54 protein-coding genes and 2 pseudogenes (2 of these 56 running past the window's edge) are annotated in these 55,443 nt (G+C 71.2%); 33 read left to right on the top strand and 23 right to left on the bottom strand.

Annotated features, from left to right (window positions below; all coding sequences use genetic code 11):
• Together ACZ561_RS14550 and ACZ561_RS14555 are read left to right on the top strand one after the other, a co-directional pair.
• Nucleotides 1-83, top strand: partial view of a helix-turn-helix domain-containing protein gene (locus tag ACZ561_RS14550; RefSeq protein WP_470994064.1) — the final stretch only. 625 nt of this gene lie to the left of the window's left edge; 83 of the gene's 708 nt are visible here — the last part of the coding sequence; the start codon falls outside the window, past its left edge; the stop codon is at nt 81-83.
• A 101-nt stretch (nt 84-184) separates the two neighbouring features.
• Nucleotides 185-910: a hypothetical protein gene (locus ACZ561_RS14555; RefSeq protein WP_470994066.1), complete on the top strand. Its 726-nt coding sequence runs from the start codon at nt 185-187 to the stop codon at nt 908-910.
• A gap of 50 nt (nt 911-960) precedes the next feature.
• On the opposite strand, the gene ACZ561_RS14560 is transcribed toward ACZ561_RS14555, so the two are convergent.
• Nucleotides 961-1,377: a DUF305 domain-containing protein gene (locus ACZ561_RS14560; protein ID WP_470994069.1), complete on the bottom strand. Its 417-nt coding sequence runs from the start codon at nt 1,375-1,377 to the stop codon at nt 961-963.
• Between ACZ561_RS14560 and ACZ561_RS14565 the strand changes: the two genes are divergently transcribed.
• Both ACZ561_RS14565 and ACZ561_RS14570 read left to right on the top strand, forming a co-directional pair.
• Nucleotides 1,376-1,522 (top strand): hypothetical protein, encoded by a 147-nt coding sequence (locus ACZ561_RS14565; RefSeq protein WP_470994071.1) that lies wholly within the window; start codon nt 1,376-1,378, stop codon nt 1,520-1,522. The two genes, ACZ561_RS14560 and ACZ561_RS14565, sit on opposite strands and share 2 nt — an antisense overlap.
• A 390-nt stretch (nt 1,523-1,912) precedes the next feature.
• A complete protein-coding gene (locus ACZ561_RS14570) occupies nt 1,913-2,284 on the top strand; it encodes a YHS domain-containing protein (RefSeq protein WP_470994074.1) in 372 nt (123 codons plus the stop codon).
• Nucleotides 2,285-2,345: 61 nt separating this feature from the next.
• Here the strand turns inward: ACZ561_RS14570 and ACZ561_RS14575 are convergent, their stop codons facing one another.
• Nucleotides 2,346-2,759: a universal stress protein gene (locus ACZ561_RS14575; RefSeq protein ID WP_470994450.1), complete on the bottom strand. Its 414-nt coding sequence runs from the start codon at nt 2,757-2,759 to the stop codon at nt 2,346-2,348.
• A gap of 96 nt (nt 2,760-2,855) precedes the next feature.
• Nucleotides 2,856-3,208, bottom strand: a pseudogene (locus tag ACZ561_RS14580) (universal stress protein); the annotation flags it as partial.
• Between the two features lie 275 nt (nt 3,209-3,483).
• Between ACZ561_RS14580 and ACZ561_RS14585 the strand changes: the two are divergent.
• From ACZ561_RS14585 to ACZ561_RS14620, 8 genes are all read left to right on the top strand, one after another.
• A complete protein-coding gene (locus ACZ561_RS14585) occupies nt 3,484-4,389 on the top strand; it encodes a universal stress protein (RefSeq protein ID WP_470994076.1) in 906 nt (301 codons plus the stop codon).
• On the top strand, nt 4,386-5,396 hold the full coding sequence (locus ACZ561_RS14590; protein WP_470994079.1) for a universal stress protein: 1,011 nt from the start codon (nt 4,386-4,388) through the stop codon (nt 5,394-5,396). Before ACZ561_RS14585 ends, ACZ561_RS14590 begins: the two co-directional genes overlap by 4 nt.
• A 123-nt stretch (nt 5,397-5,519) precedes the next feature.
• Nucleotides 5,520-7,922 carry a phosphoenolpyruvate synthase gene (gene ppsA, locus ACZ561_RS14595; protein ID WP_470994081.1) on the top strand — a complete coding sequence of 801 codons (2,403 nt, stop codon included), beginning with the start codon at nt 5,520-5,522 and terminating at the stop codon, nt 7,920-7,922.
• A gap of 240 nt (nt 7,923-8,162) precedes the next feature.
• Nucleotides 8,163-8,576, top strand: a complete 414-nt coding sequence (locus ACZ561_RS14600; protein WP_470994084.1) for a CBS domain-containing protein — start codon at nt 8,163-8,165, stop codon at nt 8,574-8,576.
• A 217-nt stretch (nt 8,577-8,793) separates the two neighbouring features.
• Entirely contained in the window at nt 8,794-9,252 is a 459-nt protein-coding gene (locus ACZ561_RS14605; RefSeq protein ID WP_470994087.1) for an Hsp20/alpha crystallin family protein, read from the top strand.
• Nucleotides 9,249-9,752 (top strand): flavodoxin domain-containing protein, encoded by a 504-nt coding sequence (locus ACZ561_RS14610; RefSeq protein ID WP_470994090.1) that lies wholly within the window; start codon nt 9,249-9,251, stop codon nt 9,750-9,752. Before ACZ561_RS14605 ends, ACZ561_RS14610 begins: the two co-directional genes overlap by 4 nt.
• 46 nt (nt 9,753-9,798) lie before the next feature.
• Nucleotides 9,799-10,392, top strand: a complete 594-nt coding sequence (locus ACZ561_RS14615) for an Rv1733c family protein (protein WP_470994093.1) — start codon at nt 9,799-9,801, stop codon at nt 10,390-10,392.
• Complete coding sequence (locus ACZ561_RS14620; protein WP_470994096.1) at nt 10,385-13,135, top strand: cation-translocating P-type ATPase; 2,751 nt, start codon at nt 10,385-10,387, stop codon at nt 13,133-13,135. Before ACZ561_RS14615 ends, ACZ561_RS14620 begins: the two co-directional genes overlap by 8 nt.
• Here ACZ561_RS14620 and ACZ561_RS14625 read toward each other — a convergent pair.
• The 6 genes and pseudogenes from ACZ561_RS14625 to ACZ561_RS14650 form a co-directional block, all read right to left on the bottom strand.
• Nucleotides 13,066-13,734 carry a DUF4389 domain-containing protein gene (locus ACZ561_RS14625; RefSeq protein ID WP_470994098.1) on the bottom strand — a complete coding sequence of 223 codons (669 nt, stop codon included), beginning with the start codon at nt 13,732-13,734 and terminating at the stop codon, nt 13,066-13,068. The genes ACZ561_RS14620 and ACZ561_RS14625 overlap by 70 nt on opposite strands.
• Nucleotides 13,735-13,800: 66 nt before the next feature.
• Complete coding sequence (locus tag ACZ561_RS14630) at nt 13,801-14,706, bottom strand: potassium channel family protein (RefSeq protein WP_470994101.1); 906 nt, start codon at nt 14,704-14,706, stop codon at nt 13,801-13,803.
• 99 nt (nt 14,707-14,805) lie between these two features.
• Nucleotides 14,806-16,139 (bottom strand): annotated as a pseudogene (locus ACZ561_RS14635) (nicotinate phosphoribosyltransferase).
• A gap of 53 nt (nt 16,140-16,192) precedes the next feature.
• A complete protein-coding gene (locus tag ACZ561_RS14640; RefSeq protein ID WP_470994104.1) occupies nt 16,193-16,846 on the bottom strand; it encodes a CBS domain-containing protein in 654 nt (217 codons plus the stop codon).
• 10 nt (nt 16,847-16,856) lie between these two features.
• A complete protein-coding gene (locus tag ACZ561_RS14645) occupies nt 16,857-17,261 on the bottom strand; it encodes a cyclic nucleotide-binding domain-containing protein (RefSeq protein ID WP_470994107.1) in 405 nt (134 codons plus the stop codon).
• A 94-nt stretch (nt 17,262-17,355) separates the two neighbouring features.
• On the bottom strand, nt 17,356-18,783 hold the full coding sequence (locus ACZ561_RS14650; protein ID WP_470994109.1) for an MBL fold metallo-hydrolase RNA specificity domain-containing protein: 1,428 nt from the start codon (nt 18,781-18,783) through the stop codon (nt 17,356-17,358).
• A gap of 173 nt (nt 18,784-18,956) precedes the next feature.
• Between ACZ561_RS14650 and ACZ561_RS14655 the strand changes: the two genes are divergently transcribed.
• From ACZ561_RS14655 to ACZ561_RS14665, 3 genes are read left to right on the top strand one after another with little or no spacing between them, the layout of a single operon-like run.
• Entirely contained in the window at nt 18,957-20,036 is a 1,080-nt protein-coding gene (locus ACZ561_RS14655) for a zinc-dependent alcohol dehydrogenase family protein (RefSeq protein WP_470994114.1), read from the top strand.
• Nucleotides 20,036-20,809: an HAD family hydrolase gene (locus ACZ561_RS14660; RefSeq protein WP_470994116.1), complete on the top strand. Its 774-nt coding sequence runs from the start codon at nt 20,036-20,038 to the stop codon at nt 20,807-20,809. Before ACZ561_RS14655 ends, ACZ561_RS14660 begins: the two co-directional genes overlap by 1 nt.
• Nucleotides 20,806-23,196, top strand: coding sequence for a glycoside hydrolase family 65 protein (locus ACZ561_RS14665; protein WP_470994118.1), 2,391 nt, complete (start codon nt 20,806-20,808; stop codon nt 23,194-23,196). The genes ACZ561_RS14660 and ACZ561_RS14665 overlap by 4 nt, the downstream gene beginning before the upstream one ends.
• Nucleotides 23,197-23,223: 27 nt before the next feature.
• On the opposite strand, the gene ACZ561_RS14670 is transcribed toward ACZ561_RS14665, so the two are convergent.
• A complete protein-coding gene (locus tag ACZ561_RS14670; RefSeq protein WP_470994124.1) occupies nt 23,224-24,213 on the bottom strand; it encodes an Acg family FMN-binding oxidoreductase in 990 nt (329 codons plus the stop codon).
• 22 nt (nt 24,214-24,235) lie between these two features.
• Nucleotides 24,236-24,859 carry a CBS domain-containing protein gene (locus tag ACZ561_RS14675; RefSeq protein ID WP_470994128.1) on the bottom strand — a complete coding sequence of 208 codons (624 nt, stop codon included), beginning with the start codon at nt 24,857-24,859 and terminating at the stop codon, nt 24,236-24,238.
• Between the two features lie 245 nt (nt 24,860-25,104).
• On the opposite strand from ACZ561_RS14675, the gene ACZ561_RS14680 reads away from it, so the two are divergent.
• From ACZ561_RS14680 to ACZ561_RS14695, 4 genes are read left to right on the top strand one after another with little or no spacing between them, the layout of a single operon-like run.
• On the top strand, nt 25,105-26,007 hold the full coding sequence (locus ACZ561_RS14680) for a universal stress protein (protein WP_470994130.1): 903 nt from the start codon (nt 25,105-25,107) through the stop codon (nt 26,005-26,007).
• Nucleotides 26,004-26,864, top strand: coding sequence for a universal stress protein (locus ACZ561_RS14685; protein WP_470994132.1), 861 nt, complete (start codon nt 26,004-26,006; stop codon nt 26,862-26,864). The genes ACZ561_RS14680 and ACZ561_RS14685 overlap by 4 nt, the downstream gene beginning before the upstream one ends.
• 7 nt (nt 26,865-26,871) lie before the next feature.
• On the top strand, nt 26,872-29,493 hold the full coding sequence (locus tag ACZ561_RS14690) for a cation-translocating P-type ATPase (protein WP_470994135.1): 2,622 nt from the start codon (nt 26,872-26,874) through the stop codon (nt 29,491-29,493).
• Between the two features lie 51 nt (nt 29,494-29,544).
• Complete coding sequence (locus tag ACZ561_RS14695; protein ID WP_470994138.1) at nt 29,545-31,281, top strand: sensor histidine kinase; 1,737 nt, start codon at nt 29,545-29,547, stop codon at nt 31,279-31,281.
• A 5-nt stretch (nt 31,282-31,286) separates the two neighbouring features.
• Here ACZ561_RS14695 and ACZ561_RS14700 read toward each other — a convergent pair whose 3' ends face one another.
• The 6 genes from ACZ561_RS14700 to ACZ561_RS14725 all read right to left on the bottom strand — a co-directional run bounded on the left by ACZ561_RS14700 (nt 31,287) and on the right by ACZ561_RS14725 (nt 35,218).
• Nucleotides 31,287-31,973 carry a response regulator transcription factor gene (locus ACZ561_RS14700; RefSeq protein WP_361755699.1) on the bottom strand — a complete coding sequence of 229 codons (687 nt, stop codon included), beginning with the start codon at nt 31,971-31,973 and terminating at the stop codon, nt 31,287-31,289.
• Nucleotides 31,974-32,021: 48 nt separating this feature from the next.
• Entirely contained in the window at nt 32,022-32,660 is a 639-nt protein-coding gene (locus tag ACZ561_RS14705; RefSeq protein ID WP_470994143.1) for a CBS domain-containing protein, read from the bottom strand.
• Nucleotides 32,661-32,685: 25 nt separating this feature from the next.
• On the bottom strand, nt 32,686-33,144 hold the full coding sequence (locus ACZ561_RS14710; RefSeq protein ID WP_470994146.1) for a Crp/Fnr family transcriptional regulator: 459 nt from the start codon (nt 33,142-33,144) through the stop codon (nt 32,686-32,688).
• A gap of 513 nt (nt 33,145-33,657) precedes the next feature.
• Entirely contained in the window at nt 33,658-34,203 is a 546-nt protein-coding gene (locus tag ACZ561_RS14715; protein WP_470994150.1) for a flavodoxin family protein, read from the bottom strand.
• A 6-nt stretch (nt 34,204-34,209) separates the two neighbouring features.
• Nucleotides 34,210-34,848, bottom strand: a complete 639-nt coding sequence (locus ACZ561_RS14720) for a hypothetical protein (RefSeq protein ID WP_470994153.1) — start codon at nt 34,846-34,848, stop codon at nt 34,210-34,212.
• 121 nt (nt 34,849-34,969) lie between these two features.
• The gene (locus ACZ561_RS14725; RefSeq protein WP_361595747.1) at nt 34,970-35,218 is read right to left on the bottom strand and encodes a helix-turn-helix domain-containing protein; all 249 of its coding nucleotides are present in this window, start codon (nt 35,216-35,218) and stop codon (nt 34,970-34,972) included.
• Between the two features lie 566 nt (nt 35,219-35,784).
• Here ACZ561_RS14725 and panD point away from each other — a divergent pair.
• The 4 genes from panD to ACZ561_RS14745 all read left to right on the top strand — a co-directional run bounded on the left by panD (nt 35,785) and on the right by ACZ561_RS14745 (nt 38,948).
• Nucleotides 35,785-36,210: an aspartate 1-decarboxylase gene (panD, locus tag ACZ561_RS14730; protein WP_470994156.1), complete on the top strand. Its 426-nt coding sequence runs from the start codon at nt 35,785-35,787 to the stop codon at nt 36,208-36,210.
• A gap of 23 nt (nt 36,211-36,233) precedes the next feature.
• Nucleotides 36,234-36,578, top strand: coding sequence for a GNAT family N-acetyltransferase (locus ACZ561_RS14735; RefSeq protein WP_470994158.1), 345 nt, complete (start codon nt 36,234-36,236; stop codon nt 36,576-36,578).
• Nucleotides 36,575-37,216, top strand: a complete 642-nt coding sequence (locus tag ACZ561_RS14740; RefSeq protein WP_470994160.1) for an aspartate/glutamate racemase family protein — start codon at nt 36,575-36,577, stop codon at nt 37,214-37,216. The genes ACZ561_RS14735 and ACZ561_RS14740 overlap by 4 nt, the downstream gene beginning before the upstream one ends.
• A gap of 379 nt (nt 37,217-37,595) precedes the next feature.
• Nucleotides 37,596-38,948 (top strand): transglycosylase family protein, encoded by a 1,353-nt coding sequence (locus ACZ561_RS14745; protein WP_470994163.1) that lies wholly within the window; start codon nt 37,596-37,598, stop codon nt 38,946-38,948.
• On the opposite strand, the gene ACZ561_RS14750 is transcribed toward ACZ561_RS14745, so the two are convergent.
• Both ACZ561_RS14750 and ACZ561_RS14755 read right to left on the bottom strand, forming a co-directional pair.
• Nucleotides 38,829-39,812, bottom strand: a complete 984-nt coding sequence (locus tag ACZ561_RS14750) for a DMT family transporter (protein WP_470994165.1) — start codon at nt 39,810-39,812, stop codon at nt 38,829-38,831. The genes ACZ561_RS14745 and ACZ561_RS14750 overlap by 120 nt on opposite strands.
• Before the next feature lie 117 nt (nt 39,813-39,929).
• Nucleotides 39,930-40,646 carry a carbonic anhydrase gene (locus tag ACZ561_RS14755; RefSeq protein WP_470994168.1) on the bottom strand — a complete coding sequence of 239 codons (717 nt, stop codon included), beginning with the start codon at nt 40,644-40,646 and terminating at the stop codon, nt 39,930-39,932.
• Nucleotides 40,647-41,035: 389 nt separating this feature from the next.
• Between ACZ561_RS14755 and ACZ561_RS14760 the strand changes: the two genes are divergently transcribed.
• The 3 genes from ACZ561_RS14760 to ACZ561_RS14770 all read left to right on the top strand — a co-directional run bounded on the left by ACZ561_RS14760 (nt 41,036) and on the right by ACZ561_RS14770 (nt 43,745).
• A complete protein-coding gene (locus tag ACZ561_RS14760; protein ID WP_470994171.1) occupies nt 41,036-41,749 on the top strand; it encodes a (2Fe-2S)-binding protein in 714 nt (237 codons plus the stop codon).
• Between the two features lie 63 nt (nt 41,750-41,812).
• Nucleotides 41,813-43,297 carry an SDR family NAD(P)-dependent oxidoreductase gene (locus ACZ561_RS14765; RefSeq protein WP_470994174.1) on the top strand — a complete coding sequence of 495 codons (1,485 nt, stop codon included), beginning with the start codon at nt 41,813-41,815 and terminating at the stop codon, nt 43,295-43,297.
• Nucleotides 43,298-43,574: 277 nt separating this feature from the next.
• Nucleotides 43,575-43,745 carry a hypothetical protein gene (locus tag ACZ561_RS14770; protein WP_362355075.1) on the top strand — a complete coding sequence of 57 codons (171 nt, stop codon included), beginning with the start codon at nt 43,575-43,577 and terminating at the stop codon, nt 43,743-43,745.
• Nucleotides 43,746-43,823: 78 nt separating this feature from the next.
• Here ACZ561_RS14770 and ACZ561_RS14775 read toward each other — a convergent pair whose 3' ends face one another.
• The 4 genes from ACZ561_RS14775 to ACZ561_RS14790 form a co-directional block, all read right to left on the bottom strand.
• Nucleotides 43,824-45,245: a lipase maturation factor family protein gene (locus ACZ561_RS14775; protein WP_470994178.1), complete on the bottom strand. Its 1,422-nt coding sequence runs from the start codon at nt 45,243-45,245 to the stop codon at nt 43,824-43,826.
• Between the two features lie 24 nt (nt 45,246-45,269).
• Nucleotides 45,270-45,443 (bottom strand): hypothetical protein, encoded by a 174-nt coding sequence (locus ACZ561_RS14780; protein ID WP_470994182.1) that lies wholly within the window; start codon nt 45,441-45,443, stop codon nt 45,270-45,272.
• 65 nt (nt 45,444-45,508) lie between these two features.
• Nucleotides 45,509-46,054: a DUF1990 family protein gene (locus ACZ561_RS14785; RefSeq protein WP_470994185.1), complete on the bottom strand. Its 546-nt coding sequence runs from the start codon at nt 46,052-46,054 to the stop codon at nt 45,509-45,511.
• On the bottom strand, nt 46,042-46,923 hold the full coding sequence (locus ACZ561_RS14790) for a YndJ family protein (protein WP_470994188.1): 882 nt from the start codon (nt 46,921-46,923) through the stop codon (nt 46,042-46,044). Before ACZ561_RS14790 ends, ACZ561_RS14785 begins: the two co-directional genes overlap by 13 nt.
• 197 nt (nt 46,924-47,120) lie before the next feature.
• Here ACZ561_RS14790 and ACZ561_RS14795 point away from each other — a divergent pair, with 197 nt between their 5' ends.
• The 7 genes from ACZ561_RS14795 to ACZ561_RS14825 form a co-directional block, all read left to right on the top strand.
• Nucleotides 47,121-47,648, top strand: a complete 528-nt coding sequence (locus tag ACZ561_RS14795; protein WP_470994191.1) for a hypothetical protein — start codon at nt 47,121-47,123, stop codon at nt 47,646-47,648.
• A gap of 109 nt (nt 47,649-47,757) precedes the next feature.
• The gene (locus ACZ561_RS14800) at nt 47,758-49,863 is read left to right on the top strand and encodes a SpoIIE family protein phosphatase (RefSeq protein ID WP_470994194.1); all 2,106 of its coding nucleotides are present in this window, start codon (nt 47,758-47,760) and stop codon (nt 49,861-49,863) included.
• 62 nt (nt 49,864-49,925) lie between these two features.
• The gene (locus ACZ561_RS14805; protein WP_470994197.1) at nt 49,926-51,284 is read left to right on the top strand and encodes a wax ester/triacylglycerol synthase family O-acyltransferase; all 1,359 of its coding nucleotides are present in this window, start codon (nt 49,926-49,928) and stop codon (nt 51,282-51,284) included.
• A gap of 37 nt (nt 51,285-51,321) precedes the next feature.
• Nucleotides 51,322-52,194: an Fpg/Nei family DNA glycosylase gene (locus ACZ561_RS14810; RefSeq protein WP_470994200.1), complete on the top strand. Its 873-nt coding sequence runs from the start codon at nt 51,322-51,324 to the stop codon at nt 52,192-52,194.
• Nucleotides 52,195-52,244: 50 nt separating this feature from the next.
• Nucleotides 52,245-53,000, top strand: a complete 756-nt coding sequence (locus ACZ561_RS14815; protein WP_470994203.1) for a LytR/AlgR family response regulator transcription factor — start codon at nt 52,245-52,247, stop codon at nt 52,998-53,000.
• A gap of 101 nt (nt 53,001-53,101) precedes the next feature.
• A complete protein-coding gene (locus ACZ561_RS14820) occupies nt 53,102-53,521 on the top strand; it encodes a hypothetical protein (RefSeq protein ID WP_376435611.1) in 420 nt (139 codons plus the stop codon).
• A 15-nt stretch (nt 53,522-53,536) separates the two neighbouring features.
• A protein-coding gene (locus ACZ561_RS14825; protein WP_470994205.1) for a sodium/solute symporter crosses the window boundary here: on the top strand, nt 53,537-55,443 show its 5' portion. 145 nt of this gene lie beyond the right edge of the window; only the first 1,907 of its 2,052 coding nucleotides appear in the window; it begins with the start codon at nt 53,537-53,539; the stop codon falls past the right edge of the window.

Genomic DNA, 55,443 nt, shown 5'->3' on the forward strand with positions numbered 1-55,443 from the left:
TGACGCTCTCACCGCGCCGGGTGACCGGCCGCCGTATCCGGGTGCCGGGCACTCCTGGCACGCCGTCCGGGTCTGCTGACTGAAAGCCGCTCCGTAAGTGGTCTCTGAGTGCCGGGCCGGCTCGCAGCGCTGGGGTGGCGTGCCCGTACGCCCTTACCCGTGGGACCTGGTGCACACTGCCGACATGGCCGAGGACGAGGTGCAGCTCAAGCCCCCTGAGTCGCTGTTGCAGTTGATCGACAATCTCGCGCGGTTCCATCGCGAGCATGAGGAGTACTACTCTCAGGCGCCGTTGCGGCAGGCCGTCGAGCTGCAGGCGCGGTCTCGGGCGCTGAAGGCGCTGGCCGATCGGTGGAGCGTGATCGGCGTCGGTGAGCAGGCGTCGGCGATCGCGTTCGTCGGCACGGAGGACCTGAATCCCCCCGGGCTCGCCGCGGAGTCGGGGATTCTCTTCATGGAAGGGGAGGGTGAGCCGCCCGAACTGCAGAGGCTCAAGCGTGAGGTCGGGCTGCTCGCGGACGACCTTGAGCAGACGGGCGTCTGGCTGGCCGGGGCGATGGAGCAAGCGTGGGAGATGGCCGGGGGCTTGGCTGCCTATCCCGCGCTGGCGGACCTGCTCGGGGAGCGGCACCGGATCATCGCCGACGACTGGCAGTCGGCGGGCCTGCAGGCTCTGGTCGCCCGGCTGCTGCGACGCGCCCTTGACCTGCTGGCCCGCGTCGAATTTGCTCCGGAGGCGCTGCGGGCCGACCTGCGTGGCGAGCGGACGGCCCCTTCCTACCTCTATTCGGCTTCCGAACTGCTGGACCGGACGGCGGATCTGATGGTGGAGTCGGCGACGCTGGTGCACGGCAACGAGCGACGCTGGCGCGTCTTCCGCGCCCGGATTCGTGAGTTGCAGTCTCCATAGGCGTGACTCGGAGGAACACGCCGCGCGAGATGATCACGGGTGTCGGTCCGTCAGTCGGCGCGGAGCATCTCGCGCATGTGGGTGATCTCGGCGGTCTGGGTTTTGATGATCTGGTCGGCGAGGTCCTTGGCGGGGCCGTAGGCACCCTTCTGCTTCTCGTCCTTGGCCATGTCGATCGCGCCTTCGTGGTGTTCGATCATCGTGGTCAGGAACATGGTGTCGAAGGTGCGGCCGGAGGCGCGGTCGAGGTCCGTCATCTGCCGGTCGCTCATCCTGCCGGGCACGGTGCCGTTCGTGTCGCCCATGCCGGGGTCGTGCATGCCGTCCATGCCTTCGGGGACTTCCTCACCCCATGCCTTGAGCCAGCCGGTCATGGTCCGGATCTCGGGTTCCTGCGCCTTCTCGATCTGTTCGGCGAGGGCCTTCACATCGCTGGTGGTGCCGTGGCTGCGGGCCATCTGGGACATGACGATGACCTGGCGGTGGTGGGGGATCATCTGCTGGGCGAAGACGACGTCCGCCGCGTCCGCGTTGTGGGCGCCGGACTCGGCGGTGGCCGGTACCTCCGTGGAAGTGGCGGGTGAGGTACTGGCCGGGGTGCTGGTGTCGTAGGCGTCGCAGCCGGCGAGGGCGAGGCCGACGGTGAGTGTGGCCGCGGCGGTGACGGCGGCGAGTCGGCGGGCGGCCGTGCGGGTGGGCTTTATGGTGTGCCTCCAGCGGTGCGGCCGTACAGGTGTCCGTGGGCCACCGCGGTCATACGCCGCTGGTACGCGGCCTCGTCGCGGCGGTCGAGGCTGTCACGGTCACCTGGGCCTTGGGAGGGTGCTCAGGTGCGGCCGGATCCGCAGTGGTCGCCGTGCTACCCGTATGGGTCCTCGTCGTGCCCGCCCTTCGTGCCCGCCGTGCATCAGGAAGAGCCCTCTCATCGTCTCCCCGGCCAACGGGCCGGGGAGGGGCCGGACGGTCCCCTTCTGGGGGCCGCTCAGGCCCTGCCCGGCCGAGGTGTACCCCCTGTGGGGCATCCGCCTCAGCCCGATCATCGCCGCAGCCGCCATGGCCCTGTCCTCCCTGTCCGTCGTCGCCAACGCCTCCCGCCTGCGCCGCTGGCGCCCGGCTCCACTACCCGAAGCACGCGGCATATCGACGCAGCCCGAAGTCGAGACCGCCACCGACACCGCGTGGCGAAAGGACGGCCCGGACAGAAGCGAGATGGCCGTCGACCCCGTGTGCGGCATGGAAGTCGACCCCACGACCACACCCGAACACCGGGACAGCCGCGCAGGCCCACTGCACTTCTGCTCCACCCACTGCGCCACTGCCTACGATGCCGCTCCCGAGCGCTACACGCCTTCCATCAGCCGCCGATATCCGTAGAACAGGGGGAAGAGATGGCGTCCGTCCGTGGGCCGGCGACGGCGGAGTCGCCGCCGTCCACTCACATCAAGGGGACGACGGCGACCGGCGCGGGACTGTGGTGGATGACCGCGTGGGCGACATGGCCGAGATGCGCGCCGAGGGGGACCTTCCGGCTCCGGCGTCCCACGACGACGAGTTGCGCGGTTTGTGACGCCTCGACCAGCTGGTACGCGGGCGGGCCCACCATCGCCTCGGCCGCAACGGCTACGCCCGCGTAACGCTTCCGCCAAGGTTCCAGCAAGTCGTCCAGTCCCCCAAGGAGGCGGCCGCCCAGCTCCTCGCCGATCCCCGGGTCCATGACGGCCGCGTAGCCGTACGAGGCGGGCAGCGTCCAGCTGTGCAGGAACCGCAGGGGCGTGCCCCTGCGGGCGGCTTCAGCGAACGAGAACGCGAGCAGAGCTTCGCACGGGTGGTAGATGTCGACGCCCACCACGATCCCGCCTTCGGGAGCTGTGCGGCTGTCCTCGCCGCGTACGAGGACGACCGGCTGTCCGGCCGCGCCGACGACGGCGAGGGAGACCGAGCCGACGAGGAAGCCGCGGACGCCGCCGAGTCCGCGCGAACCAAGGACCGTCAGATCCGCCTTGTTCGCGGCGGCCGTCAGTTCCTCGGCTGCCCGGCCGTGCGCATGCTCCGTGATGACTCGAGGCCGGGATGGTTCTTCCGCGCTCGATCCGTCTCCTCGCGCATCAATCTCTCGGTCTGCTCGTCGTGGGCGAGTGTGCGGGCGTACGCCATGGGTACTTCCGGCATGCTCGGCCATTCCTCCACGTGCACCAGCCTGAGGGGCACTTCGCGCAGCACCGCTTGCGTCGCGGCCCAACGGGCGGCGGCGAGGCTTTCATCGGAGCCGTCCAGACCGACGGTGACCTGGGCTGTCATGGCGTGCCTCCCTCATCGAGTCCGTCCCGCCCCGCCTCGTCCCGTCCCGCCCCGCCTCGTCCCGTCCCGCCCCGCATCGTCCCGTCCCTGGTCCGGATCGGACAGGACATCTCACCTTTCAGGTCGGGGTCACGTCGCCTCCGGCAGCAGGGCCGGGCAGGGCCTTATCGGGGCCGAACGGCCCATCCCGAGGAGGCCCACCACGATGCGAGTGTGGGAGATGTCGCCTCTCGGGACGCGCTCCCGAGCCTCGGGTGCACCCCGGAGGAGGAGCCATGACCAGCGAGACCCCCGCCCGACCGGAGCTCGGCAACGTCGTCGTGGGAGTCGACGGGTCCCCCTCCGGGCGCAGGGCCGTGCTCTGGGCCGCCGCTGAGGCGGACCGTCGAGGACGGCCCCTGCGTCTCGTACACGCAGCCGACACCGATCGCCGGGCGCTCTACGCGAATGCCGAGACGCTCCAGCAAGTGCGTGAAGCGGGTCGCGACCTGCTGCTCGAGACCGCGAGCGCGGTTGCGGAACGCTATCCGGACCTCGCCGTCACCAGGGAGCTGAGCCGTCAGGAGCCGGTCGCCGGTCTTCGGGCGGCCGCCGGCCACCGGGGGACGATCGTGGTGGGCAGCCGGGGGCTGGGCGGATTCTCGACGCTTCTGCTCGGATCCGTCGGTCTGGGTGTGGCAGCCCGCGCCGACGTACCCGTGATCGTGGTGCGTGGCGAGGGCGATCGTCCTGCAGCGGGCTCGGTGACGGCTGCCGTGCACGGCGCCTCGGATGTCGGCTGGCTGCTCCTCGCGGCTGCCGAGGCGGACGCCTGCAAGGCGGTGTTGCGACTGGTGAGTGTCTGGAACGTGCTCACCCACGTCGGCAGCGTCGCGACCATGCTGGACGACCTCGACGAGATCGCACGGAAGCGCGTGCACGAGATCAAGGCGCTCGCCGACCGCGTGCGTGACTTTTATCCCGGGCTCATCGTCAGCCATCACGTCGAGACGGGCACGAGCACGCCCGGGATTCTGGTGGAGGCGAGTGCCCACACCGATCTGCTCGTGATGGGCAGAGAACACCGTGTTCTGGGCGCGGGGCCGTCCTTGGGGCGCGTCGCCCATGTCCTGCTCCACCACGCCCACTGCCCGGTGGAGATCGTCCCTCCCGCCTTCGCCACCCGGATCGAGGAGACGTGAACGACATCCTGCTCGGCGTCGACCCTCGGGAGCAGTCCGTCCCCGCTCTCGTCTGGGCCGCCGACGAGGCCGTACGAAGAGGACTGGCTCTCCGCCTGGTCGTCGCCGTGCCGCCCGCCCACGACGGGCTCCGGTACGACGCGCTCGCCCACCAGAGCGCCCTGCGCCTCCGCGGGGAGTCGGCGATCGCCGACGCGGAGGACCTCGTACGGGAACTCCACGGCGGTCTGCGGATCGCGACGGAACGCGTGAACGGTGTGCCCGCGGCCGTGCTCCGCGACATGGCGCCGCACGCCGCACTCGTCGTCGTCGGCTCGCGCCGTCTCGGCAGGGTGGCCGAGGTGTTCAGCGAGAGCTCCGTGGCCGTCCCGCTCACCGCGCGTGCCGACTGCCCCGTCGTCGTGGTCCGCGTACCCGAGCACACCGCCGTGCACCCACCGACCCTCGTCGTCGGTGTGGACGGAAGCGAGTCCTCACAGGCCGCGATCGCCTTCGCCGTCGAGGAGGCGAGCCTGCGCGAAGCACGACTGCGCGCCGTCTGGGTCTGGCCCCCTTCCGTCCTCGCCCACGACGATCGGGACGAGGGTCTGGCCGAGCGCCGTCGGCTGCTGGCGGAGGCGGTTGCGGGGTGGGCGGAGAGGTATCCGGACGTCGCCATCTCCCAAGAGGTCCTTCGAGGACACCCGGTCGAGCAACTCGCCCTGGCATCCCAGGAGTCCCCGGCCCTGATCGTCGGCCGAAGAGGCCGTGGCGGCTACTTCGGCATGCGGCTGGGGTCGACGGTCCACGGCCTGCTGCACCGCGCCATGTGTCCGGTGATCACCGTTCCCCTCCCACAGCGCGGAGGGCGGACCGGCGACCCGGCATGGGCCGACCGGTCCCGTTCCAGTGCGACCGACCGGCCCCGGCCCGGTGACCCGCTCGGCACTGGGGCGCGACGACCTCCACGCGGGACGGTGGGTCGAGAGGACGACCCCGGTCCGTCCGCCGGTTCTCCGGAGAGGTGAGCACCATGCAGCGCATCCGGATCAGCCCCCGGCCCCGCCAGCCCCGCAGGCCGAGCCCCTCGATCTGCGCACCCTGTCCGGCCGACTGCTCCCGTACTGACGCCCGAGACCACGGAGGATGTCATGGGACCGACGCGACGCGTCGTACCGTTCACGGAGCTGGGCCGGTCGGACGTCGGCCGGGTGGGAGGCAAGAACGCCTCGCTGGGAGAGATGACCAACCGGCTCGGCGCCGCGGGCATACGCGTACCGCCGGGCTTCGCCACCACCGCCGAGGCGTACGAGGAACTTCTCGCGGGCCGCGGACTGCGCGACGCCGTCGAGGAGCAGATCGGCCGCCTGCACCAAGGGGCCCCGCTCGACGAGGTCGGGGCGGCCATCCGTTCTCTCTTCCTCGCGCAGCCACTGCCTCCGCCTCTGCGGGACGCCATCCTGACCGCGTACGAGCGGCTGGCCGAGGAGAGCGGCCGGGAGGCACCCGAGGTGGCCGTGCGTAGCAGCGCAACGGCCGAAGACCTGCCCGAGGCGAGCTTCGCCGGGCAGCAGGAGACATTCCTGAACGTCCGCAGCACCGATGCGCTCCTGGAGGCGTGCGGGCGCTGCTACGCCTCCCTGTTCACCGACCGGGCGATCGACTACCGCGAGCGGATGGGCTTCGACCACCTCGCCGTCGCCCTCTCCGTCGGCGTCCAGCTCATGGTCCGCTCCGACCTCGCCGGGGCCGGAGTCGCCTTCACCCTCGACCCGGAGAGCGGCTTCCCCGAGGTGATCGTGGTGAGCGCCGCCTGGGGCCTGGGCGAGACCGTCGTCAGCGGCCAGGTCGACCCCGACGAGTACACCGTGTTCAAGCCCAGCATGAAGGACCCCGCCCTGGACCCCGTGATCGATGTGCGGATCGGCAGCAAGCGGCTGAAGACCGTGTACGCGGACACCGGGCTGACGCGCACGGTCGACACCCCCGACGCCGAGCGGACCCAACGGGTCCTCGCCGACGCGGAGATCCGCGAGCTCGCCGCGTGGGCGGCCGCTATCGAGGAACACTACGGCTGCCCGATGGACCTCGAATGGGCCAAGGACGGCCTCACCGGCGAACTCTGGATCGTCCAGGCGCGCCCCGAGACCGTGCAGTCCCGCCGGCGGTCCACGACCCTACGCCGCTGCCGGCTGACCGTCGTCCCTGGCGAACCCCTCGTGGAGGGCATCGCGGTCGGCGAGGCGATCGGCCAGGGTCCCGTCGTCGCCCTCGACGCCCCTGTCGACCTCGACCGCTTCCCGCAGGGCGGGGTCCTCGTCACCCGAGTCACCGACCCCGACTGGGAACCGGTCATGAAGAGGGCGTCGGCGATCGTCACCGACCACGGCGGACGCACCTCGCACGCAGCCATCGTCAGCCGCGAGCTCGGCGTCCCCGCCGTCGTCGGTACCGGCAACGGCACCCAGATTCTGCAGGACGGCAGGCTGGTGACCGTCTCGTGTGCCGAGGGCGAGCGCGGGCGGGTTCACGAGGGCCTGCTGGCGTACGAGGAGATCCTGACCGACCTCGCGGAGCTGCCCGCCACGCGCACCCGGGTGATGCTCAACCTGGCCGACCCGTCGGCCGCGTTCCGCTGGTGGCGGCTCCCTGCCGATGGAGTGGGCCTCGCGCGTCTTGAGTTCATCGTCGCCCACCAAGTGAAGGTCCACCCGATGGCCTTGCTGCACCCGGAGCGGCTCGATCCACATGACCGTCATGTGATCGACCGGCTCACCGAGGGGTACCTCGACCGTGGACAGTACTTCGTCGAGCGCCTGGCCCATGGCATCGCTCGGATCGCCGCCTCCCGCTGGCCCGCACCCGTCGTCGTACGTACCAGCGACTTCAAGACCAACGAGTACGCCAAACTGCTCGGCGGCCGGCCCTTCGAACCCGACGAGGCCAACCCCATGATCGGCTGGCGCGGTGCGAGCCGCTATTACAGCGACGGCTACCGTGAGGGATTTGCCCTCGAATGCCGTGCGCTGCGCCGGGTCCGTGAGGACATGGGACTGACGAACGTGGTCGTCATGATCCCCTTCTGCCGGACCCTCGGAGAGGCGGACCAGGTGCTCGTGGCGATGGCGGAGGAGGGACTCGTCCGGGGTCAGAACGGCTTGCGCGTCTACGTCATGGCGGAGATACCGGCCAACATCATCCTCGCCCAGGACTTCGCGGAACGCTTCGACGGGTTCTCGATCGGCAGCAACGACCTCACGCAGCTCACCCTCGGCGTCGACCGCGACTCCGAGGCCCTGGCCCACGTCTTCGACGAGCGCGACCCCGCCGTCGTCCGCAGTATCCAGACCCTCGCCGCCCGCGCCCACGCGGCCGGCCGCCCTGCCGGACTGTGCGGGCAGCGGCCCAGCGACGATCCGGCGTTCACCGCGATCCTGGTCGACGCGGGCCTCGACTCCATCTCCGTGGCGCCGGACAGCTTCGCGGCCGTCAAGCGTCACGTCGCCCGAGCGGAGGCGACGCTCGAGAGCGGCGCCGGACGAAGGGAGGAGTGACCGTGCCCAGAAAGACACGGAACCGAGTCGCCCGGGACACCGAGTCGTCGGCCCAGCCCGGTCGACCGAAGGCCACGGACACGCGGCGTGGTCGCCCCATGAACCACCAGCCGCCCGCTGAGGGGGCGAACGGGCGTCCCAAGCGTCCGGTACACACCATCAGGGTGTCGACGCTCTTCCTCTGACCAACGGCGAATCGGCCGGATCGCGAGCAGGGGGGCCTGAAAGGAGGACGCGGCCATGACGACCGCAAGGGAAATCATGCACACCGGTGCGAGCTGCGTGCAGGAGAACGAGAGCCTGATGGACGCCGCACGCCGCATGAGCGAACTGGATGTCGGCGCACTGCCCATCTGCGGGCCGGACGACCGGCTGCACGGCATCATCACCGACCGGGACATCGTGGTGAAGTGCCTCGCCAAGGGCAAGGACCCCCACCGGATGACGGCCGGGCACCTCGCCCAGGGCAAGCCGGTCACCGTGGACGCGGGCGCCGACAGCGAAGAGGTGCTCCGCACGATGCAGGACCACCACATTCGCCGCGTGCCCGTGATCGACGACCATCGCCTGGTCGGCATGATCAGTGAGGCGGACCTGGCGCGGCACCTGCCGGAGGAACGCGTGGGCCACTTCGTCGAGGAGATCTGCCGCTGACAGCACCGGAGCCGTGGCGCCATGGGCCGGTCGGTCCTTCCTGGTGCGGCCCGTTCGGCCCCGTCGGACAGCCCCCTTGGACGCTGCGCCACATGACCTCGCGGGCGGACGATTGGGTTACGGAGTCGGACCGGGCCCCGTACCCCGATCCGCCGCCTGTCCGCACCGACTCGGGTCCACGACGACCGTCCTGGGCCCCGAAACGAGGAGCAGAACAATGGCCGGAGGCAAGGTGGAACGCAGGCACAGCCTCTTCCCCGACTTCAACGACTTGTTCAACCGGGAGTTTCCGGGGCTGCCCGGGTGGCGACCCGCGACGGCTGCTCACTCCATTCCGGTGGAGGTGACCAGCGGTGACGGCGTGTACACACTGCGGGCCGAGCTCCCGGGTATGGACCCGGACAACGACATCAGCATCACCGTCGACGACAACCTCATCACGGTGAGCGCGGAGCACAGCGAAGGCAAGGAGGACAAGGAGCACTCGGAGTTCCGCTACGGATCGTTCCGCCGGACGGTGCGCCTCCCGGGCACGATCCCGGCCGACGACGTCGAGGCGTCGTACGCGGACGGCATCCTCACCATCCGCGTCCCGATGCCCGAAGAGGAGACCACGTCCGTCCGGACCATTCCGGTGAAGCGGAGCGACAAGCCGGACGAGGGAGCGGCGCCATGAGCGCCAAGCGCGTCCTGGTCGCGTACGGAAGCAAGGCCGGCGCGACCGCTGGGATAGCCGAAGAGATCGGCAAGACCCTCCGGGAGGACGGCTTCGACGCGGTTGTTCTTCCCGCCGACACTGTCACCGACGTGAGCGGCTACGACGGAGTCGTTCTCGGCGGAGCCCTCTATGCCGGGCACTGGACCGGCAAGGCAAGACGGTGCGCGCGGCGCAACGCCGAACAGCTCAGGCACCGGCCGCTGTGGTTCTTCAGCAGCGGGCCGGTCGACAGTTCCGCGGACGACCACGACATCCCGCCCGTACGGGGCGTGGCCCGGCGGATGGAAAAGCTCGGTGCTCGAGAGCACATCACTTTCGGCGGCTCTGTCACGGCCGAGACGTCGGACCCGGTGGCCCGGCACATGGTGAGCCGAGGCAAGGGCGGCGACTTCCGCAATCCGGAACGGATCCGGGCATGGGCCCACCACATCGGAACGGAACTCGACGCCACCCCCTGAGCGGAGCCGCGGATCCATTGGCCGGCCACCCCCGGGGAGGTGCGGGATGTTGCACCACGAGCCGTCGGGCAGCGGGAGCGCCCTGCTGCCGAGAGGACCTGTCGGGCGTGCCGCCCTGGCCTTCGTCCTGATCATGGCCCTGGTCTGCGGCGCCGTGGCCGCCGGCATGCTGTGGAACGCCGGAGCCAGGGCCGATCGTGAGCTCGCCGCCCACCGTCACCAGGTCCGGGCGACCACCACAGGCCCGGCCAAAGACCTACCCGTCGCGACTCGGTACGGCGCGAAGCCACAGGCCGTCGCACCGGCGGTGTGGGAACAGCCCGTGCACGTCCCTAGGTCCGGGAACATCCACGTCCCGCCCGCGACGTCCCAGGGGCGCGCCGTGACGATCTGGGTGGACGACGAGGGGACGCCCGCCCGGCCCCCGGGCGGCGCTGCGGACCGAGCCCTCACCTCTCTCTCAGGCGGTACCGCGGCGGCAGGAGCCGTCGGGGTGATGGGAGTCGGTGTGGTCCTCATCGTCCGGCGGCGGTCCGAAGGCCACCGGCTCGCGGCGTGGGAACGGGAGTGGGAGCACGTGGAACCCGTTTGGTCCGGCCGCCTTCACCGAGGCAGTGATCCAGGGGGCGACGATGGCTGACCGTGCCACCGGCCGTACCGCATCGGAGCGGCCCACGTCCCCCAGCGAGGCGCTACCCTTCGACCCCAGCGAGCCCCTGCCCAGGCTGCGCCGGGAACTCGCCACCGGACCGGATGGGCTGTCCGCTCGCGAGGCCGCCCGCCGGCTCGCCGTCCACGGGCCCAACGAAGTGCGGCGCAAGGCCCGCTCCTCCTTCGCGCGGGAGCTGGTCGGGCAGTTGGTCCACCCGCTCGCCCTGTTGCTCTGGGCCGCCGCCGCGCTGGCCTTCGTCGCGGATCTCGGGGTGCTCGGCTGGGCGATCCTGGCGGTCATCGCCGTCAATGCGGGCTTCGCGCTGCTTCAGGAACGCCAGGCCGAGCGCGCGGTGGAGACCCTCGCGCGCTATCTGCCCGAGCACGCCCTCGCCGTACGCGACGGTCGGCCCCTCACCGTGGAGGCCCGCGACCTGGTGCCGGGCGACGTGATCGTCTTGGAAGAGGGCGACAAGGTCCCTGCCGACGCGCGCGTCACCGAAGGCGGAGTGGAAGTCGATCTGTCGATGCTCACGGGGGAGTCCGTCCCCGCCGAACGCATGGCCGCGGCCGGGCTCCTCGGCGCCCCGTTGCTGGAGGAGCCGAACCTCGTCTTCAGCGGGACGACCTGTGTCGAGGGACAGGCCCGGGCCATCGTGTTCGCCACCGGCAACCACACCGAGCTCGGACGGATCGCCGCCCTCAGCCAGCGGACCCGACGCGAGGCGAGCCCGTTGGAACGACAGGTCAAGAAGGTGGCCTGGCTCATCGCCGGCGTCGCCACCGGCATGGGGGCCGTGTTTCTGGTCCTAGGGGTGGCTGTCGGACTGCCGGTGACCGACTCCCTCACGTTCGCCATCGGGCTACTCGTCGCCAACGTCCCCGAGGGACTGCTTCCGACCATCACGCTGGCCCTCGCCGTCGGTGTCCGCGCGCTGGCCCGCGAGGGCGCCCTGGTGAAGCGGCTCAGCGCCGTGGAGACGCTCGGCTCCACGAACGTCATCTGCACGGACAAGACCGGCACGCTGACCCGCAACCGAATGCGTCTGAGAGCGCTCTGGACCGCAGGGCATGGAGCGGAACCCGGACCCTGGGCCCAGGAGCTGGTGCGGGCGAGCGCCCTGTGTACCACCGTCACCCGCGATGAGGACGATGAGCTGCACGGCGATCCGACCGAGGCTGCCCTCGTCACCGGGGCCGCCGACCACGGGGCCCCGGTGGATCTCACCCGGCGCGACGCGGGACGCCGCAGACTGTTCCGCTTCGATCCGCGGCTGCGGCTGATGTCGGTCGTGCAGGACGACGAGACGACGGGTCGCCTGCGGATCGTCGCCAAGGGGGCGCCTGAAGCGCTCCTGGCCCGGGTCCTTCCTGGCTCCGCCACGGACGCCGCCCGCTCGGCGGCGGAGGAGCTGGCCCAGGGCGGCATGCGGGTCCTCGCCGTCGCCGCGCGCGTCCTGCCGTCGGGCGCGGAGCCGCCGTCGCGCCGTCAGGACGCCGAATCGGGGCTGATGCTGCTCGGTCTGGTCGGGCTGTACGACCCGCCGCGCCCCGAGGTGGCGGAGGCCGTACGCCGCTGCCACGAGGCCGGGATCCGGGTACACGTCGTGACGGGGGACAGCGGAGCCACTGCCGCGGCCGTCGCCCGGGAGGTCGGCATCGGAATGCCCCGCCTGCACGTGGTCGCGGCTTCCGAATCGCTGGGCGACGACGAGCTCGACCGGCTCCTCGTGGAGGGCGACGCCGAGATCGTCTTCGCCCGCTCCTCGCCCGAGACGAAACTCAAGGTGGCCGACACTTTGCGGGCTCACGGCCGGATCGTCGCCATGACGGGTGACGGGGTCAACGACGCCCCTGCGCTGCACCGCGCTCACATCGGGGTGGCCATGGGACGCTCCGGCACCGATGTGGCCCGCGAGGCCGCCACCATGGTGCTCACGGACGACGACTTCGCCACGATCGTGACCGCTGTCGAATCCGGGCGCCGTGTCTACGACAACGTACGCAAGTTCATCGTCTACATCTTCGCCCACGCGACCCCGGAGATCGTGCCCTTCCTCGTCTTCGCGCTCTCGGCCGGCGCGGTACCGCTGCCCCTCACCGTGCTGCAGATCCTCGCCATCGACCTCGGCACCGAGACCCTGCCCGCTCTCGCGCTGGGGCGGGAACGGTCAGAGCCCGGCATCATGCAGCGCCCGCCCCGGCCACGGCACCAGAGCGTGATCTCCCGCGACATGCTCGTCCGGAGCTGGGGCTACCTGGGGCTGGTGTCGGCGGCCTTCGTCATGGCGGGCTACTTCTACGTGCTGTGGCGTGCGGGCTGGCAGCCGGGCGATCCCACGGGCACGGGCAGCCCCTTGCACCACGCCTACGTGACGGCCACCACGGCCACCTTCGCCGGCATCGTCACCTGCCAGGTGGGGACAGCCCTCGCTGCCCGCACCGATCACGCCGCGCTGCGCGACATCGGCCTGTTCTCGAACCCGCTGCTGCTCGCCGGCATCGCCTTCGAACTCGCCTTCACAGCCGCCCTCGTCTACGCGCCCCCGCTCCAGCACCTCTTCGGCACAGCCGCACTTCCTCTGGACGTCGTCCTGCTCATCGCGACCTTCCCGGTCCTGGTGTGGGGCACGGACGAGCTGCGGCGCGCCAGGCGGCGCCGTCAGCCGCCCGCGGCGCGCTCGGCCCCGGCCGTCTCGGTCCCGCCCTGGTCGAGTCGGAAGGGCGGGTAGGCGTCCGTCATCAGGCTCGCGTAGGCGGCGACGCGCAGGACCCAGCGGTTCAGTCCGACGATCAGGGCGAACAGGTCGCGCGGATACCGGTCGGTGAAGGCGACGGCGCAGCCCGCGATGACGGTCAGCAGGGTGATCAGACCGCCGCTCCACCAGTGCATCTGCATACCGCCGGTGAAGAAGGCGATCACGAGGTACTGGGGGATGGCCAGCAGCCACCACTTGACCAGGACCAGTGAGCGGGAGAGGCGCTCCGGGTAGGCGATGTCGAGCCGGGCCGGGTAGTCCGGCTCCGGGCCCAGGCTGAAGGGCGGGTAGCGGTCGGTGCCCAGGGCTCCGTACGAGTAGTACGACACGCGCCATGACCAGCGGAGCACGCCGAGGTTGAAGTCGAACAGGCCCCGTGGGAAGCGCTCGGTGAAAAGGATGGCGAAGAACGCGATCACCGTCACGACGAAGAAGGCGATCCAGAGGAAGAACAGCACGATCCAGTGGGGGATCACCAGGATCCATTTGACCAGCCACAGCCAGCGGGACAGCGGGGTGTCCAGCTCGGCGGTCACGGCCACCGGAGGCCGAGGGGCGGGCTGTATGTCCATCGTCGTCACTTCCTCGCCAGGTCTTTCCGCGCGTACGCCGCCGTCGACGCCCCCCACCTCTCAGGATCACCCGCTTCCGCCGCCCGGCGCAGGTCGGGTCGGCCCCGGGGAGCGTCCGTGGTCGTCGGCGTAGGCCCTGAAGACCTGCTCAGGAGCCTCTCCCGTGCGCAGGAAGCGCTCGTCGAGCACGGTGGCCAGGTCCTCCAGTGCCGTGCGCAGCACCGACGCGGAGAGCCGGACGTCCGGATGACGGGCCTCCGCCGCCTGGTCCGCCAGGCCGACGGTGTGGCCGAGCTGCCCGGCCAGGGACGTGTTCTCGTCCCCGTCGTAGAAGTAGTACGACTCGGCGTACTGCAGGAAGTCGACGGTGATGGTGGAGAGGGCCGAGGCGAGACCGTCCAGGAGTGCGGCGCCTCCGTCGGAGTCCAGAGCCCCGGCGGTGACCCGGCTGCGCCGTACGTGGGACAGCCGCAGGGCGAGCGCCCGGCGGCGGGCCAGTGCCGGGTAGATGCCGAGGATCCAGGCGACGGTCGCCGACAGCAGGACGAAGCCCACCAGGGCCTCCATGGGGGCGAGCACGCGCAGCCAGCCCGAGGCCGGCGCGATGTCCCCCAGACCGAGCGTGGCCAGGGTGACCAGGGAGACGTAGAGTGCGTCGAGCGGACCCGCGTGCTGGGCAGGGGCGAGCCCCGTGGCGTACGAGAAGTCCTCGGGCATGTGGGGCCAGTAGATGAGCCCCCAACCCACGGCCACCGTGAGCGCCCAGACGGCGAGGACCGTCACCATGCCCATCGGGCCGGCGAGACCGGCCGACCGCCACCGTTCGCCGAGGTGGGCCGACAACCACCACATGGACCTCATCACCAGCCTGCTGAGACCGCCGTGGCGGGTCGGGTGCCAGAGGGTGTGGAAGAGGTCCCGGAGGATGAACAGCACCAGGAAAGCGCCTGTGAGCATCGGAAGCCACGTCATTACGGCACTGTTCCCCCGGAGGCGATGCATCCCGTCCGTCCGGCCGCCGATCTCAGTCCGGTGGCGGACGGCGGAAGGCTGCGGGCGGCCGGGTCATGCCTACCGTCCGGCGCGCGTCCGCGCCTCGATGCGCTGTCGTACGGCGGTCGTCAGTGTCGTCAGCCGCGTTGACACCATGGGCTCCGGCGTCACCGGGCGATCGATACGCCGTGCCTCGTTCGGCAGCTCGGCGAGATCCGCTTCGAAGCGGGCGCGGGCAGCGGTCAGGGTGTCCGGCGGCTCCGCACGCAGCCCGTCGCGCATCACGGTCCGCAGCAGGGCCTCCGTGCCCGCAGACGGCTCCTCGTTCGCCAGGCCGATGACGCCCGAAGGCCAGGACCACGGAAGACCTGCTTCTGCCCCGGCGCCGTCACCTTTGCGGACGACAGCTTCATCACAGGGTGCCCGTCGTACTCGACCAGCTTGTACGCCGCGTCCAGATACGGGGCGTCGGCGGCGGTGCCGACCTTCGTCCCGACGGCGAAGGCATCGATCGGCGCTCCCTCACGGATGAGCCGGTGGACGCCGTACTCGTCCAGACCGCCGCTCACGATGATCCGCACGTCCCCCAGGCCCGCCTCGTCGAGCGCCGCGCGGGCCTGGCGAGCCAGTGCGCCCAGGTCTCCGCTGTCGAGCCGGACCCCGCACCCCGAGCCCAGCCCGAGGTCCTTGAGCACGCGCGCCGCCGTCGCGACACCGCGGTCGGTGTCGAAGGTGTCGACCAGGAAGGTCACCGGGCCGGGATGGGCGCGGGCGAACGCCCGGAACGCCGCCTCTTCCGACGTGAAGGTCTCGATGTACGAGTGGGCCATCGTGCCGGCGGCGGGGATGTCGTACCGGTTGGCGGCGGCGACGTTGCTGGTGCCGGCGAAGCCGACGAGTGCGCAGAGGCGTGCCGCGGCCATGCCTGCCTCGGGCCCGTGTGTGCGGCGCAGCGAGAAGTCGATGAGGGGCCGCCCGGCGGCGGCGACCGCGCACCGCGCCGCTTTGGAGGCGACGGCCGTCTGATGGCAGAGAAGGCAGAGCAGGTACGTCTCGACGAGCTGCGCCTGCGGCAGCGGCGCGGTGACCTCGAGGAGCGGCTCACCCGCGAAGACGAGCCGCCCTTCGGGCACGGCGCGGACGTGGCCGTCGAAGGACAGGCCCTGCAGTGGTTCGACGTCATCGACCGGCCGTCGCAGCGCCTCGGCGAACTCCTGCACGTCAAAGCGGCCCACACGGAAGCCGGAGAGGTAGTCGAGGGCAGGTTCGAGCCCGGCGGCGACGAGGAACCCGCGGCCCGGTGGGAGGTCACGGACGAAGAGGCTGAACGTGGCCGGTGCCTGCATGTCCTCCCGCAGGTACGACAGAGCCATCGTGACCTCGTACAGGTCGGTGGCGGTCACCTGGGACATGGTTCGAGCTCGTACGGGCGACCTGTGGGCTGCACCGGATGGGCGGGGCATGGCTACGTCCGGTCCTGGGCGGTGAGTTCGCACCGTACATCCACCACGCCTTCGACGGCTCGCGCCAGGCGGGTTGCGAGTGGGACGAGCGCGCCGTCGCGGACCTCGCCGGACAGCGTCACGACACCGGCGGCGACGCGGACGTCGACCTGGTGACGGGAGAGGGGGAACAGGTGCTCGATGACGTCGCGGCGCACTTCGTCGGCGAGATCCTCGTCCGACCGGAGGAACACCTTGAGGAGGTCGGACCGGCTCACGATCCCCTGGATCGCGCCGCTCGCGTCCACGACCGGCAATCGCTTGACGCGATGCGCGGCCATGAGGCGCGCGGCCTGAGGCAGGGGCGCCTCGGGGGCAACGGTGACGGCGGGTGAGGTCATCAGGTCCCCGGCCCGTCGCGAACCGGCTTTGGCGGTGGCGTCGAGCCGGCGCAGCTGTTCGACGAGTCCCAGGCGGTGGTCGTGGAACTCCTCCTTGAGCAGCAGGTCCGCCTCCGAGACCACCCCCACGACACGGCCCTCGCCCTCGACGACGGGGACGGCGGTCACCTTCCACCGCTGCATCGCGGTGACGATCTCCTTGAAGTCCGCGCCGGGCAGGACCGCGACGACCTTCTTGGTCATGACGTCGGCGACGGTGAACGGCTGGGATGTCATCGCCTATTCCTCACGTGAGGAGCCGTCGCTCCATCGCGGCGGCCACGGCGGCGGCCAGGGCCTCACCGATTGCGGTGTCCTCTGCACACAGCTCCCGGACGGCCTGCCCGTCGAATTCGAGGGCGTGGACCTCGGTGGTCGCCGTGGCGCCATGGCGCCAGTGGTACGGAGGGAGCATTCCGGAGCAGCCGAGGAGGTCGCCGGACACGAGCGTGTCGACGAGCGCGTTGCCGTGATCGGGGCGGGTCTCGTGCAGGCCGACGCGCCCCGACTCGATGATCCAGAAGCGGTCGGCGGGCTGCCGTTCGCGGAAGATCCGCGTGTCCGCGGGGATGCGGACCGGCCTGGACCGTCGCAGCAGCCGGTCGCGTGCGTCCGGAGTGAGTTCGCTCAGCAGCATGGTCATGGTGCTCATACCGTGCCTCCAGCCCTTTCACGTACAGACTCCCGCGCTGCGTTCGGGCCCCGGGAGGGCCGGCAGGGCCCACATGGGGGGCCGACAGGCCCTGTCAGCGGACCAGCACGGCCTCACCCGACCGGGGAACGACGGCCGTCCACCCCAGCTCGCGGTCGATGCGATCGCGCAGCGCCTCGGAAGCGGCCGGCTCGCCGTGGACGAGGTACGTGGTGTGCGGGGGAGGGGCGCCGCGCAGCCAGTCGATGATCTGCCCGGCGTCGGCGTGGGCCGAGAAGTGGGGGACGTCGGCGACCTCGGCCCGCACGGGCACGTACTCGCCGAACATCTTGAGTGTCCTGGCGCCGTCGACCAGGTCCCGTGCGCGGGTGCCGGCCGCGGCGAAGCCGACCACGACGACCGCGTTGCGCGGGTCCGGGAGCAGCCGGTGCAGGTGGTGCAGGACGCGGCCCCCGGTCGCCATGCCGGCCGAGGAGACGATGACGGCGGGGCCGTGGACCTCGTTGATCTCGATGGACTCCTGGACGGTACGCGCGGCGAGGAACGGTTCGGGGCTCAGCGCGGCCTCACCCTCGGCGAGGATCTCCGACCGCAGCTCGGAGGACCGCTCGCGCACCGCGTCCCGGTACACGTCGAGGGCGGCCAGAGCCATGGGACTGTCCACGTACACGGAGACCGATCGGGGTAGGACGCCCGTCTCGCGTAGCAGCGTTAGTTCGTGCAGGACGACCTCGGTGCGGTCGATCGCGAAGGCGGGGATGACGACGGTGCCGCTCCGGGCGGCGGTCCGCGCGATCACGGCGGCGAACTCCGACCGGGCGGACTCCTGGTCGTGGCGGCGGTCGCCGTACGTGGACTCCATCAGCAGCACGTCGGCGCCGGAGAACGGTTCGGGCGGGAGCAGCAGCGGGTGTCCGGGCCGCCCCAGGTCCCCGGACACGGCCAGGGTGTGGCCATCCTCCAGCGTCAGGCGAGCCCACGCGGATCCCAGTATGTGCCCGGCGTGGTGGAGTGTCAGCCGGGTGCCGGACATGATCTCCACGTCCTCGCCGACCGGGAACGGGTCGAAGAACGCCAGCGTCTTCTCCACATCGGAGTCGTCGTACAGCGGCTTGGCCGGGCGGTGTTTGGACCAGCCGTGCTCATCGGCGTGCCGGGCCGCCTCCATCTGGAGCCGGGCGCTGTCACGCAGCACGATCCCGGCGAGCCGGGCCGTGTTGGCGCTGGTGAGGATCGGTCCCCGGAAGCCCTGCCGGACCAGGCGGGGCAGGTAGCCGCAGTGGTCCAGATGGGCATGTGTGACGACCACGGCGTCGACGTCCGCGGCGTCACGGGCGAACCGTTCCCAGTTGCGGCGCCGCAAGGTCGCGAAACCCTGGAAGAGACCGCAGTCGAGGAGGATCCGCGCATGGTCGCTCTCGACCAGGAACTTGCTTCCGGTGACCGTTCCCACGCCGCCCAGGAAACTGAGCAGTGCGGGCCGCGGAGCGGTGGGAGCGGTGTTCGGGGCTGCCTCGGACATGGTCAGCCCTCCTTCGGAGTGGGCCGGTCTCCACCTTCGCATCCGGACTGGCCGGGACCGGAGGGTCCGAGCGGCCCCTTTCGGGGCCGACCGGCTCATGTGCCGCCCGAGGGCTCCGTGGAGCCTGGTGGACGAGGACCGCAGCGACGCGCGACAGGAAGTAGGTGGGCGCCATGAAGGCACTCGTCTTCCAGGGACCGGGTCGGATCGCCTGGCAGGACGTGCCGGACCCAGGCATTGAGGACCCCGCGGATGCGATCGTCCGGGTCGACGTCGTCACCATCTGCGGCACGGACCTGCACATCCTCAAGGGGGACGTGCCGGAGGTGACACCCGGCCGGGTCCTCGGACACGAGGCGGTGGGCACCGTGGTCGAGACCGGAGCCGACGTCCGCACGGTGCGGCCGGGAGACCGCGTCCTGGTCTCCTGCATTTCCGCATGCGGCAGGTGCCGCTTCTGTCGTGAGAACCGTTATGGGCAGTGCCGTGGCGGGGGCGGCTGGATCCTCGGCCACACCGTCGACGGCACGCAGGCCGAGTACGTCCGGGTGCCCTTCGCCGACCTGTCCGTCCACCCGCTGCCGGACACCATCGACGGCTCCGACGCGGTCCTGCTCGCCGACATCTTCCCCACGTCCTACGAGGTCGGGGTCCTGAACGGTGCCGTGCGGCCCGCCGACACGGTGGTCGTCGTCGGCGCGGGCCCCATCGGTCTCGCCGCCATCGCCACGGCCGGCTTCTACAGTCCGGGCCGGATCGTCGCCGTCGACCTGGCCGAGTCGCGGCTGGCCGCCGCCCGTGCCCTCGGCGCGGACGCCACCGTGAATGCCGAGGAAGGCCCGGAACAGCTCGTCGCGGATCTGACCGACGGCCTCGGCGCCGACGTCGTCATGGAGGCCGTCGGCGTCCCGGAGGCGTTTGAGATGTGCACCCGGATGGTCCGACCAGGCGGCAGAGTCGCCAACATCGGAGTGCACGGAAAGCCCGCGGCCCTCCACCTCGAAGACCTGTGGATCAAGGATGTCACGATCACCACCGGCCTGGTGGACACCTCGTCCACACCCATGCTGCTGCGCATGATGGCCGCCGGGCGGCTGCCGTCGGCGGAACTGGTCACCCACCGGTTCGAGCTGGGGGAGATGGAGGAGGCGTACGAGGTCTTCGGCCGGGCGGCCGAGACCGGCGCCTTGAAGGTCGCGCTTGGCGGCCCGCAGCACACGGTCGTCAGCCTCCCCGACGCGCCGGTAGCTTGATGAACGGCCGAGGCTCGGTCTCTCGGCCGCCGGACGGTGTGGTCCTCGACACCGACGGCGTTCTGCTCGACTCCGCCGTCGTGCACGCGGCGGCGTGGAAGATCGCGTTCGACGCCTGCCTCGACCAACTGGCGCCCGACAGCGGGACACAGCCGCCCTTCGACGCGGACGCCGAGTACCGTCGGCACGTCGACGGAAGGTCCCGGTACGACGGAGCCGCCGCCTTCCTCACCGCCCGCGGCATTCACTTCCCACCGGGAGATCCGCACGACGCGCCCGGATGCGGCACGGTCTGGGCCGTCGCGGCACACAAGGAACAGGAGTTCGTCGATCTGCTTCGTACGGAAGGCGTCACGGCCTTCGCCGACGCCCGGCCGGCTCTCGCGGCCCTGCGCACGGCGGGCGTGCCGTGCGCCGCGGTGTCCGCCTCCCGGCACGCCCGGGGGCTGATCCGCGCCGCCGGGCTCGCCGGCTTCCTCGCCGTGATCGTGGACGGCGAGGACGCCGCCCGGCTCGGCCTCGCCGGCAAGCCCGATCCCGCGCTCTTCCTGCGGGCGGCCGCCGTCCTCGGCACGCGCCCGAGGGAGGCCGCGGTCGTCGAGGACTCGCTCGCCGGCGTCGCGGCGGCACATCGCGGCGGTTTCGGTCTCGTCGCCGGAGTCGACCGCACCCCGCTGCGTCGCACCGCCGCCCTCCTGCGAGAGCAGGGTGCCGACCTGGTGGTTCCGGATCTCACGACGCTGGTCCGGAGCGTGTGGGGTGAGCGCGGATGACCACCAGCTGGACGTGGAGTTACGACCGTTACGACCCGGAACGCGAGCCGCTGGTCGAAGCGCTCTGCACCCTCGGCAACGGCCGGTTCGCCACCCGGGGCTCCGCTCCCGAGTGCACCGCCGGGACCACGCACTACCCCGGCACGTATCTGGCCGGTGGCTACGACCGGCTCACCTCGGTCGTCGCGGGCGAACGGGTCGAGAACGAGGACCTCGTCAACCTTCCGAACTGGACGCTTCTGCGCTACCGCTGCCGGCCGGACGACGGTCCGGCAGGCGACTGGCTGACGCCCGATGCCACGGAACTGCGCCACCACGACGTCCGTCTCGACCTGCGTGCGGGTGTGCTCACCCGGCGCCTGTTCTTCGAGGATGCCCGCGGGCGGGGCCTGCGCGTCAGCCACATCCGCGTCGTGCACATGGGAGACTCCGGTCTTGCTGCCCAGTGCACCCTGTTCCGCGCTTACGGTTGGAGCGGTTCCGTCGAGGTGCAGTCGGTCCTCGACGGCGCGGTCACCAACGCCGGAGTGGAGCGCTACAGGCACCTTGACGGGCGTCATCTCACGGACCACCGGACCGGATTCGAGCCCGGCGGTGTCGCTTGGATCTCCTGCCGTACTGTCGACCCGGGCATCAGGATCGCCATGGCCGTGCGCACGGTCACCCGCCCCGCGCGGCCCGCGCGGGAGGCGGCCACCGCGACGGGCACCGTGCAGACCTTCCACCTGCCGATCGTTCCCCGCCGCTCTGCGATGGTGGTGAAGACTCTGGCGCTGCACACCTCGATGGACTGGCCCGCCGCCGACCCGCTCTCGGCAGCCATCGACGTGATCACCCGTGCTCCGGCCTTTCCCCGGCTGCTCTCCGCCCACAAGGCGGCGTGGCAGCGCGTCTGGGAGCAGGGCGAGTTGCACGTGCCCGGGGAGGCCGGCCGCATCCTGCGGCTGCAGGTGTTCCACCTGCTGCAGACGCTCTCCCCGCACACGGCGGACCTCGACGTGGGCGTGCCCGCGCGCGGACTGCACGGTGAGGCGTACCGGGGGCACGTCTTCTGGGACGAGCTCTTCGTCCTGCCCTACCTCGACCTCCACTTTCCCGAGGTGGCCCGCGCGTTGCTCATGTACCGGCACCGCCGGCTGCCGGCCGCCCGCGCGGCCGCCCGCCTCGCCGGGCGTCAAGGAGCCATGTACCCCTGGCAGAGTGCGAGTTCCGGTCGCGAGGAGACTCAGGCCCTGCACCTCAACCCCCGTTCAGGACGCTGGCTGCCCGACCATTCCCACCTCCAGCGCCATGTGGGCTCGGCCGTCGCGTACAACGTCTGGAAGTACGCGCAGGCCACCGGCGACCGCGGATTCCTCCACTCCGCCGGGGCGGAGATCCTCCTTGAGGTAGCCCGCTACTGGTCCGGGGCCGCCACCTTCGACCCCGCGCTCGGCCGCTACCGCATCCGCGGGGTGATGGGACCGGACGAGTACCACGACGCCTATCCCGATGCCGCGACCCCGGGCATCGACGACAACGCCTACACCAACGCGACCGCCGCCTGGGTGCTCGCCCGCGGCCTCGCCCTGCTCGGCGAACTGCCCGCGGCCCGCCGCTCGGAACTCTCGGAGCAACTGTCGCTGGACGACGGTGAACTCGCTCGCTGGGAGGACGTCTCCCGCCGTCTGTACGTGCCGTTCCACCAGGGCGTGGTCAGCCAGTTCGAGGGATACGGAGACCTGGCGGAGCTCGACTGGGAGGCGTACCGGGCCCGTTACGGCGACATCCGCAGACTCGACCGGATCCTCGAGGCCGAGGGCGACACGGTCAACCGCTACCAGGCGTCGAAGCAGGCCGACACCCTCATGCTCGGCTATCTCTTCCGGCCCGATGAGCTGTACAACCTGTTTGGTCGGCTCGGTTACGCGCTGGACGACGAGGTGTGGCGAACGACCGTCTCGTACCACCTACGGCGCACCAGCCACGGCTCGACGCTCAGCAGTCTCGTCCACGGCTGGGTGCTGGCCCGGCAGAAGGGCGCTGAAGCGTGGCGCTACTGTGAGGAGGCGCTGCTCGCCGACGTGGCCGACGTCCAGGGCGGGACGACCGGGGAGGGCATCCATCTCGGCGCGATGGCCGGCACGGTCGACCTCGTCGAACGCGGGATCACCGGCCTGGAAACGGGACCGGAGGGGCTTCGGGTGGCCCCGGTGCCACTGGCGGAGATCCCACGGTTCACGTTCACCCTGTGTGTCGGCCGTCATCGAGGGGTACGCCTGCGGATGCTTCCCGGTCGGCTGGCCATCCAGGTCCCCGCCTCGCCCGAAAGCCCGCTCGCCGTATTCCTCCCCAGCGACCGGAGGGTCACTGTCGCACCCGGACAGGAGCGTTGGTTCCGTCTGTGAGAAGTGGCTCCGTCAGTGAAAAGCGGTTCAGTCGAAGGCGAGCACCTCGGAGACGGGCCGGCGCGGAGTGACCCGACCCTGGGGGCCGTAGCCCAGGCGGATCACCATGTGGACGAAGCTGACCATCGAGCCGGGATCGCGTGCTTCGGAACGGAGTTCGGGCCATTCCAGCGGTTGGGACATCAGTGAGGTGGCGAGTCCGTCGAGGGTGGCCTGCAGGAGGACCCGGTGCAGGGCCTGACCGGCCTTCAGCCATTCCTCCCGGGTGTCCTCGACCGTGCCGAGCAGTGCGATCTGCGGCTTCTTCTCGAAGCGTGCCGAGGCACGGCCGGACACCTGGCGGGGGGCGCCGAAGTCCCTGACGGGGGAGGTCACGTCGTACTGCCTCGGGCCGAAGGCGTACGAGGGGATGCCCTCGGTGCCGGGGCCTTCCCCACCCGCACCGGTGCGTGTCCAGGCAGCGATCTCCGCGCGTACGGCCTCGTCCGCCGCCTCGAACAGCTCAGAGGCGTGGACGAGACCCATGACGGTGTCGGTGTGCCACGCTCCCGGTACAACCAGTCGGCAACTTTCGAGGAAAGCCGCGGCACGGAGCCCGTCGATCACCTCGGAGGGGATCCGCTCCTCGGTGAAGGGGAAGCGGCTGGTGTGCCGCCGCGGCAGAGCGGCATGGAGTACGCCCAGTTCGCTGTCGGCGTCGTCGGGAGCGTCGAAGCGTACGTCGGCGAGGTGCCAGGGATCGTCGGGAGAGGGCAGCAGCCGAACCACGGGGTCCAGGGCCCGGTGTGCGGCGGCGACGCGCAGGCCGAACAGGGCGGCGCCGCAGCCGAGGTGGAGGGCGCGGTGGTCCGGGTCCTCGTGCGGCATGCCGCGCAGCGGATCGCCGTGCAGTTCGATGACCCCGGTGCCCTGCTTGCAGACGAACTTCCAGGGCTGTGCGTTGTGCATGGAGGGAGCCGTGACGGCGTCTTCGATCAGCGACGTCACGAGTGGTCGGGTCAGAGCGGTGGTAGACACGGTTCGTCCAGTCTGAGGTGAGTCACCATGAGATGTCGTGTGGAGTCCGGGTGGGGGATGTGAGACGGGTGTCGTCTTCGTGGAAGGACAACCGGTCCACGACGGCGACGACGCCGTCCACGCTCTCGGCGAGTCCGACGAGCATCAGCGCCTGACTCCGCCACCGGACGCGGCCCCCCAGCGTCACCACGCCGTCGAGGACGTGCACGTCCACCGCATCCCCGGGCAGGCCCATGGCATCCGCGAGTACGTCCTCGCGGATACGCCTCCGTATCTCCGCGTCCGGGCGGAGGTAGACACAGAGCAGATCGCGGCGGGTCACGATGCCCACCAGCCGTTCCTCCTCGTCGACCACGGGAAGACGCTCGACTCCGCGGCGCACCATCAGCCGCGCCGCGTCCGGCACCGTCTCCTCTGCGTGAACCGTGACGGCCGGCGTCGTCATCAGGGCCCGCGCAGTCAGCTCGTGGCGGGCCAGGAGGTCGCTCTCGGACACGACTCCGACGACATGGTCGTCCTCGTCCAGGACGGGGACCCCGCTGATGTCGTGCTCGGCGAGCATCTTCGCCACGTCCCTGAACGACGTCGTAGGGACGGCGGAGATCACGTTGTCGGTCATCAGACCACCGACCTTCATGTGCTTCATCGCCGCGCCTCCTGTTCGAGGGTTCGGACGGTGCTGTCCCGCATCACCACCCTCCGACGCGCGCTCGGGGTCGGCGAGGGCCGAATGGTCCACCCTCAGGACCGAGTGGGCTCGTCATGGCCCGGTCCGCGCCTTTCCCGGCCGGGGGGACCTTTGGTCCCGTTCATTGCCCCCAGCGGCCCTGCGGCCACCGGGACCAGCTGCCAGGGTGGAAGGAGGTCCCTCGGACCGTGCGAGGAGGAGCCATGAACACAGCCACAACCGGTCCCGGTCTGGGCAGGGTCGTCGTCGGCGTCGACGGATCACCGTCCGCACACACGGCTGTGATGTGGGCGGCAGCGGAGGCGGCCTTGCGGGGCAGCACTCTCTGCCTCGTTCATGCGGCGGACACGGACGCACCGGTCCCGTTTCTGTCCGAGGTGGAGATCGTCAGGAGCCGGCAAGCGGGGCGGGAACTACTCGACCTGACTGCTGACGAGATCGCGGAACGTCACCCCGACCTGACGGTCGTCCCGGAGCTCACGGATGGCGGAGCCCCAGCCAGTCTGCGGCAAGCCGCCGCCCGGACCGGCACGATCGTCGTCGGGCACCGGGGTCTTGGCGGGTTCTCTTCGCTGTTGCTCGGATCGGTCGGTCTTGAGGTCGCGGCTGGCGCCACCACGCCCCTGGTCGTGGTGCGTGGGGCCGCGGAGCCCGTCGAGGACGGTGTGGTGCTCGCGGCGGTCCGGAACGAGGCCGACGTGGGCTGCGCCCGTGCGGCGGCCCGCGAAGCCCTGCTCCGAAAAGTGCCTCTGCGGCTCCTGCACATTTGGAGTGTGAAGCTGTCCGCCGGCTCACGGGCTGCGTTGCGCAACGGTGGCGACGAGATTCCCCGCGATCACGTACGCGTACTGGCCTCGGTCTCGGACCGGGTCCGGGAGGAGTTCCCGAATCTGACGGTGCACGCCGACGCCCAGAAGAGCCACAGCGTGCCCGGCGCTCTCGTCGACGCGTCCCACCACGCCGACCTCCTGGTCGTCGGCGGTCGGCGATCGCCCGGCTACCTCGGACCGACGCTCGGCCGGATCACGCTGACCCTGCTGCAGCACGCCCACTGCCCCGTGGAGCTCATCCCTCGGCAAGGGCCTGGACATGGGAGCACGTCATGACGAGCACCACGGTTCGCCGTGACATCGTCGTCGGTATCGACCCCGTCAAGAACTGGCACCTGGCCCTCGCCTGGGCTGCGGACGAGGCCCACCTGCGAGGAGCGGGACTGCGCCTGGTGGTCGCGGTACCACCGCAGCACGACACCCATCACGTCGACGACACCCCGCATCACCTGGCACAGCGGCAGGCCGGCACGGAGGCTCTGCGTACGGCACTCGCCTGGGCGCAGGCCCGGCAGCCGGGCATCAAGGCCACCTCCTCCCTACTTGACGGGTTCCCGGCAGGAGTCCTGGCCGGTCTGTCGCACGAGGCCGACATGATCGTGCTGGGCTCCCGGCATCTCAGTCGTACCGAGGAGTTCCTGAGCGCCGGTTCCCTGGTCGTTCCGGTCACCGCGAAGGCGCACTGCCCGGTGGCCGTCGTGGGCGATGCGGAACACGTCACGCAGGAGACGCCCTACCTCGTAGTCGGTGTCGACGGCAGCGAATCCTCACGAGCAGCCCTGGCCTGGGCCTTCGAGGAGGCGGACCTCCGGCGTTGCGCACTGCGTGCCATCGCCGTCTGGCAACCACCCGTCTTCGCTCTGCACAGTGCTGACACGCTGTTCCACGCCGAGCGCCGCCTGCTCTCGGAAACCACCGCGGGCTATGCGGAGAAGTATCCCGACGTCCGGCTCACCCACGAGGTTCCCATCGGTTCACCCGTGGAGACGCTCGCGGACGCAGCCGAGCACGCCCTTTCCGTCGTCGTCGGCCGTCGAGGCCGGGGCGGATACACCGGGATGCGCGTCGGCTCCGTCGTCCACGGACTGCTCCACCGTGCCCACTGCCCGGTGATCACCGTCCCAGCCAGGTGAGCGAGTCATGACGGCGTCGGCAGCGGACCGGGCCCCTGCACCGGTGCGGGAGACGACGGGGCTCACCCAGGAGGAGGCCGCCCGGTGCTTCGCCGACACAGGCCCCAACGAGGTGACCGCGAGAAAGCCCGTACGGCTCCACAAGCGGGTCCTGGCCCAGCTGACCGACCCGCTGATCATGGTGCTCCTCGGGGCCGTCGTTCTTACCCTCGCGATCGGCGACCATCCTGACGCGATCGTCATCGGACTGGTCGTCCTCGTGAACACGACCGTCGGCGTGGCGCAGGAGATCCGGGCCGACAACGCCGTCGCCGCCCTCTCGGCCCTCACCGCGCCGCACGCGCGCGTGCGGCGTGACGGCGCCGTCTGCGACCTCCCGGCGGCGTCGATCGTCCCAGGTGACGTCCTCCTTGTCGGTGAGGGCGACATCGTCGCCGCCGACGCCGAGCTCGCCGAGGCGTCCGCCGTACTGGTGGACGAGTCCATGCTCACGGGGGAGTCCGTGCCCGTCGACAAGGACCCCGGTGCGACGCTGAGCGCGGGCACGGTCGTCGTCCGGGGCAGGGGCGTGGCCGTAGTCACGGCGACCGGGGCATCCAGCGCCCTCGGCCGCATCGCGGCTCTTCTCGACGAACGTCGCGAGCCGACCCCGCTGCAGCGCCGACTCGCCGCCCTCGGGCGCGTCCTCGCGGCCGTGACGCTCGCCCTGTGCGTCCTGGTCTTCGCCCTCGGCCTGGTGCGGGGGCTCCCGCTCGGCACGATGGCTGTCACCGCCATCAGCCTCGCCGTGGCGGCGGTCCCTGAATCCCTTCCCGCCGTCGTCACCCTGGCCCTCGCTGTCGGGGCCCGGCGCATGGTCGCCCGGCACGCCCTGGTGCGGCGGCTGCCAGCGGTGGAGACGCTCGGCTCGGTGTCCGTCCTCGCCACCGACAAGACCGGCACCCTGACCGAGGGCCGCATGGTCGTCCAGCACGTCTGGACACCGCGAGTCAGCGCCGAGCTCTCGGGCGTGGGGTACGAACCCGAAGGCGAGGTCCTTGTCGCCGGGAGGCCGGCGGAGGCGGCCGAGCTCCAGCCCCTGACGGAGCTCCTGACCGTCACCGCCCTGTGCAACGACGCCACGCTGCGTCCGGCAGACGACAAGGCGTCCGGCGGCCGGTGGACGGCCCTGGGCGACCCCATGGAAGCGGCCCTGCTCACGGCCGCGGCCAAGACGGGCTGCCCGGAGCCGACGGAACTGTCTGTGACCCACCCCCGGATCGGAGAAGCGCCCTTCGACAGCCTCCGCAGGCGCATGACGACACTCCACAAGACTGACGGAGACGGATTGCTCGTCTGCCTGAAGGGTGCCCCCGAAGCCGTACTCGACCCGGCCGTCCTGCACGCTTCTCCGGACGCGCTCGCGCGGGCCCGCGAGGAGGCAGCGCACCTGGCCGCGCGGGGATACCGCGTGCTCGCCGTGGCATCGGGCGTACGGGACGACCTGCCGAGTCCGGTCACCGCGGCGGAGTCGGGCCTCGCGCTCCTTGGCCTCGTTGCGCTGAGCGACCCACCGAAGCCGCATGCCGCCGCGACCCTCGCCTCCTGCCGGGCGGCCGGCATCACCCCGATCCTGATCACCGGTGACCACCCTGCGACGGCGAGGGCGGTGGCGTCCCGCGTTGCTCTCGTGGGCGAGGGAGATGAGACGGACGGCGACGTCGTCACGGGAGCGGACGTGGCCGCTGGACGGGTCCCTGACCTCACCTCGGTCCGCGTCTTCGCCCGTACCGATCCCCAGCAGAAGCTGGACATCGTCGAAGCGTGGCGTGCCCGGGGAGCGGTGACCGCCATGACCGGCGACGGCGTCAACGACGGCCCCGCCCTGCACCGGGCCGACATCGGCGTCGCCATGGGCGCGCGCGGCACGGAGGTCGCGCGCCAGGCGGCCGACCTCGTCCTCACCGACGACGAACTCTCGACGGTCGTGGCGGCCGTCGACGAGGGACGGCGTGTCTACGACAACATCCGCCGCTTCCTCGTCTACGGGATGGCCGGCGGCGCGGCCGAGATCCTCGTCATGCTGATCGGCCCTCTCCTCGGGCTGCCTCTGCCCCTGCGGGCGGGGCAGATCCTGTGGATCAACCTCCTGACACATGGCCTCACCGGCGTCGCCATGGGCGCCGAACCGGCCTCCCCGGGAGCGATGCAAAGACCGCCACGCCCGCCTGACCAGCACATCCTCGGCGGCGGCGCCTGGCAGCGCCTGCTCGTCCTCGCCGCCGTCGTCACGACGGCCTCTCTCGGTGCGGGACTCGCCGCCCAGGCGCTGGACCTGGCCTGGCAGAGCGTCCTCTTCCTCGCCCTCCTCGCCGCCCAGCTCGGCGTCGTCCTGGGGCTGCGTGCCCGGCTGCTGACCATGAAGAACCCGTTCCTTCCCCTGTCCGTCCTCGCCTCCACCGTGCTGGCCGCGGCAGCGCTGTACGTGCCCTTCCTGAGCTCGGTCCTGGAGACGGAACCGCTCGGATGGGCAGGCATCGGCATCGCTGTCGCTTGTGCGCCCGCCGGCTTCGTGGCGGCCCGCGTCGTACGGACCGCTTTCCACCCCGGCCAGCCGACAGGAGCGGGTGGCACATCCGGACTACGGTGAAAGTGCGCGCGTCGAGCCCTGTCAGTGCGCTCGACGCTTCCGGAGGTTTCGATGGGTGGTGAGGGCTCCGAGTTCGCAGGCAGCAGGATTCCGCGGCTGAGGTTGGATGAACTGCTCGAAGAGCTCCAGGTACGCATCGACGAGGTGCGAGGCACCAGGGACCGGCTCAACGGGCTCCTCGAGGCAGTCATGTCCGTGGGCCGGGAACTGGACCTGCCCCAGGTGCTGCGCGGGATCGTGGAGGCAGCCGTCACCCTCGTCGACGCCGAATACGGAGCCCTCGGAGTCATCGGTGATGACAAGAAGCTCTCCGAGTTCCTCCCCATCGGTATCGGCGACGACCTGCGGGAGCAGATCGGAGATCTGCCCTCCGGGCACGGCATTCTCGGCGAGCTGATCCGGAACCCCCAGCCGCTGCGTTTGTCGGAGCTGTCCGAGCACCCGGCCTCGTACGGATTCCCGCCCCACCATCCTCCGATGCACTCGTTCCTCGGCGTCCCCATCCGGGTCCGCGATGAGGTGTTCGGGAATCTCTACCTCACCGAGAAGCGTGGAGGGGTCGACTTCGACGCCGAGGACGAGGCCGTCGTGACGACCCTGGCCGTCGCCGCCGGCATCGCGATCGAGAACGCCCGGCTCTACGAGGAGGGCAGGCTCAGGCAGCGCTGGCTGGCGGCAAGCTCGGACTTCACCAGCGCTCTTCTGTCCGGCGCGGAAGAGTCCCAGGTGCTGGAAGGGATGCTGGAGCAGGCGGTCGACATCGCAGGTGCCGACATGGGGGTCTTCTACCTGGTGGGTACGGGCGGCGAGCTCCGCGGCTCGCTGGCGCGTGGTGAGGGCGCCGACGCGCACCGAGGCGTGGTCCTGCCGAGCAGCGAAGGAACCCTGGCCGCCGCGGCCCTCATGGAGGAAGACGGCCTGGTCACAGTGGCGGACGTCGCGTGCGACGAGCGCGTGACGGTGCAGCCGGAGCGCTGGAAGGGCTTCGGACCGGCGGTGGCCGTCACGGTCGGCACGAAGGAGCGGCTGAGCGGCGTACTGATCCTCGCCCGGCGTAGTGGTCGGTCCCCTTTCGTGGGCGCCGAGATCGCCGCTCTCCCCGGATTCGCGGGGCAGGCGGCACTGGCGCTCGAACTGGCCGACCACCGTCGTGACGCCGAGCAGGTGGTCCTTCTGGAGGACCGCGACCGGATCGCCCGCGACCTGCACGATCTGGCGATTCAGCGCCTGTTCGCCACAGGAATGACGCTCCAGAGCGCCCGGCGCTTCGTCGAGCACCCGGAAGCGGCAGACCGGCTGGCCCGGGCCATCGACGACCTGGACGCCACCATCAAGATCATCCGGTCGACCATTTTCGGCCTCCGGGACCACGAGACCTTTGGAACGGCACCGAAGCTCAGGAGCCGCATCGTCACAGCAGTCGAATCAGCCGCGTCGACGCTGGGGTTCGCCCCCGCCCTTCGTATGGAGGGCTTGCTCGACACGGATGTGCCTCCCGAGGTGGCCGATGAGGTGATCGCGGTGATCGGTGAAGCGCTCACGAACGTGGCCCGGCACGCTCGGGCCCGCGGGGCGGAGGTGGCGATTCTCGCGGATGACGGCGTCCTGGCCGTGACAGTGAGTGACAATGGTGTAGGCATCCCAGAAGGCCGGCCCCACAGCGGTCTGCGGAACCTCTCTGAACGGGCGGACCGCCTGGGCGGTTCCCTATCCGTCTTCGCACGGGCGGAACCCCGCAACGGCACTGTGCTCGAGTGGCGCATCCCCCTGGTCGCTGACCGGAAGTGAGGGCGCTACCCCTGCTCGGCGTCGTGTTCGTGGACCTGTGCGGCGATCACGGCCGCTTGCACACGCCGTTCCACGCCCAGCTTGCCCAGCAGCCGTGAGATGTGGTTCTTGACCGTCTTCTCGGACAGATAGAGCCGCTTGGCGATCTGCCGGTTGGTGAGCCCCTCGCCAATCAGGTCGAGCACGGACCGCTCCCGCTCGGACAGCACCGCGAGCCGCTCATCCTCCGGTGGCTTCGCCGCTTCGGGGTCCCGCAGCGAGTGCATCAGCCGGGCGGTGGTGGCCGGATCGAGCATCGACTGCCCGGTGGCCACGGTCCGTACCGCCGATACGAGATCGGAGCCCTTGATCTGCTTGAGGACGTAACCCGCCGCTCCCGCCATGATGGCGTCGAGCAGGGCGTCCTCGTCGTCGAACGAGGTGAGCATCAGGCAGGCCAGGTCCGGCATCCGGGAGCGCAGCTCCCGGCACACGGAGATGCCGTCTCCGTCGGGCAGCCGCACGTCGAGGACCGCCACGTCCGGCCGGAGGGCGGGCCCCCTGGCCAGCGCCTGGGCCGCCGTCGACGCCTCGCCGACGACCTCCATGTCGGGTTCGTCGTTGATCAGGTCGCGAAGGCCCCGGCGGACGACCTCGTGGTCGTCCACGAGGAAGACCTGGGTGGGTGTGTCGGCTGCGGGCAGTTCGGACATGGCGACCTCTGTGATGTGGGTACCTACCGCCCCCATAAGGATTGTCCGTCACGGGGCGTCTTCCTGGGCACCGAGATCCATCCGGACGTCCACGACCCCCTCCACGGCCCGTACGGCGCGTGCGAGCAGCGGCACCAGCGATCGGTCGGAGAGCGCGCCGCGGATCGTGGCCACACCCTCCGCCACGGTGACGTCCAGATCTGGAGGGACGGCCGGTTCGCTGAGGACCGAGTGGCGGATCTCTGCCTCGATCTCGTCGTCTTTACGGAGGAACACCTTGAGCAGGTCGCTGCGGCTGACGACACCCTCCAGCATGCCGATGTCGTTCACCACGGGCAGGCGCTTCACCTTCCGCGTGGCCATGATCCGCGCCGCCTCGGCGAGGGTGGCGTCAGGGTGGACGGTCACGGCCGGGCTGGACATGAGCTCGCCGGCCCGCACGGCCCCGGCCTTGGACGCCTCGGCGAATTCGTCCGGGCGGGGTTCCACGCTCCGGAACTCCTCCTTCGGCAGGAGATCCGCCTCTGAGACGACGCCGACGACACGACCCTCCCCTTCGAGGACGGGGAGGGCGCTCACCTTCCACTGGTCCATAAGGGCGACGATCTCCTTGTAGGGCGCGTCACGGCCGATCGCGATGGCGGTGTGGGTCATGACATCACTGACGGTGTAGCGCGAGGCTGGCATCACGTTCTCCCAGAGGGGTGAGGATCTACAGGCCGCTGCCGTGCGGGGCGTAAAGATCCAGCAGCCGCACGCGGGCGGAGAAGAGACGGTGGGCGAGCATCTGTCCGACGAAGTGGTCCAGGGCGAGGCCGAAGCTCGGATCGGCGTCCATCATCATGCGCACGGTCGCCGCGTTGAACTCGTTCGCTCGTACCCGCGTCATGGCCTCGGCTCCGAAATGCCAGCGGTACGGCTCGAACAGCCACGACCAGCCGAGCAGTTCGCCCGCGCTGACGCTGTCGACCACGGCAGGCCGCTTGCCGGGCACGCGGACGTCCAGGGTGACCGTCCCGGTACGGACGATCCAGAACCGGTCGGCGTATCCGCCTTCCTCGAACAGCCGGGTCCCTTCAGGGAAGTCCACCGGGCTGGCGCACTCCAACAGCCGGTCACGCTGGTCGGCGGAGAGAGCTGCGGTGAGCCGTGGGCTAGGGGGAGTGCTCATCGGGGCCTCCTGACGGTGTCCACTCCCAGTCTGGCCTCGTTCCGTGATGGGAAAGGAGGGCCGGATGGCCCCCTTGGGGCCCTGTTCGGCCCGTGCGAGGCGTGTCAGACCCCCCTCAGGCGTCCCGGTGTGCGGCACGCATCGGGATTGTTGATCACAAGCTCGACGCCGACTGAGCGACCTTCCGGCGTGTGTCTGAGGAAGGCCACCCGAGCCGGGTGACGCGGAGAGGCGCGTCGCGCCCTGGCTGACGGAGCACGGCTTCGCCGGACGCACCCGGTCCCGGGCAGAGCCGGCGAGTGCGTCGGCCAGGATGTACACGGACCTGATCGCGCCTCACCGGCCGACGCAGCCCGTGGGTCTTGGCACTCACGTCCAGCTGAGCCTTTGACTCTGGGTGCGGCACGTCCACGGGATAGAGGTCACAGGCCCTCGCATGGCGGCCTCCGCTACGGGAGAGGGGCCTGTTTGACGTGCTCTCACGCTGGCCAGTGGCGTTCCTGTGTGGGTGAGTCAAGCGACCTGGAGGGCCGCGCCCCATGCCCTCGCGCGATCCCTTTCGCCCTCGCGCAGCGGCCCTTCGGTGTCCTCGATGATGAATCCCTCCGGTTCCGCGACGAGTTCATAGCCATGGCCGCGCAGCCGACGTGCGATGCCGCCGGCGGCGGCGCCGGCCAGGCGCATATCCGCCCGGGTGTCGAAGGCCGCGGCAGCATGGGTACCGGTGTGGGCCTTCGGGAGCGTGTCGTGGAACCAATCGCGGACGCCAGGACCCTCGGCGCCCTCCTCGGGGGTGAAGGGACGCTCCTCCTTCTCAGCCTCCTGCTCCTCGGCCTTCAGCCCCATCTTCCGGCTCATCCCTGTGGTCATGCCCCGGATATGGGTCGGCCCGCCGACGACCAGCAGATCGGTGGGGCCGATGCGTTCCGGCAGCGCGTCGACGACTGCCACGCACTCGACCTCGGCGTCCGGGTGCGCCTCCTTCACGCCCTCTCCGATCGCGTCAGCGACCTCGCGCGTGTTGCCGAACAGGCTCTCGTAGACGATCACAGCACGCATCACGACTCATCTCCTCAGGTGCTTCGCTCCGGCCTCCGCTGCCACTTCGATCGCCCGCAGCGCCCCGCGCAGCACGATGCCGACGCCCGGGGAAACCAGCATCCAGTAACGGCCGAACCGTGCGGTGGAAGCCGGGTCGGTGCAGGCCGTGCGCGCCTCGTAGGTCAGCAGGGACCGCTGCTCCCCGTAGGGGTGGACGACGAAGGCGGCGGCCATCTTCGCCCAGCCGGGCTCCTCGAACCCCGCGAAGGCCCCGGGCTCGACACGGCGCCACTCGATGGTGGGCTTCCACACCTTGCCGACAGCCCCGAAGACGATCTCACGACCCGCGCGCTCCCCCAGGGCCACCCAGGGCTGGGCCTCCTCGTCCCGCTGATCGGTGTCGAACAGATCGGACACCCGCATCGACGGCGGTGTGACCACGGGCCGACGGCGCACCCGGTCGGGCACTCCACGCGCCCACATGACCACCTCGAACAGCGGCGAGTGGATGGACAGCATGTCCAGATCACGGGCCGCGCCGTACACAGCGTCCGGCGCGGCGGCGATTGCCGCACACTCCAGGCGGGAGAACCGGAACTCGGGCAGAGCCGCGTCGAGCAAGAGAGGCTCGTCTGTCGTGGCGGCGCTCGGCTGAGTATTCATGGAGACCTCCCGGATCCGACACCACCAGTCTGGTCCACAGGACAGGCATCTCGCTGGGGCCGAACGGTCCCCGGTCGACCATCCCCGAGGGGATTCGAAGGCCGTCCGCCAAGGCCCACGTCTAATGGACCTTCTGCTGCTCCAGCCATTTGAAGACCTCGTTCCTCTTGTAGAGGACCTTGGCATTCCTGCCGCGACCGAGCTTGTAGCCCCTCAGGCCCAGCTTCGAGGCTTCCCTGTAGACCCAGCTCGTCGACATGTTGAGCATCGTCGCGACTTCGGACGTGTCCATGAGCACCGGCTCGACCACGCGCCGCGCCTGTGAGTTGATCTCGCTGCGGATCTCGTTGGGGGACGTCCGTGAATCCACGTGCACACTTGCTCCTTGATCGCGAAAGGGGATTGAGCTCTGCTCCCGCTGGATTTCCAGGTACCAGGGAGTGCCTGCGAAGTGCCGCCGCCACCTGCGAGCTACATCAATGGTCACGAGAAACGGCGGTTTCGCTAACCGGCGATCTGCGGCTATGTTGCCCCGCCGCCTGCATCGGTCCGCGCTGCGATGGGGCTACGGCCGCCGCGGCATTCGGGATTCGTTACGACGCCCGCCCGGACCTCCCGGGGCGGGAGCGGTAGCCAGCCGTCGGCGAGCCCAGCGGGGCGGGGTGGTGCGTCCCGGATGTCGCAGTGACAGTGATCACGCAGAGGCTCCGAGGGGCCTTGCGTAGGCTGGCATCGTCGTCGCGGTGGGGGAGTGGATGGGCCGGTGCCGCCCTTCCGATCCGACCTGACGATGAGTCAGAAAAGTCAGCAAGTGGTCAGCATGAGTCCTGAAAGACCTGGGGATTGCTGCCCGAACATGTGACTCGTTGTAGGGTAGGGAAACCGCCCTTGACCTGCAAAAACGCAGGCAGGGAGCCTAAGTCCAGGAGTGCCTCGATGATGCGTACCATGTTCAAGTCCAAGATCCACCGGGCCACCGTGACCCAGGCCGATCTGCACTACGTCGGCTCCGTCACCGTCGATGCCGACCTCATGGAGGCGGCCGATCTGCTGCCCGGGGAGCTCGTGCACATCGTCGACATCGACAACGGCGCGCGGCTGGAGACCTACGTCATAGAGGGTGAGCGGGGGTCCGGGGTGATCGGGATCAACGGGGCGGCCGCGCACCTCGTGCACCCCGGGGACCTGGTGATTCTCATCAGTTACGCCCAGGTCGAGGACGCCGAGGCCCGCGCGCTCGTGCCGCGCGTGGTGCATGTGGACGCGGACAACCGGATCATTGAGCTCGGGGCCGACGCCTCCGCGCCGGTGCCCGGGAGCGACACCCGGCGCAGCCCGCAGGCCGTGCCGGCAAGCGCCTGAACCGTACGAGGGAGACGCATCGCATGGCCGATCCGGAGATCAGGGACGACCGGGAGAAGGGGCGCCTCGAGGCGTTCGAGGACGGCACCTACGTCGGTGTGATCGTCTACTTCGTCCTCGACGTCGAACCCCACGCCCTCGTCGCCGTCCACACGATCGTGGAGGAGGGCAACGAGGGCAAGGGCATCGCCGGGTCGCTCGTGCGCGAGTTCTACGGGATGGCCGCCCGCGCGGGCGTGCCCGTCGTCCCGCTCTGCCCGTACGCCGCCAAGTGGGCCGAGAAGCACCCCGATGAGGCGCCCGTGCCCCCGGAGGGCGTCGTCCGCGCCGCCAAGCAGCAGCTGAAGGCCACCCCGGAGCTCTGGTGACGCTCGCGCTGCTGCACACCTCCGCCGTTCACGTGCCCGTCTTCGACGGTCTGCGCGACCGGCACCACCCGGAGCTCGGCCTGCGTCACCTCGTCGTCGAGGAACTGCTCGTACGCGCCCGTATCGAGGGGCCGCAAGCCGTGGCCGGCGCCGTTCGTGACGCCCTCGCCGAGGCCGTCGCGGACGGTGCCCGCGCCGTGCTCTGCACCTGCTCGACCATCGGCGGCGTCGCCGAGCGGAGCGCCGCCGAACTGGGCGTGCCCGTCCTGCGGGTGGACCGGCCGATGGCGGCCGAGGCGGTCGGGTCGGACCGGATCGTGGTGGTCGCGAGTGTGGAGTCCACCCTCGCCCCCACCCTGGACCTGCTCCGGGAGGAGTCGGGAGACAGGACCTCCTTCGTCACGACGCTCGTCGTGGACGGTGCCTGGGAGCGGTTCGAGGCCGGCGACCGGGACGGCTATCTCGATACGGTCGCCGCGGCCGTCGACCGTATCGACCCCGCCGACGGCGGGGTCGTCGTCCTGGCCCAGGCGTCCATGGCGGACGCCGCCGAGCGGACCACGACCCCGCTGCCCGTCCTCTCCAGCCCCCGCCTCGGCCTCGCCGCCGCGGCCACGGCGGTGCGCCGACACGGATGAATGGCCCCGGCGGGCGCGGGCAGACGCTCCGGGAGAGCCTGGAGCCGTACGGCCCCGTCGACCGAGAGGCCCGTCATGACCCACCCGTACCCCGATCCGGTACCGCCCTCTCCGATCCCGCCGCCGGGGCCGGTGCCGTCACCGCCGACACCGGTGCCGGAACCGCCTCCCGTGCCGCCGCCGAACCCGGTTCCGGAGCCCCCGGGGCCCGCTCCCGTACCTGGACCCGAGCCTCAGCCCGAGCCCGGGCCCGCACGCTCCGATTCGTAGGTGACACAAGGGACTTGGGGTTTCGCCCCGGCCCTTGTCACGGCCTGTGACCTTCCCTTACCTTGGGCGACTGCCGATGCGCTTCCGCTGACGCGTACGAGGGGGGCCCATGGCCGTACGGGGACGACACCGCCGGTACCAGCCGAGCCGGATCAATCGCGCCTCGCTGACCGTCACGGCGGGCGGAGCCGGAATGGCGTTACCGCTGGTCGGTGCCGGGACGGCGCAGGCCGCCTCGCTCGACGTCTGGGAGAAGGTCGCCGCCTGCGAGTCCTCCTCCAACTGGCGGATCAACACGGGCAACGGCTATTTCGGTGGACTGCAGTTCAGTCAGTCCACCTGGGAGCGGTACGGCGGTACGCACTACGCGCCCCGCGCCGACCTCGCCTCCAAGGACCAGCAGATCGCCATCGCGGAGAAGGTCCTCAAAGGGCAGGGCCCGGAGGCCTGGCCGACGTGCTCCTCGCGGGCGGGGCTCGGGCAGGCGTCGGACCGGACGGACGTGCGACCCGCGTCCGTACCAGCGCAGCGTGACGCAACGGCGCAGCGCACCGGGCAGGCCCAGCGGCCCCCCGCGGCCGAGCCCCCGGTCGCGACTCCGACCACCGTGCCGACGATCCGCGAGATGTACACCGTCACCCCCGGCGACTCACTCTCCCGGATCGCCCGGGAGGAGCAGGTCAAGGGCGGCTGGCAGCGGTTGTACGAGGCGAATCGGGCTGTGGTCGGCGGCGACCCCGACCTGATCCACCCGGGCCAGAAGCTGACCCTCCGGATCAGCGCCCCCGTCAAGCCGCCCACGGACCGGCCCCCGGTCGCCAAGCCCGCGCCCACGGCGAAGCAGCCCACGGCGAAGCAGGCCACGGCCAAGCCGCCCACGACCCGGCCGACGTCGGCCGAGCCGGCTCCGGAGGCCACCAGGCCTCCCGCCGCCCCGCAGGCCAAGCCGGCCACGAGGCCCGCGGCCACACCCGCCGCGAAGCCTGCGGCCAAGCCCGTCACCAGGCCGGCCGCCAAGCCCGTCACCGAGCCGGCCGCCAAGCCCGCCCCTCGGGCCGACCGCTTCAGTGCCCCCGTCGCCGCCTCCATCGGCACCCGCTACCGCGTCTCCGGCTCCTCCTGGTCCAGCGGGTACCACACCGGTGTCGACTTCCCCGTCCCCACCGGCACGTCCGTGAAGGCCGTGGCCGCCGGCACCGTCGTCTCCGCCGGTTGGGGTGGCGCGTACGGGTACGAGGTCGTCCTCCGCCACGAAGACGGGCGCTACAGCCAGTACGCGCACCTGTCCGCGCTCACCGTCCGCGAAGGCCAGCGGGTCAACTCCGGGCAGCGTATCGCCCGTTCAGGATCGACCGGCAACAGCTCGGGACCGCATCTCCACTTCGAGGTGCGCACGGGTCCCGGGTACGGGTCCGACGTCGACCCCCTGGCCTACCTCAGGGCGCGGGGTGTCGCGATCTGACACCAGCCGTTTCTCTGACACCGAGAGCGAGTCGTCGGAGGCCGTCAGCCGGTCCGTCGTGAGCTGGATCAGACCGCCCGCCGCCACCGCACCGCAGATCAGCGCGGCGACGGTGCCGGCCGCTCCGTACCGGAAGCTCTCGCCGAAGAGCGTGAGGCCCACCGCGGCGGCGACCACCGGGTTGACGACCGTGACCGTGGCCAGCGGTGCCGCGAGGCCCGCGCCCCGATAGGAGGCCTGGGAGAGCAGCAGCCCGGTCACCGCGAGCGCCGAGAGGACCAGCAGGCTCGTCCACTGGGCGAACGGCGCGTCCGGCGACCACTCCACGGCGACGGTCTTGGTGAAGACCGATGCGATGCCGAACGACACACCCGCCGCGGCGGCGAGCACGATGCTGCGCAGGACCGAGCGGCCCAGGAGATGCGCGGCGGTGAACAGCCCGCCCACCACACCGAAGGTCCCCGCGGCCAGCAGCCATCGCTCGGCGCCGCCCAGCGCCTGGGATTCGGCGCCGCCCGTCAGGCTGAGCAGCCCGGCGAGTCCGACCGTGGCCATGAGCGCGCCGCGCCAGGCCGTGTGGCCGGCCCGGCGGCCCACGAAGAGGGCCGCCATGGGCAGGGCGAAGACGATCGTGAGGGCGCCCAGCGGCTGGACCAGACTGAGCGGACCGTAGGCCAGCGCCGCGACATGGAGCGCCGCACCGAGACCGTTGAGCAGCACGGACCCCCACCAGGCCGGGCTGCGCAGTGGTGCGTAGGTCGGGCCGCCGGCGGCGGCCGCGACCCGCTCCTGCACGATCGCCGCGGCCGCGTAGGCGACCGCCGAGACCAGTGACAGGAGTACGGACAGCAGGAGGGGGTTCATACATACAACGATCTCTCTTCCGAGCGTTCACGTCGTCGTACCTGGGAACGCCTTCGGACGTACTGCTGCCGCAGTACGGGACCGTCACGTACGCCTTGGGATGTACGCCAGCGCAGGTCAGGAGGGGTGGAAAGCGACCTTTCCGGTATCCAGGTCGAAGCGGGCGCCGACGATCCGGGCCTTGTGGAAAGCCTCATCCCGAGCCAGTCGCCGCCGAATCCGGTCCACATTGGCCCGCACCGTGTTCTCCACCCAGTCACCCGGCAGATCGCGCGCCGCGCGCGCTGCGGGCGCGAGCTCCTCCACGATCCGGGCGAGGTGTCCCTCGACGGGCTTGCCCGTCCGTACGTACTCCACGGCCGCGGTCGCGGCCCCGCACCGTTCGTGCCCCAGGACGACGACCAGCGGGACGTTCAGCTCCTCGACGCCGAACTGGATCGAGCCGAGCACCGCCTCGTCGAGGGCCTGCCCGGCCGACCGTATCGCCAGCAGGTCCCCGAGCCCCTGGTCGAAGACGAGCTCGGGCGGCACACGCGAGTCGACACAGCCGAGGACGAGCGCGAACGGGTGCTGGGAGACGGCGACGGCGGCGCGCCGGGCGGCGTCCTCGTGCGGGTGGATCTGCCGGAGCGCCGCGAACCGGGCGTTCCCGGCCCGGAGTTCGGCCAGGGCCGCGGCGGCGGTGAGCGGTCCCTCGGGCCGGGACCGGCGGGTCGGGGGTGTGGCGGCCCGGGCGGAGGCGGGGATGGCCGCTGCCGCGGCCGCGGCCGTCAGGGCGAGCACCGCGCGACGGCCGGGAACGGCGGAGGAGAGGGGGTTCGTGGGAGGTGTCATGCGGTCGAGCGTTACGGTGATCAGCGGTCACGGAGCCTCACTTGGAGCGATCATGACTCGGAGATGACCAACCATGACCTGCGATGACCATGTATGACCCGAACGCGACCGGGCTTTTGCCAGGAGCCGGTGAACCGAGCAATCATGCGCCCCGAGGCCGCGCGCGGGACAACCATGTACGGGGCAGCAGTGCACCGAGCAGCCATGGCGGCTGCGGCGGGCGACCAGCCGTCCGCCGTGTACCCGGCAGCCGTGCACTGAGCAGCCATGTACGGGGCAGCTGTGCACCGGACCACCATGTACGCGGCAGCCGCGCACCGAGCAGCCATGCACGCGACGGCCGTGCAATCGACGCCGTACCCCGGCGACCGTGTCAGGAGGCAGTGACCGTGGATCTTGTCGAGAGCGGGTCGGTCGGCGGCTTTTTCGCGCTGCGGACGACCGCGCCGGAGACGGACGGTGCGCATGTGCCGCTCGCCCGCCTCTACGCGGGGGAGACCGGCCCCCTCTCCGCCCGGGTCGACCGCGTGGGCGCCCGGCTCCGGGCCCCCGAGCGACGGGTCGCAGCCTCGATCGCCCACCTCGGGCTCGCCGCCAGGCTCTGGTCGACCGCCCTCGGTCCTGCCGCCGTCCACGGCGAGTTCCCGGCCCTCGACCCGGCGGACCTGTACTGGGACGGGTCCCTGACCTCGCCCGACGACCTGTGGTGGGCGGGCACGGACACCCGTCCCGCGACCGTCGACGACCTCCGCGAGGCCGTCCAGCTCGCCCACCTCGTCCCGCTCCACGAAGCCCTTCGCCGCGACGGGCGGATCTCGCCCCGGCTGCTGTGGGGGAACGCCGGCTCCGCGCTGGCCGGAGCGCTGCGCGAGCTGACCCGCTGGGCCCGCGCGCAGGGCCGGCCCGAGGTCGCCCGCCGCGCCGCCGAACTCGTGACCGGGCTCCTCGACCAATCCGACCTGGCCCGCACCGTCCAGGGGCCGGCCCTGCGGCGCACCAGCTGCTGTCTCTACTACCGCTGCCCCGGCGGCGGACTCTGCGGCGACTGTGTGTTCGACCACGCTCCTGCCACAGGTTTGGAGACACGGCCTCCCGCTCCGTAAAGTTTCTCTTTTGAGGACATGGGCGCGCGCGAGCGTACGAGCGATCGAGGAACGACAGAGGCCATGACGGTGACCGAAGAAACCCAGGAGTACGGGCCGGGTATCGACCCCGAGCGCCTGGCCGTCTGCCTGAGCGTGCTCGACGAGCTCGACGAGCTGGAGGTCGACCACCCGGACGCGATCGCCGTCCGGCGCGCCACCGCCGGTATCTACCGCACGGTCAAGCAGCGTCGCCGCCAGGAGCGCCGGGCCGCGAAGACCGCGCACGACAAGGCGGTCACCGAGGCCACGGCGACCGGCTCCGCGCAGCGGATCGACGACGAGACCGAGGGCATCCTGCCCTCCTCCGTCACCGAGGCCGGTCGGATCGCCGGGATACTCCAGCGCCCCCGCTCCTGCTACACCTGTAAGAAGCGGTACGTCGAGGTCGACTACTTCTACCACCAGCTCTGTCAGGAGTGCGCGGCCCTGAACCGGGCACGGCGCGACGCCCGCACCGACCTCGCGGGCAAGCGCGCGCTGCTCACCGGCGGCCGGGCCAAGATCGGCATGTACATCGCGCTGCGGCTGCTGCGCGACGGCGCCCACACCACGATCACGACCCGGTTCCCCAAGGACGCCATCCGCCGCTTCAAGGCCATGGAGGACTCGGCGGACTGGATGCACCGGCTCGACGTCGTCGGCATCGACCTGCGCGACCCCGCGCAGGCGGTCGCCCTGGCCGACCAGATCGCCGAGGACGGTCCGCTGGACATCCTCATCAACAACGCCACGCAGACCGTGCGACGCCTGCCCTCCGCCTACGCCGCACTGGTCGAGGGCGAGAGCGCCCCGCTGCCCGCCGGCGAACTCCCCGCCCACCATGTGATCGGCGCCTTCAACTCCGGCGCGGTCGGTGAACTCGGGGGGCCTTCCGCGCTGCCCGCCGGCGTCAGCGGCCTGGACGCGCAGCAGGTCGCCGACCTCGCGCTGGTCGCGGGCAACGCCAGTGTCGAGCGACACCGCGACGGCAGCGCCATCGACGCGGGCGGCCTGGTGCCGGACGTCGTCGAGACCAATACCTGGGTGCAGACCATCGAGCAGATCTCCCCGGTGGAGCTGCTCGAGACCCAGCTCTGCAACTACACGGCGCCGTTCATCCTGATCAGCAAGTTGCGGCAGGTCATGGCCGAGGCCGCCAAGAAGGCGTCAAGCGGGCGGGCCTACGTCGTCAACGTCTCGGCGATGGAGGGCGTCTTCGGTCGCGGCTACAAGGGTGCGGGGCACCCGAACACCAATGCGGCCAAGGCCGCGATCAACATGGTGACGCGGACCAGCGCCCAGGAGATGTTCCAGGCCGACGGCATCCTCATGACCTCTGTCGACACCGGCTGGATCACCGACGAGCGTCCGCACTTCGACAAGCTGCGCCTCGCCGAGGAGGGCTTCCACGCCCCGCTCGACCTGGTCGACGGCGCCGCCCGCGTCTACGACCCCGTCGTGCGCGGCGAGGCGGGCGAGGACCTGTACGGCGTCTTCCTCAAGGACTACGCGCCGGGCAACTGGTGATCGGCTCTCGGTAAACCGATTTCGGCAACCAAGCCTCGGTAAACCGCCCAGATGTCCGAAATTCACTCGATCGCGTCACACTTCTGGGCCCCATAGAGCGCCCAGGCGCTCATTTGGTTAGTCTGATGTCCACGGTCGGCCACCGGGGTTTCACAAAACCCCCACGGCTTGCCTGGGGACTGGCCTGCCACCAAGGCCGCGGTCCCGCCCGAAGAACGGCGCCACCGCGACCGAAACGGCCATGTCCTCATTGGTACGCGACACAAGGGAGTGCGCGGTGACACCAGAATTGACGAAGCAGGAACAGCGACCGGCCGAACATCCGGAGCGGCCACGCCGCTCCGGTGAGCTGGGCAGCCTCGACGTGTGGGCCCATGCGGCTCCGATCCGGCTGGCGGGCTACGAGGACGACCTCGCGGAGCCGCACATCCTGCCCGGTATCGACTGAGTCGTAACTGTCGCTTCGCCCTGTGCCCCCGGCCGCCCCGCGACCGGGGGCACAGGCATGTCCGGGCCCGGGGTGCCCTCAGCGCCGCGCCACGCTCCGCAGCTCGACCGGCGGCAGGTACTCCCGTACGAGCGTGCGGTGCCACCACGCCCCGGTCTCCCGCAGCTCACGCCAGGTCGTGTAGCGGTAGCGGTACAGGCGGGCCCTGATACGGGCCGGCGGCGCGTCCGGGAACGGGTTGTGGCGCAACAGCCGCAGCGTGTCCCGGTCCCCGTCGAGGAGCCGCTCGACGAACGGTCCGAACCAGTCGCGGGCGTACGCGGGGGAGAGCGCCGCGAACCACATCAGCCAGTCGAGCCGCAGATGGTACGGGGCGAACTGGCGCGGCAGCCGACGTGGATCGCCGGGCTTGCCCTTGAAGCCGTACTCCTTCCACTCCGCGTCCCCGTCCCGCAGCGGGTCGGCGGTGCCCTCGATGACGATCTCGTCCCGGATCCGGCCGACCGTGCCGAACGCGCCGTACGTGTTGACCAGGTGGAACGGGTCGTACGAGCGGTTCATCGCCTGCCGCCGCGACAGCAGGTTCCGCACCGGTCGGTAGCTGCGGAAGAGGACCAGCGCGGTCACGGCGACGACCACGACCACGTACCAGATCGGCGGGGAGGGCTGTGGGTGCTCGCCGACGAGGAACGAGCCGTCCACGGCGGAGAGCGCGAGGACGATCGTCAGCCAGTTCAGCCAGGCGAAGTTGCCCGAGAGCACCAGCCAGAGCTGCGTCGCCACCATCAGGCAGGCCGCCACCGTCGCCACCGGCTGCGGGGTGAAGAGCAGTACCGGGACCAGCAGTTGGACGACATGGTTGGCCGCCACCTCGACCCGGTGCAGCGGTCGGGGGAGATGGTGGAAGAACCAGCTGAGCGGGCCGGGCATCGGCTGGGTCTCGTGGTGGAAGTAGAGACAGGTCAGATTCCGCCAGCAGGCGTCACCGCGGATCTTGATGAGTCCCGCGCCGAACTCGACGCGGAAGAGAAGCCAGCGCAGCAGCCACAGGACGAGGACCGGCGGCGCGGTGTCGTCGTTGCCGAGGAAGACCGCGAGGAAGCCCGCCTCCAGGAGCAGCGACTCCCAGCCGAAGCTGTACCAGGTCTGGCCCACATTGACGATCGAGAGATACAGCGCCCAGAGCACCGCCCACAGCAGCATCGAGACGGCGAGCGGCACGGCGTCGCCCGCGCCCGCCACCAGGGCGAGGGCCACGGCCGCGCCGCTCCACGAGACCGCCGTGAACAGGCGGTCGGAGTAGTGCCAGTGGAAGAGGCTGGGCGCCTGACGCGGCTCCACCCGGCGCAGATACTCCGGGACGGGGAGCATTCCGCGTTCGCCGATCAGGGCCCGGAACTGGAGAGCGGCCGAGAGGAAGGCCACGAGATAGAGCCCGGCGAGCCCCCGCTGGAAGACGATCCGGCTCAGCCAGTAGTCCGGTGCCGTGAACCACTCCATTGCTTCCAGTATCGGCCCGGGAGGTCAGCCCTTCCTCTCCTCCTCGTCCTGCGAGCGCAGGCCCTCCGCCTGGGACGGCGTGGTGCGGGCGGTCAGGGGGTGGCGGTGGTCCCGCTGCAGCATGTCCATGTCCTCTTCGAGGCGCTCGCCCTCGGCCTGCGAGGGAGTGCTGTAGGTGTACTCGTCGTACTGGCTCACGGCCGCCTCCTGGGTCGGAACGTATGCCTACAAAGGGAGCGTAACCCCGTGCGTGACCCTGGGCGTCATCCCGCGACGAGGCGCTGGAGCGTGCGGCCGAGCCGGCGTGCGTAGGCGTGCTGGAGGACGGGGACGAGCGGTCCCGCGAGGCGGGTGTACCAGGCGGCGGGGCGGCTGAACGCGGTGACCGTGAACCAGACCGAGCCGTCGTCGTGCACGTCGACGACGAAGGATTCCTCGCCCCGCTCGGGGTGCCCGGTGCGGGTGCCGTAGGCGAATCCGGTGCGGTCCTTCTCGTCCGCGGTCCAGATCACCTCGCAGGGTGCGACGAACCGGACCGGGCCGAGGCCCATCGAGACCTCGACGAAGACGCCGGGCTCGGCGCGGACCGCCTCGCTGCGGACCCGGGCGCCCGAATCACGGTGCATCCGCCAGGTGGTGACGGCGGTCCCGGCGGTCTCGAAGGCGTCCCGGCCCCGCCCGATGCGGACCGTGTGGTGGAGGTGGTGGTAGCCGGCCGGAAGCCGGTCCCTGCCGGTGGCGCCGACGTCCCGGTAGTTCAGGGGCGCGGGGGCGGTGGTCGTGGCGAGGTCGCGGATCAGACGGGCCATGATGCGGTCTCCTTCTTCGGGGCGGTCGCCCGCAGGCGGCGCCGGGCGAGCAGCGAGCAGAGCGCGAAACCGAGGGCGTTGCCGAGGCCGTGGGTGGCGGCCATCCAGGTCAGGTTCGGGTGGGGGAGCCCGGTCGCCTCGCCGAGCGCCCAGCTCAGGGCGAGCAGCATGGTCGCCACGAGCACCACGGCCGAGACCGCGAGGAGCGCGTGGGTGACCGGGTCGTGGGCGCCGGTGCGCATCTCCCGCCATGTCTCCAGGGCGACGGCCCACATCCCGGCGGTGAGGACGAGCGCCCCGGCGAGCTCGGCCCAGTCGTCGACGAAGTAGCCGACCAGCACGAGCAGGGTGCCGAGCGGAACGCTGAGCGCGGCGAAGCGCGTGGCGGGTCCGTCGGACGTACGGCAGACCAGGCCGGCCACCAGGGCGGCGGCGAAGCCGGCGAAGTGGAAGTGGGGCACGGTCAGGGCCAGGATGTCGAGGTCGAAGCCGAACAGCTCGTGTCCCGCGCGTTCGGCGACCAGGGCGAGGCCCGCGACCGAGGGGGTCACGAGCGCCGTGAGCACGGCGATCTCGGAGGGTGGGAGCGAGGGGAGCGACAGGCCGGTCTTCGGCCGGGGGAGCGCCGCGAGCCGGGCCGGTGCGCAGAGCGCCAGTGCGAGGGTGGCCAGCGCGTAGACCGTGGCGAGCACGGCAGCGGTGGGGGAGCGCGGGAGCCACAGGGCCAGCGCGCCGGGGGCGGCGAGCAGCGGCCAGGCGCGGCGGAGCAGCCGAAGTCCGCGCGGCCGGGGGGCGTCGATGAGTCCGAGGCCCAAGGGGACGATGACGAACATGCCGAGCATCACGATGAGATCGACCAGCACGGACATGCCGCCCCACCCCCAGATTGAACGCGTTCAAACCCCAACGGGGTCGAGCGTAGGGCTTTCCTTGAACGTGTTCAAGTGCGTCTCTCGTGCGCTGCCGCCCGACCTTCCTCCGGTCGGCCGCACTCCGCTTGCGGGCCGCCGTGCGGTGCGACAGACATGAAGGAATGTCTCGGGGCGGAAAGAGGCGGGAGATCCACGTGCGCTCACCCATACGCCGGCCGCGACGCCCTCACGTCGCCGCACTCGTCGCTCTGGTCTCGACGCTGGTGCTCGCGGGCTGCTCGTCCGACGGCGACGGCGGCGGCGCCGGAACGGCCGCCGCCTCGCAGGACGTCTTCCTCCAGCCTCCCGCACCCGACCGCAGTGCCTCCGCGAGCCCCGACGGCTCCACCGCCCCCGGAGCCGACGCCTCGCCCGACGGCGCCACCACCCCCGGAGACGACGCCTCGCCCGACGGCGCAACCCCGCCGCCGAGCGACTCCCCGTCCCTGACTGATTGCCTGTCGTCGCCGTACGAGAGCCCGACCGGCACACCGGACACGACGACTCCCGACCCGACCTCCCCGAGCCCGTCCGTCCCGCCGGGCTGCCCCACCCCGACCTGGTCGGAGCCGGCCTCCCCGGAATCGCCGGTCGAGCCGGAGCCCGAGTCGGACCCGCCCTCCTTCGAGGACCTGTTCCCCGGCGACACCGGCGCCCAGCAGCCGGAGACCTTCGAGGGATGAGGTTGTCCCGACCGGGACTCCCACCTGGACACCGGGCCCGAACCTCCCCCCGGGACCCCCGGCTCCTCCCCGCCGTGCGCGCCGCCTGGCCTGCGCCTAGCGTGGCCCCATGAGCGCGGGCACGGGGGGAGGCGAAGCGGCGGACCCATGCCGCTGCGCATCCGGAGCAGGGGGTGTGACGTGCTGCTTCCTCCGTGACTACGGTCGCGCGTTCCGGATGGGAAGCTTCGACTGGGACCTGGTAGCAGGGACGCTGGCCATGGACGAGAGCGCCCTCAGGGTCTTCGACCTCAGGCCCGATGAGTACGACGGGAACCCGCTCACCCTCTCCCCCCGGGTGATGCCCGACGAAGGACGGCAGCTCGACACCCTGGTCTCCCACGCGCTCAAGGACGGCAGCGAACACTACGGCGCCTACTTCCGCGTCCGGCTGCGGGACGGGAGCCCGCGCTGGACACACACCGAGGGCCAGATCCAGCGCGACGAGACAGGCCGCCCCGTCCGGATCGTCGGCATCATCCGGGACGCCTCGGAGGAGGTGTCCGAGCAGGCCGCCCGGCTCGGCCTGGACGAGGGGCGGCGCAGACGCACCAGCGTCGTGGAGGGCACCACCGCGGCACTGGCCCACGCCCGGACCGTGCAGGACATCATCGACCTGCTCGGCGCCTCGCACGGCCTTCAGTACTTCGGTGCCACCAGCCTGGTCATGGGACTCCTGGAGGCCGGCCGGATCCATCTGGTCGCCGAGGGGCCCACCGGCGCCTTCGTGCCCGGCACGCGATTCACCCGGGTGGACGAGCCGTACCCGATGAGCGAGGTGGTCCAGACCCTGCGCCCGCGGTTCATCGAGTCGCCGAAGGACTTCGCCGACTCGTACCCGATCCTGTGGCCGCACATCGCCGGACTCGGCATCACCTCGGCGGCCTATCTGCCGCTGATCGCCCAGGCCCGGCCGATCGGCGCGCTCGGACTGCTCTACAGCGACAAGACCGGCTTCAGCGCCGACGAGCGCAATCTGCTGGTGGCGCTCGGCAGCAGCATCGCGCAGAGCCTCCAGCGCGCCATGCTCTACGAGCAGGAGCACGACCTGGCCGAGGGGCTCCAGCAGGCGATGCTGCCGCGCCGTATCCCCGACGTGCCCGGCGCCCAGATAGCGGTCCGCTACCGCTCGGCCCGCCTCGGCCGGGACATCGGCGGCGACTGGTACGACGTCATCCCGCTGCCCGGCGGCCGCGTCGGCGCCGTCATCGGAGACGTCCAGGGACACGACACCCATGCCGCGGCCGTCATGGGACAGCTGCGGATCGTGCTGCGGGCCTACGCCGCCGAGGGGCACACGCCGGCGACCGTGATGGCCAGGGCCTCCGTCTTCCTCCACGAGCTGGACACCGACCGCTTCGCCACCTGCACCTATGTCGAGGCGGACCTCGCCACCGGCGTCGTCCAGGTGGTGCGCGCCGGACATGTCGACCCGCTGCTCCAGGACACCGACGGCAGCTGCCGACGGCTGCCGGTCGAGGGCGGGCTGCCCCTGGGCCTCTCGGCCGAGTTCGGCCGCCTCGACCATCCCGTGACCACCCTGGAGCTGTCCCCGGGACAGACCCTGCTGCTGTACACCGACGGCCTGGTGGAGAAGCCGGGCTCGGATCTCGACGAAGGGCTGACATGGCTCTCCTCGCTGGTCAGGCGCGGGCCGCGGGACCTTCAGGAACTGGCCGACCACCTCTGCGAGGTCGTGGACGAGCGGGGCGGCGAGGACGACGTGGCGATCCTGCTGCTGCGTCGCCAGGGGTCGTACTATCCGCAGTCGGGCGGCCGGCTCCAGCAGCATGTGGCGCAGAGCGACCCGGAGGCGCTGAGCTCCGCGCGCCACATGATCCGGGCGGCGGTACGGGCCTGGGGCGCCGGGGAGCGCTCGGACGAGATCGAGCTGGTCTCCGACGAACTGATCACCAACGCGCTGATGCACACCGACGGCGGCGCGATCGTGACCCTGCGGATGCTGGCGGGCCCGGAACGGCGGCTGCGGGTGGAGGTCGAGGACCGCTCCAGCGCGCTGCCACGACGGAGGGAGGCGGGGGAGTCGGGCGTGTCGGGCCGGGGCCTGATGCTCGTGGACCGGATCTCGGACGTCTGGGGCGTCGAATCGCGCGGCAGCGGCAAATGCGTCTGGTGCGAATTCATTGTTAACCCTGCGTACATCGATCGTACTTGACCGTAACCGACCGTACGCGATTGACTGCGATCCCCTGCCACCCTCTGAGGACATGTGATCACTTGAGCAGTGAGCTTCTGGCGCCTCTTGATCTGGCGTTCTGGCACCTCGAATCCTCCGACCACCCCATGCACCTGGGCGCGCTCGCCCATTTCGGCCCGCTCCCCGCCCACGGCGATCCGTCCACCGTCCTGGACCTGCTCGCGCGCCGCGCCGCCGCGATCCCCCGGCTGCGCATGAAGGTCCGCGACGTCCTGCTGCCCGTCGGCGGCGCCGCCTGGACCGCGGACAAGCAGTTCGACGTACGGCGCCACGTCCGGGAGATCGCGCTGCCCGGCGCCGACTTCGCCGCCGAAGCCGCCCGGCTCGCGGGCGAACTCATGGAACGGCCGGTCGAACGCGGGCTGCCGCCCTGGGAGATGTATCTGCTCACCGGCGCCCCCGACGGCTCGTTCGCCGTCCTCGTCAAACTGCACCACGCCCTCGCCGACGGCATGAGGGCCGTCGCCATCGGAGCCGGGATCTTCGACGAGATCGCCGCGACCCGCAGGTACGGAGGGCGCCGCGCCCGCAACGTACCGCCGCGCTCCTGGCTCCCCGGTCCCGGCCGGATCATGGGCGCGGCCCGGGAACGCATCGAGGACATCGGCCGGGCCGTCGACGTCGGAGCCTCCGTGGTCGGCGCCTCCTTCCTCCGCGCAGGCCAGATCGACGTCAGGGCCCCCTCCGCCCTCGCCGCCCACTCCAGCGGAACCCGCCGCGTCGCCACCGCCGTCCTGGACCTGGAACGCGTCCACCAGGTGCGCCGCTCCACCGGCGGAACCGCCAACGACGTGCTCCTCGCCGTCGTCGCCGGCGCCCTGCGCCGCTGGCTCGACGGACGCGGCGAACCGCTCCCCGCCGCCGATCCGCGCGCCCTCGTCCCCGTCTCGCGCCGACGCCCCGGCTCACCGTCCGGCTCCGGCAACAGCCTCTCCGCCTACCTCCTCGCCCTCCCCGTCACCGAGCCCGACCCCGCGACCCGGCTGGCCTCCGTACGGCGGGCCATGGACCGCAACAAGGCCGACGGGCCGATGCGCGGCGCCGGAGCCGTCGCCGTACTCGCCGATCAACTGCCCTCGCTCGCCCACCGCTTCGGCGCGCCGCTGGCATCCGGAGCCGCCCGGCTCCTCTTCGACGTCCTCGTCACCAACGTTCCGCTGCCCCGCTCGGCCCTCTCCCTCGGCGGCGCCCCGCTGCGCGAGCTCTTCCCGATGGCCCCGCTCGCCCGCGGCCAGGCGCTCGCCGTCGCCATGTCCCCGTACGCCGGCCGGGTCCACGTCGGCCTGGTCGCCGACGGCAAGGCCGTCCCCGACATCGAGGCCCTGGCCGCCGCGATCGGGGACGAACTCGACCTGCTCGAAGAGCTCGGGGGTGTCTGAACGCGCGTCCTGACGGCCCGTGCGGGAAGGTGGAGTCATGCCCGAACTGCCCGAGGTGGAAGCGCTGCGCGAGTTCCTCGACGAGCACCTGGTGGGCAAGGAGATCGCCCGCGCGCTGCCCGTCGCGATCAGCGTGCTGAAGACGTACGACCCACCCCTCGGCGCCGTCGAGGGCGCCACCGTCACCGGAGTCGCCCGGCACGGCAAGTTCCTGGACATCACCACCGACGGGGAGGCGGGCGAGCTCCATCTCCTCGTCCACCTCGCCCGCGCGGGCTGGCTCCAGTGGAAGGACCCGCTGCCCTCGGGGCTGCCGCGCCCCGGCAAAGGGCCGCTCGCCCTGCGCATCGCGCTCACCGAGGGCGACGGCTTCGACCTCACCGAGGCCGGCACCACCAAGCGGCTCGCCGTCCACCTCGTCCACGACCCGCAGGACGTGCCGGGCGTCGCCCGCCTCGGTCCCGACCCGCTCGCCGACGACTTCGACCTCGCCGCCTTCACCGCCCTGCTCGCCACGGAACGGCGCCAGATCAAGGGCGCCCTGCGGGACCAGAGCCTGATCGCCGGCATCGGCAACGCATACAGCGACGAGATCCTGCACGTGGCGAAGATGTCCCCCTTCAAACCCACCCAGAACCTCACCGAGGAGGAGACCGCCGCTCTCCACGAGGCGATCCGCACCACCCTGAGCGAGGCCGTCGAGCGCTCCCACGGCCTGGCCGCGGGCAAGCTGAAGGTCGAGAAGAAGAGCGGCCTGCGCGTCCACGGCCGGACCGGTGAGAAATGCCCGGTCTGCGGTGACACCATCCGCGAGGTGTCCTTCAGCGACTCCTCCCTCCAGTACTGCCCCACCTGCCAGACCGGCGGCAAACCGCTCGCCGACCGTCGGATGTCGAAGCTGCTCAAGTAGCCGCCCGAGCTCGGAAAGCCGGTCGCGGCCGCTCGCATAGACTCCGCCGCATGGTGCGCGTACTGGCCGTCGACGACGAAGAGCCGGCCCTCGGAGAGCTGCTCTACCTCCTGCGTTCCGATCCGCGGGTCCGCAGCGCCGAGGGCGCCACCGACGCGACCGAGGCGCTGCGCAGGATCGGCCGCGCCCTCGAGGCCGGGCCGGACGGCGACGACGCCATCGACGTCGTCTTCCTCGACATCCACATGGCCGGCCTCACCGGCCTCGACCTCGCCCGGCTGCTCGCCGGCTTCGCCCGGCCCCCGCTGATCGTCTTCGTCACCGCCCACGAAGGCTTCGCCGTCCAGGCCTTCGACCTCAAGGCCGTCGACTACGTCCTCAAGCCGGTGCGGCGCGAGCGGCTCGCAGAGGCCGTCCGCCGGGTCCGCGAGCTGGTCCATGCCTCCGCCGTACCCGCGGCCCCGCTCACGGCGCCCGAGCAGATACCGGTCGAACTCGGCGGGGTCACCCGCTTCGTGCCCGTCGACGACATCGCGTACGTCGAGGCCCAGGGCGACTACGCCCGCCTGCACACCGACGAGGGCAGCCATCTGGTCCGTATCCCGCTGTCCACGCTGGAGGAGCGGTGGGCCGATCGCGGCTTCGTCCGTATCCACCGCAGCCATCTCGTCGCCCTCGGCCGCATCGACGAACTGCGCCTCGACGGCGGCGCCACCTCCGTCCGGGTCGGCAGCACCGAGCTGGCCGTCAGTCGCCGCCACTCCCGCCACCTGCGGGACCTCCTCATGCGCCGCGCCGGCGGCTGACGGCAGCGGGGCCGATCCCCGGAAGCCGGCCGACGCCTCTACCCTGCGTCATCACCGCTGCGTAGACTCCGTTCACTCCACAGCCCCTGCGAGGTCGACAGATGACGGAGCGGACACCGACGTCCGAGCAGCCACCGCCGCGCCGGCCCCGGCGCGAGACGGTCACCCGCGCCTCCGCCCTCCGCGACCGTGCGGGCGGCCCGCCCCCGCGGTACCCGCACGGTCGTCCGCCCGGTCATCCCCCCGCCCGCTCCGAGATCAGCGAGCAGACCAGCCTCGGCCACACCTATGTGCGCTCCCTGATGCGGAGCCAGCTGAAGGCCGCCCTCACCGCCCTCGTGGCCCTCGCCCTCCTCGTCGGCCCGCTGCCGCTGCTCCTCGCGCTCCCCGCACCCGAGGCCGTCGTCTGGGCCACCCTCGGCGTCGGCGTCTACCCGGTCATCTGGGCCGTCGCCCGCTGGTACGTCCGCCGCGCCGAACGCAACGAACGCGACTTCACCGGCCTCGTCGAGGGCCGCTGACCGCGGGGGCCGGACGTGAACCACACCTACGCGGTGGCCGCAGTCACCGTCGTCGTCCTGGCGACCGTGCTCATCGGCGCCCTCGGCCTGCGGATATCCCGCACCACCTCCGACTTCTACGTCGCCTCCCGCACCGTCCGCCCGGGCCTCAACGCCGCCGCCATCAGCGGCGAGTACCTCTCCGCCGCCTCCTTCCTCGGCATCGCGGGTCTCGTCCTCGTCCAGGGCCCGGACATGCTCTGGTATCCCGTCGGCTACACCGCCGGCTATCTGGTCCTGCTCGTCCTGGTCGCCGCCCCGCTGCGCCGCTCGGGTGCGTACACCCTCTCCGACTTCGCCGAGGCCCGGCTCGAGTCCCCGCCCGCTCGCCGGCTCGCCAGCCTCTTCGTCGTCGGCATCGGCTGGCTCTACCTCCTCCCGCAGCTCCAGGGCGCCGGGCTCACCCTGGAGATCCTGACCGGAGCTCCCGACTGGGTCGGGGGACTGCTCGTCGCCCTCGCCGTCACCGGGATCGTCGCGGCGGGAGGGATGCGCAGCATCACCTTCGTCCAGGCGTTCCAGTACTGGCTCAAGCTCACCGCCCTGCTGGTGCCGGCCCTCTTCCTCGCCGCGGCCTGGTTCGGCGACGACGCTCCGCGCGTACGCTTCGACGCCCCCGCGGTCTTCCACGAGCACACCGTCGTGCGCGTCGCCGACACCGTACGGATCGATGTCGACGCCCCGCTCACACTCACCGTCACCGGTCGCGTCGACGACACCGCGTACGAGCGGCGGACCCTCACCCTCGACAAGGGCGCCCATCGCGTCGAGGGCGGCACCGAACTCGCCTTTCCCGCAGGCGCGCCCGTCCCCGCCCGGGCCTCCACCGGCGCCGACCCCCTCGGCTGGTCCCAACCGCTGGCCGGGGGGCGCGACGGCCATCAGCTGTACGCCACGTACGGACTGATCCTCGCCACGTTCCTCGGCACCATGGGGCTGCCCCATGTGGCCGTCCGCTTCTACACCAGCCCGCATGGCCGCGCCGCGCGGCGCACCACCCTGGTCGTCCTCGGCCTGGTCGGCGTGTTCTATCTGCTGCCGCCGGTGTACGGGGCCCTGGGCCGGATCTACGCGCCCGAACTGGCCCTGACCGGAGCCGCCGACGCCGCCGTGCTCGTCCTGCCGGACCGGATGCTCGGTGGGGTCCTCGGCGATCTGCTGGGTGCGCTGCTCGCCGGCGGTGCCTTCGCCGCGTTCCTCTCCACCGCGTCGGGGCTCACGATGTCGGTCGCCGGCGTCCTCACCCAGGACGTGCTTCCGTCCCGTGGGGTACGGCACTTCCGGCTCGCGACCCTGCTCGCCACCGCCGTCCCGCTGGCCGTCGGGGTCCTCGCCTCGAAGGTGCCGGTCGCGGACGCCGTCGGCCTCGCCTTCGCCGTCTCCGCCTCGTCGTTCTGCCCGCTGCTCGTCCTCGGCATCTGGTGGCGACGGCTCACCCCGCCCGGCGCCATGGCCGGACTGCTGCTGGGCGGCGGTTCCGCGCTCGCGGCGGTGATGGCGACGCGTGCCGGGCTGCCCGAAGAGGGCTGGCCGCACACCCTGATGGCCTGGCCGGCGGTCTGGTCGGTGCCGCTGGGCTTCCTCACGATGATCCTGGTGTCGCTGGCCACCCCACGTCACATCCCGGCCGGCACCCCCGCCCTGCTCGCCCGGCTCCATCTGCCGGAGGAGTTCACCGGGCGCACGGTCCCGAGGGACGAGATCCCCGGGACGGAGCTCCGGACGGACTCCGATCTCCGGGCGGACCCCGGCCGGGGGACGGAAGCCGGCCGTGGGGCGGGACCCGGACTCGGGGCGGGAGCCGGTCGTAGTGAGGAGCTCCTGCGCGGGGTGGAACCCTTGGGAGGGGCGGAAGCCGACCGTCTGGCGGGAGCCGGTCGCGG

It is taken from the genome of Streptomyces sp. NPDC039609, assembly GCF_055596705.1.

Bases quoted from the DNA above. Each gene is read 5' to 3' on its own strand.
- ACZ561_RS14555 (WP_470994066.1), top strand. From the start codon at position 185: ATGGCCGAGGACGAGGTGCAGCTCAAGCCCCCTGAGTCGCTGTTGCAG.
- ACZ561_RS14565 (WP_470994071.1), top strand. From the start codon at position 1,376: ATGACGATGACCTGGCGGTGGTGGGGGATCATCTGCTGGGCGAAGACG.
- ACZ561_RS14560 (WP_470994069.1), bottom strand. From the start codon at position 1,377: ATGTCCCAGATGGCCCGCAGCCACGGCACCACCAGCGATGTGAAGGCC.
- ACZ561_RS14585 (WP_470994076.1), top strand. From the start codon at position 3,484: ATGACCAGCGAGACCCCCGCCCGACCGGAGCTCGGCAACGTCGTCGTG.
- ppsA (WP_470994081.1), top strand. From the start codon at position 5,520: ATGGGACCGACGCGACGCGTCGTACCGTTCACGGAGCTGGGCCGGTCG.
- ACZ561_RS14600 (WP_470994084.1), top strand. From the start codon at position 8,163: ATGACGACCGCAAGGGAAATCATGCACACCGGTGCGAGCTGCGTGCAG.
- ACZ561_RS14605 (WP_470994087.1), top strand. From the start codon at position 8,794: ATGGCCGGAGGCAAGGTGGAACGCAGGCACAGCCTCTTCCCCGACTTC.
- ACZ561_RS14610 (WP_470994090.1), top strand. From the start codon at position 9,249: ATGAGCGCCAAGCGCGTCCTGGTCGCGTACGGAAGCAAGGCCGGCGCG.
- ACZ561_RS14615 (WP_470994093.1), top strand. From the start codon at position 9,799: ATGTTGCACCACGAGCCGTCGGGCAGCGGGAGCGCCCTGCTGCCGAGA.
- ACZ561_RS14620 (WP_470994096.1), top strand. From the start codon at position 10,385: ATGGCTGACCGTGCCACCGGCCGTACCGCATCGGAGCGGCCCACGTCC.
- ACZ561_RS14625 (WP_470994098.1), bottom strand. From the start codon at position 13,734: ATGGACATACAGCCCGCCCCTCGGCCTCCGGTGGCCGTGACCGCCGAG.
- ACZ561_RS14630 (WP_470994101.1), bottom strand. From the start codon at position 14,706: ATGACGTGGCTTCCGATGCTCACAGGCGCTTTCCTGGTGCTGTTCATC.
- ACZ561_RS14640 (WP_470994104.1), bottom strand. From the start codon at position 16,846: ATGACATCCCAGCCGTTCACCGTCGCCGACGTCATGACCAAGAAGGTC.
- ACZ561_RS14645 (WP_470994107.1), bottom strand. From the start codon at position 17,261: ATGAGCACCATGACCATGCTGCTGAGCGAACTCACTCCGGACGCACGC.
- ACZ561_RS14650 (WP_470994109.1), bottom strand. From the start codon at position 18,783: ATGTCCGAGGCAGCCCCGAACACCGCTCCCACCGCTCCGCGGCCCGCA.
- ACZ561_RS14655 (WP_470994114.1), top strand. From the start codon at position 18,957: ATGAAGGCACTCGTCTTCCAGGGACCGGGTCGGATCGCCTGGCAGGAC.
- ACZ561_RS14660 (WP_470994116.1), top strand. From the start codon at position 20,036: ATGAACGGCCGAGGCTCGGTCTCTCGGCCGCCGGACGGTGTGGTCCTC.
- ACZ561_RS14665 (WP_470994118.1), top strand. From the start codon at position 20,806: ATGACCACCAGCTGGACGTGGAGTTACGACCGTTACGACCCGGAACGC.
- ACZ561_RS14675 (WP_470994128.1), bottom strand. From the start codon at position 24,859: ATGAAGCACATGAAGGTCGGTGGTCTGATGACCGACAACGTGATCTCC.
- ACZ561_RS14680 (WP_470994130.1), top strand. From the start codon at position 25,105: ATGAACACAGCCACAACCGGTCCCGGTCTGGGCAGGGTCGTCGTCGGC.
- ACZ561_RS14685 (WP_470994132.1), top strand. From the start codon at position 26,004: ATGACGAGCACCACGGTTCGCCGTGACATCGTCGTCGGTATCGACCCC.
- ACZ561_RS14690 (WP_470994135.1), top strand. From the start codon at position 26,872: ATGACGGCGTCGGCAGCGGACCGGGCCCCTGCACCGGTGCGGGAGACG.
- ACZ561_RS14695 (WP_470994138.1), top strand. From the start codon at position 29,545: ATGGGTGGTGAGGGCTCCGAGTTCGCAGGCAGCAGGATTCCGCGGCTG.
- ACZ561_RS14700 (WP_361755699.1), bottom strand. From the start codon at position 31,973: ATGTCCGAACTGCCCGCAGCCGACACACCCACCCAGGTCTTCCTCGTG.
- ACZ561_RS14705 (WP_470994143.1), bottom strand. From the start codon at position 32,660: ATGCCAGCCTCGCGCTACACCGTCAGTGATGTCATGACCCACACCGCC.
- ACZ561_RS14710 (WP_470994146.1), bottom strand. From the start codon at position 33,144: ATGAGCACTCCCCCTAGCCCACGGCTCACCGCAGCTCTCTCCGCCGAC.
- ACZ561_RS14715 (WP_470994150.1), bottom strand. From the start codon at position 34,203: ATGCGTGCTGTGATCGTCTACGAGAGCCTGTTCGGCAACACGCGCGAG.
- ACZ561_RS14720 (WP_470994153.1), bottom strand. From the start codon at position 34,848: ATGAATACTCAGCCGAGCGCCGCCACGACAGACGAGCCTCTCTTGCTC.
- panD (WP_470994156.1), top strand. From the start codon at position 35,785: ATGATGCGTACCATGTTCAAGTCCAAGATCCACCGGGCCACCGTGACC.
- ACZ561_RS14735 (WP_470994158.1), top strand. From the start codon at position 36,234: ATGGCCGATCCGGAGATCAGGGACGACCGGGAGAAGGGGCGCCTCGAG.
- ACZ561_RS14745 (WP_470994163.1), top strand. From the start codon at position 37,596: ATGGCCGTACGGGGACGACACCGCCGGTACCAGCCGAGCCGGATCAAT.
- ACZ561_RS14750 (WP_470994165.1), bottom strand. From the start codon at position 39,812: ATGAACCCCCTCCTGCTGTCCGTACTCCTGTCACTGGTCTCGGCGGTC.
- ACZ561_RS14755 (WP_470994168.1), bottom strand. From the start codon at position 40,646: ATGACACCTCCCACGAACCCCCTCTCCTCCGCCGTTCCCGGCCGTCGC.
- ACZ561_RS14765 (WP_470994174.1), top strand. From the start codon at position 41,813: ATGACGGTGACCGAAGAAACCCAGGAGTACGGGCCGGGTATCGACCCC.
- ACZ561_RS14775 (WP_470994178.1), bottom strand. From the start codon at position 45,245: ATGGAGTGGTTCACGGCACCGGACTACTGGCTGAGCCGGATCGTCTTC.
- ACZ561_RS14785 (WP_470994185.1), bottom strand. From the start codon at position 46,054: ATGGCCCGTCTGATCCGCGACCTCGCCACGACCACCGCCCCCGCGCCC.
- ACZ561_RS14790 (WP_470994188.1), bottom strand. From the start codon at position 46,923: ATGTCCGTGCTGGTCGATCTCATCGTGATGCTCGGCATGTTCGTCATC.
- ACZ561_RS14800 (WP_470994194.1), top strand. From the start codon at position 47,758: ATGAGCGCGGGCACGGGGGGAGGCGAAGCGGCGGACCCATGCCGCTGC.
- ACZ561_RS14810 (WP_470994200.1), top strand. From the start codon at position 51,322: ATGCCCGAACTGCCCGAGGTGGAAGCGCTGCGCGAGTTCCTCGACGAG.
- ACZ561_RS14815 (WP_470994203.1), top strand. From the start codon at position 52,245: ATGGTGCGCGTACTGGCCGTCGACGACGAAGAGCCGGCCCTCGGAGAG.
- ACZ561_RS14820 (WP_376435611.1), top strand. From the start codon at position 53,102: ATGACGGAGCGGACACCGACGTCCGAGCAGCCACCGCCGCGCCGGCCC.